Origin of the sequence: Micromonospora rosaria (assembly GCF_001567585.1) — a bacterium.
Taxonomy (GTDB): domain Bacteria; phylum Actinomycetota; class Actinomycetes; order Mycobacteriales; family Micromonosporaceae; genus Micromonospora; species Micromonospora rosaria.
On the sequence record NZ_LRQV01000046.1, the window covers coordinates 1 to 47,457 of the forward strand.

General features: G+C 72.8%; 38 protein-coding genes and 2 pseudogenes. 14 read left to right on the plus strand and 26 right to left on the minus strand.

Going from position 1 to position 47,457, the window contains the following annotated elements:
• From AWW66_RS34400 to AWW66_RS14635, 8 genes and pseudogenes are all read left to right on the plus strand, one after another.
• Nucleotides 1–529 (plus strand): annotated as a pseudogene (locus AWW66_RS34400) (serine/threonine protein kinase); the annotation flags it as partial.
• A 98-nt stretch (nucleotides 530–627) separates the two neighbouring features.
• The gene (locus AWW66_RS14605; protein ID WP_067365712.1) at nucleotides 628–1,437 is read left to right on the plus strand and encodes a metal-dependent hydrolase; all 810 of its coding nucleotides are present in this window, start codon (nucleotides 628–630) and stop codon (nucleotides 1,435–1,437) included.
• A 224-nt stretch (nucleotides 1,438–1,661) separates the two neighbouring features.
• Entirely contained in the window at nucleotides 1,662–2,714 is a 1,053-nt protein-coding gene (locus AWW66_RS14610) for a LacI family DNA-binding transcriptional regulator (protein ID WP_083978493.1), read from the plus strand.
• Between the two features lie 76 nt (nucleotides 2,715–2,790).
• A complete protein-coding gene (locus AWW66_RS14615; protein ID WP_067365718.1) occupies nucleotides 2,791–4,089 on the plus strand; it encodes an ABC transporter substrate-binding protein in 1,299 nt (432 codons plus the stop codon).
• Nucleotides 4,090–4,143: 54 nt separating this feature from the next.
• Nucleotides 4,144–5,106 carry a carbohydrate ABC transporter permease gene (locus tag AWW66_RS14620; RefSeq protein ID WP_067365721.1) on the plus strand — a complete coding sequence of 321 codons (963 nt, stop codon included), beginning with the start codon at nucleotides 4,144–4,146 and terminating at the stop codon, nucleotides 5,104–5,106.
• Nucleotides 5,106–6,008 (plus strand): carbohydrate ABC transporter permease, encoded by a 903-nt coding sequence (locus tag AWW66_RS14625; RefSeq protein ID WP_067365724.1) that lies wholly within the window; start codon nucleotides 5,106–5,108, stop codon nucleotides 6,006–6,008. Before AWW66_RS14620 ends, AWW66_RS14625 begins: the two co-directional genes overlap by 1 nt.
• Complete coding sequence (gene yicI, locus AWW66_RS14630; protein WP_067365727.1) at nucleotides 6,005–8,242, plus strand: alpha-xylosidase; 2,238 nt, start codon at nucleotides 6,005–6,007, stop codon at nucleotides 8,240–8,242. The genes AWW66_RS14625 and yicI overlap by 4 nt, the downstream gene beginning before the upstream one ends.
• Nucleotides 8,243–9,646 (plus strand): GH1 family beta-glucosidase, encoded by a 1,404-nt coding sequence (locus AWW66_RS14635; RefSeq protein WP_067365730.1) that lies wholly within the window; start codon nucleotides 8,243–8,245, stop codon nucleotides 9,644–9,646.
• Between the two features lie 136 nt (nucleotides 9,647–9,782).
• On the opposite strand, the gene AWW66_RS14640 is transcribed toward AWW66_RS14635, so the two are convergent.
• The 6 genes from AWW66_RS14640 to AWW66_RS14665 all read right to left on the minus strand — a co-directional run bounded on the left by AWW66_RS14640 (nucleotide 9,783) and on the right by AWW66_RS14665 (nucleotide 16,732).
• Complete coding sequence (locus AWW66_RS14640) at nucleotides 9,783–10,376, minus strand: nucleotidyltransferase family protein (RefSeq protein ID WP_067365733.1); 594 nt, start codon at nucleotides 10,374–10,376, stop codon at nucleotides 9,783–9,785.
• 121 nt (nucleotides 10,377–10,497) lie between these two features.
• The gene (locus AWW66_RS14645; RefSeq protein WP_067365736.1) at nucleotides 10,498–12,207 is read right to left on the minus strand and encodes a bifunctional 3'-5' exonuclease/DNA polymerase; all 1,710 of its coding nucleotides are present in this window, start codon (nucleotides 12,205–12,207) and stop codon (nucleotides 10,498–10,500) included.
• 130 nt (nucleotides 12,208–12,337) lie between these two features.
• Nucleotides 12,338–13,285 (minus strand): carbohydrate ABC transporter permease, encoded by a 948-nt coding sequence (locus tag AWW66_RS14650; protein WP_083978494.1) that lies wholly within the window; start codon nucleotides 13,283–13,285, stop codon nucleotides 12,338–12,340.
• A gap of 14 nt (nucleotides 13,286–13,299) precedes the next feature.
• Entirely contained in the window at nucleotides 13,300–14,241 is a 942-nt protein-coding gene (locus AWW66_RS14655; RefSeq protein WP_067365739.1) for a carbohydrate ABC transporter permease, read from the minus strand.
• A 38-nt stretch (nucleotides 14,242–14,279) separates the two neighbouring features.
• Entirely contained in the window at nucleotides 14,280–15,692 is a 1,413-nt protein-coding gene (gene ngcE / locus AWW66_RS14660) for an N-acetylglucosamine/diacetylchitobiose ABC transporter substrate-binding protein (RefSeq protein ID WP_067365742.1), read from the minus strand.
• A gap of 77 nt (nucleotides 15,693–15,769) precedes the next feature.
• Nucleotides 15,770–16,732: a MurR/RpiR family transcriptional regulator gene (locus tag AWW66_RS14665; RefSeq protein WP_067365744.1), complete on the minus strand. Its 963-nt coding sequence runs from the start codon at nucleotides 16,730–16,732 to the stop codon at nucleotides 15,770–15,772.
• A gap of 190 nt (nucleotides 16,733–16,922) precedes the next feature.
• On the opposite strand from AWW66_RS14665, the gene AWW66_RS14670 reads away from it, so the two are divergent.
• The 3 genes from AWW66_RS14670 (at nucleotide 16,923) to AWW66_RS14680 (ending at nucleotide 21,353) form a co-directional block, all read left to right on the plus strand.
• Nucleotides 16,923–17,942, plus strand: a complete 1,020-nt coding sequence (locus tag AWW66_RS14670; protein ID WP_067365747.1) for an N-acetylglucosamine kinase — start codon at nucleotides 16,923–16,925, stop codon at nucleotides 17,940–17,942.
• Between the two features lie 926 nt (nucleotides 17,943–18,868).
• Nucleotides 18,869–20,254 (plus strand): acyltransferase family protein, encoded by a 1,386-nt coding sequence (locus tag AWW66_RS14675; RefSeq protein WP_067365751.1) that lies wholly within the window; start codon nucleotides 18,869–18,871, stop codon nucleotides 20,252–20,254.
• Nucleotides 20,255–20,291: 37 nt separating this feature from the next.
• Nucleotides 20,292–21,353, plus strand: coding sequence for a hypothetical protein (locus AWW66_RS14680; RefSeq protein WP_245648305.1), 1,062 nt, complete (start codon nucleotides 20,292–20,294; stop codon nucleotides 21,351–21,353).
• 7 nt (nucleotides 21,354–21,360) lie between these two features.
• Here AWW66_RS14680 and murD read toward each other — a convergent pair whose 3' ends face one another.
• On the minus strand, nucleotides 21,361–22,710 hold the full coding sequence (gene murD, locus AWW66_RS14685; protein ID WP_067365761.1) for a UDP-N-acetylmuramoyl-L-alanine--D-glutamate ligase: 1,350 nt from the start codon (nucleotides 22,708–22,710) through the stop codon (nucleotides 21,361–21,363).
• A 122-nt stretch (nucleotides 22,711–22,832) separates the two neighbouring features.
• On the opposite strand from murD, the gene AWW66_RS14690 reads away from it, so the two are divergent.
• On the plus strand, nucleotides 22,833–24,185 hold the full coding sequence (locus AWW66_RS14690; protein ID WP_067365764.1) for a MurL-like N-terminal domain-containing: 1,353 nt from the start codon (nucleotides 22,833–22,835) through the stop codon (nucleotides 24,183–24,185).
• A 13-nt stretch (nucleotides 24,186–24,198) separates the two neighbouring features.
• Here AWW66_RS14690 and AWW66_RS14695 read toward each other — a convergent pair whose 3' ends face one another.
• From AWW66_RS14695 to AWW66_RS14775, 18 genes are all read right to left on the minus strand, one after another.
• Nucleotides 24,199–24,927: a GntR family transcriptional regulator gene (locus tag AWW66_RS14695; RefSeq protein ID WP_067365770.1), complete on the minus strand. Its 729-nt coding sequence runs from the start codon at nucleotides 24,925–24,927 to the stop codon at nucleotides 24,199–24,201.
• A gap of 86 nt (nucleotides 24,928–25,013) precedes the next feature.
• Nucleotides 25,014–26,216: a dipeptidase gene (locus AWW66_RS14700; RefSeq protein ID WP_211271948.1), complete on the minus strand. Its 1,203-nt coding sequence runs from the start codon at nucleotides 26,214–26,216 to the stop codon at nucleotides 25,014–25,016.
• A gap of 32 nt (nucleotides 26,217–26,248) precedes the next feature.
• Nucleotides 26,249–27,238: an ABC transporter ATP-binding protein gene (locus AWW66_RS14705; protein ID WP_067365772.1), complete on the minus strand. Its 990-nt coding sequence runs from the start codon at nucleotides 27,236–27,238 to the stop codon at nucleotides 26,249–26,251.
• On the minus strand, nucleotides 27,222–28,208 hold the full coding sequence (locus AWW66_RS14710) for an ABC transporter ATP-binding protein (RefSeq protein WP_067365774.1): 987 nt from the start codon (nucleotides 28,206–28,208) through the stop codon (nucleotides 27,222–27,224). Before AWW66_RS14710 ends, AWW66_RS14705 begins: the two co-directional genes overlap by 17 nt.
• Nucleotides 28,208–29,041, minus strand: coding sequence for an alpha/beta fold hydrolase (locus tag AWW66_RS14715; RefSeq protein ID WP_067365777.1), 834 nt, complete (start codon nucleotides 29,039–29,041; stop codon nucleotides 28,208–28,210). Before AWW66_RS14715 ends, AWW66_RS14710 begins: the two co-directional genes overlap by 1 nt.
• The gene (locus AWW66_RS14720) at nucleotides 29,038–30,213 is read right to left on the minus strand and encodes a M24 family metallopeptidase (protein ID WP_067365779.1); all 1,176 of its coding nucleotides are present in this window, start codon (nucleotides 30,211–30,213) and stop codon (nucleotides 29,038–29,040) included. Before AWW66_RS14720 ends, AWW66_RS14715 begins: the two co-directional genes overlap by 4 nt.
• 3 nt (nucleotides 30,214–30,216) lie before the next feature.
• Nucleotides 30,217–31,104 (minus strand): ABC transporter permease, encoded by an 888-nt coding sequence (locus AWW66_RS14725; RefSeq protein ID WP_245648307.1) that lies wholly within the window; start codon nucleotides 31,102–31,104, stop codon nucleotides 30,217–30,219.
• 121 nt (nucleotides 31,105–31,225) lie between these two features.
• Nucleotides 31,226–32,179, minus strand: a complete 954-nt coding sequence (locus AWW66_RS14730) for an ABC transporter permease (protein ID WP_067365782.1) — start codon at nucleotides 32,177–32,179, stop codon at nucleotides 31,226–31,228.
• 37 nt (nucleotides 32,180–32,216) lie between these two features.
• On the minus strand, nucleotides 32,217–33,857 hold the full coding sequence (locus AWW66_RS14735; protein ID WP_169807111.1) for an ABC transporter substrate-binding protein: 1,641 nt from the start codon (nucleotides 33,855–33,857) through the stop codon (nucleotides 32,217–32,219).
• Nucleotides 33,854–35,056 carry a dipeptidase gene (locus AWW66_RS14740; protein WP_067365826.1) on the minus strand — a complete coding sequence of 401 codons (1,203 nt, stop codon included), beginning with the start codon at nucleotides 35,054–35,056 and terminating at the stop codon, nucleotides 33,854–33,856. The genes AWW66_RS14735 and AWW66_RS14740 overlap by 4 nt, the downstream gene beginning before the upstream one ends.
• Nucleotides 35,057–35,311: 255 nt before the next feature.
• Nucleotides 35,312–37,225, minus strand: coding sequence for a PucR family transcriptional regulator (locus AWW66_RS14745; RefSeq protein WP_067365828.1), 1,914 nt, complete (start codon nucleotides 37,223–37,225; stop codon nucleotides 35,312–35,314).
• Between the two features lie 208 nt (nucleotides 37,226–37,433).
• Nucleotides 37,434–37,946 (minus strand): hypothetical protein, encoded by a 513-nt coding sequence (locus AWW66_RS32720; protein WP_083978496.1) that lies wholly within the window; start codon nucleotides 37,944–37,946, stop codon nucleotides 37,434–37,436.
• Nucleotides 37,947–38,139: 193 nt separating this feature from the next.
• Complete coding sequence (locus AWW66_RS14750; RefSeq protein ID WP_083978497.1) at nucleotides 38,140–39,030, minus strand: TrmH family RNA methyltransferase; 891 nt, start codon at nucleotides 39,028–39,030, stop codon at nucleotides 38,140–38,142.
• Between the two features lie 177 nt (nucleotides 39,031–39,207).
• The gene (locus AWW66_RS14755) at nucleotides 39,208–41,403 is read right to left on the minus strand and encodes a transglycosylase domain-containing protein (RefSeq protein WP_067365830.1); all 2,196 of its coding nucleotides are present in this window, start codon (nucleotides 41,401–41,403) and stop codon (nucleotides 39,208–39,210) included.
• Nucleotides 41,404–41,482: 79 nt separating this feature from the next.
• Nucleotides 41,483–42,256, minus strand: a complete 774-nt coding sequence (locus tag AWW66_RS14760; protein ID WP_067365788.1) for a hypothetical protein — start codon at nucleotides 42,254–42,256, stop codon at nucleotides 41,483–41,485.
• Nucleotides 42,257–42,460: 204 nt separating this feature from the next.
• Nucleotides 42,461–43,570 carry an SPFH domain-containing protein gene (locus tag AWW66_RS14765; protein WP_067365791.1) on the minus strand — a complete coding sequence of 370 codons (1,110 nt, stop codon included), beginning with the start codon at nucleotides 43,568–43,570 and terminating at the stop codon, nucleotides 42,461–42,463.
• 26 nt (nucleotides 43,571–43,596) lie between these two features.
• Complete coding sequence (locus AWW66_RS14770; RefSeq protein ID WP_067365794.1) at nucleotides 43,597–44,169, minus strand: SPFH domain-containing protein; 573 nt, start codon at nucleotides 44,167–44,169, stop codon at nucleotides 43,597–43,599.
• 4 nt (nucleotides 44,170–44,173) lie between these two features.
• On the minus strand, nucleotides 44,174–44,647 hold the full coding sequence (locus AWW66_RS14775; protein WP_067365796.1) for an NfeD family protein: 474 nt from the start codon (nucleotides 44,645–44,647) through the stop codon (nucleotides 44,174–44,176).
• A gap of 88 nt (nucleotides 44,648–44,735) precedes the next feature.
• Here AWW66_RS14775 and AWW66_RS14780 point away from each other — a divergent pair, with 88 nt between their 5' ends.
• Nucleotides 44,736–46,049 carry a serine hydrolase domain-containing protein gene (locus tag AWW66_RS14780; RefSeq protein WP_067365798.1) on the plus strand — a complete coding sequence of 438 codons (1,314 nt, stop codon included), beginning with the start codon at nucleotides 44,736–44,738 and terminating at the stop codon, nucleotides 46,047–46,049.
• A gap of 30 nt (nucleotides 46,050–46,079) precedes the next feature.
• Here AWW66_RS14780 and AWW66_RS14785 read toward each other — a convergent pair whose 3' ends face one another.
• Complete coding sequence (locus AWW66_RS14785; protein WP_067365801.1) at nucleotides 46,080–46,904, minus strand: DUF3097 domain-containing protein; 825 nt, start codon at nucleotides 46,902–46,904, stop codon at nucleotides 46,080–46,082.
• A gap of 188 nt (nucleotides 46,905–47,092) precedes the next feature.
• Here AWW66_RS14785 and AWW66_RS14790 point away from each other — a divergent pair.
• Nucleotides 47,093–47,457: pseudogene (locus AWW66_RS14790) on the plus strand (hypothetical protein); the annotation flags it as partial.

Below are 47,457 nucleotides of genomic sequence, written 5' to 3' on the forward strand. Positions count from 1 at the left end.
CCGGGCGGCGGCGTTCCCCTGCGGCGGCCCGGCCCCGGGTGGCGCGGTCCCGGTCCGCTCGGCCGCCCCGCCCGACGGGGAGTTCGCCCTGGTGCCCGGCTGGACCTGGTACCGCGACCCGGGCGGGTTCCGGATCGCGGCGCCGGTGGGCTGGCTACGGTGGACCGACGCGGGGACCACCTGCTTCCGGGAGCCCCGGGGCGCCCGGCTGCTCAGCGTCGGTGAGGTCGCGGTGCCGGCCGACCCGGTCGGGTACTGGCGGGCGCAGGAGCGCCGGCTCACCGCCGCCGGCGCGCTCGCCGACTACCAGCGGGTGGAGATCTCCGGGTTGGACCTGTTCCGCACGGCGGCGTTGTGGGAGTGCCGGTGGCGGGACGCGGCCGGCGACCCGCTGCACAGCGCCCGCCTGCTGGTCGTCACCGCGCCGGGCCGGGCGTACACGGTGGCCTGGCGGACCGGCGAGTTCGACTGGCAGGTCAACGCGACCTACTTCCTGATGATCCGGCAGAGTTTCCGCCCCGCCGCCTGAATCCGTCCATCCTGGACGGCCGACATGATCCCCCTCGACAGCGTCCCGGCCCGGTGGCGTAGGTTGTCGATCACGATTCCCGGGGAGGGTGACGCGAGATGATGGGACCGTCCCACGCGCTGTCCGGCGCGGCGGTGTGGCTGACCGGTTCGTGGGCGCTGCACCAGTTCGCCGACTACGAGCAGTCGCCTCTCGCCCTGGCCGTCGGGACGGCGGTCTGCGCCGGCGGCGCGCTCTTTCCCGACCTGGACCTCTCCGGCAAGGTGACCCGCAACCGGGGCGGGGCGACGGTCGCCCGTACCTTCGGCGTGGTGAGCCTCTTCGCCGCCGAGGTGATCGAGAAGCTCTCCCTCGGCGTCTACTACGCCACCAAGCTCAGCAAGGACCCCCGGCGCAACAACGGGCACCGCACGTTGACCCACACCATCCCGTTCACCGTCCTGGTCGGCTGGGGCACCACCTGGCTCTGCGCCACGTACGGCAAGTGGGCCGTGATCGGCATCCTGTTCTTCATGATCGGTCTGGCCCTGCGGGGCCTGTTCGACAAGTGGGCGGAGCGGGCCGGCTGGGTGGTCGTGACCCTGGTGTCGGCCGGCGCGGCCTGGTTCACCTACGCCAACCTCCCCGGCGGCCGGGGCTACCCGCTGATCGGGCTCGCGGTCGGGGTGGGCTGTTTCGTGCACATCCTCGGCGACCTGATCACCCGGGCCGGGGTGCCGATCCTGTGGCCGATCCCGATCAAGCGTCGGATGTGGATGCCGGTGCGGCTGCCGAGCAAGATGGCGCTGCGCACCGGCAGCAAGACGGAGACGGTCGTGCTGCGCGGCGTGATGACGGCGGTCGCGGTGCTCGCCGCGATCGGGCTGGTCGCCCCCTCGCTGCTGGAGCGCTTCACCACCGACGGCTGACCCGCCGCGCCCACCCGCCCGTCCGGCGGTCACAAATCCGGCAAACGGTCGCGAAACAGCCCGCGACCACGTCGGCTGGTGACCGGCTGGACGGGCGTGCCCGTTTTTGTCATCGGCTATTGACGGCCTCGTAACACGTGTCCTACGGTCTGTCGAAGCGCTTCGTCGAAGCGTTTCGACAGACGGCCCGACAGGCCCCGGCCAGCCGGTGCGGGAGGTGCGCCATGGCCACCATGCAGGACGTCGCCCGACTCGCCCGGGTCTCGGTCAGCACCGTGTCGTACGCGCTCACCGGCGCCCGCCCGATCTCCCAGGCCACCCGGGAGAAGGTCCTGGCGGCCATGGCCGAACTGGACTACCAACCCAACGCGCTGGCCCGCGGCCTGGCCAGCCGGCGCAGCCGCATCCTCGGCCTGCTCCTGCCGCTGGACGAACGCGGCCTCGGCGCCACCGAGTCCGCCTTCGTCACCGGCGCCGCGGCCACCGCCAGCGCGGCCGGCTACCACCTGGTGCTCTCCCCCGTCGACGCCGGCGACCTCGACGGCCTGCGCCGACTGGCCAGCCAGCGCATGCTCGACGGCGTCGTGCTGATGGAGGTGCAGGTCGACGACCCCCGCGTCGGCGTACTGCGGGAGGCCCGCGTCCCGGTGGTGCTCATCGGCCGCACCGGGGACACCGCCGACCTGTCCTACGTCGACATCGACTTCGACCGGACCGTCCGCGACGCCGTCGCGCACCTCGTCGACCTCGGCCACCGCCGCATCGTCCACGTCAACCACTCCGCCGCCGCCCTCGCCGGCGGGTACGGCCCGGCGCTGCGCTCGCGCGACGCCTTCGCCGCCGCGATGACCGGGTACGGGGTGACGCCGGTGATGATCCCCGCCGAGGAGAGCGCGGCCGGCGGCCGACACGCCCTCACCACGGCCTTCGGCCGGGCCCCCGACCTCACCGCCGTGCTCGCCATGAACGAGAGCGCCGTCTTCGGCATCCTCGGCGAGCTCACCGCCCACGGCCGCACCGTGCCCGACGACGTGTCGGTCGTCTCGATGGTCACCTCGCCGCAGGTGGCCGAGCTGGCCACCCCCGCCCTGACCACGATGACCTCCCCCGGCACGGCCGTCGGGCGGATCGCCATCGAGGCGCTGCTGCGCCACGTGCGCGACGACGGCACGGCGCTGCACCAGGAGTTGCTGCCCTGCACGTTGGAGGTCCGGGGATCCAGCGGGCCGGTACGACGACAGGCCGTCGGCGCGCCCCGCACGGAACACCCCTCATGACACCGGCCCGCCGCCGCGCTGCCACGCGACGACGGGCCACCCGAGTACCGGCTCGATACTCCCGAGGAGAATGCCAATGCACCGATTTCGTACGGTCGCCGCGGCGGTGACGCTGGCCGCCGTCGCGGCGACCACCCTGACGGCCTGCGGTGACGACGACAGCGGCAGCGACGCCAGCGTGCTCAAACTCTGGCACTACGAGAGCGCCAACAGCGCGATGGGCATCGCCTGGGACCGCGCGATCGAGATCTTCAAGGACGAGCACCCCGGCGTCGAGGTGCGCTTCGAGCGCAAGGCGTTCGAGCAGATCCAGCAGAACGCCGGCATGATCATCAACTCGGACGAGGGTCCGGACGTGATGGAGTACAACAAGGGCAACGCCACCGCCGGGCTGCTGTCCAAGCAGGGCCTGCTCACCGACCTCACCGCCGAGGCGACCGCACGCGGCTGGGACAAGGCGCTCAGCCCCAGCCTCCAGACCACCGCCCGCTACGACGACAAGGGCGTGATGGGCTCCGGCAACTGGTACGGCGTGCCGAACTACGGCGAGTACGTGATGGTCTACTACAACAAGGACCTCTTCGCCGAGCACGGCGTGCAGGTGCCCACCACCCTCGCCGAGCTGACCACGGTGATGGACACCTTCGTGGCCAAGGGGATCACCCCGCTGGGCACCGCCGGCGCCGAGTACCCGGCCGGCCAGCTCTTCTACCAGCTCGCCCTCGCCAAGGCCGACCGCTCCTTCGTCGACAACTACCAGCTCTACAAGAACCCGGTCGACTTCACCGCCGACCCGCTGCGCTACGGCGCGCAGACCTTCGCCGAGTGGGTCCGCAAGGGCTACGTCGCCAAGGACGCCGCCAGCGCCAAGGCCGAGGACATGGGCACCGCGTTCATCGCCGGCAAGACCCCCATGATCGTCTCCGGGAGCTGGTGGTTCGGCCGGTTCAAGACCGAGATCAAGGCCGACTGGGACAGCTTCCTCTTCCCCGGCAACACCCTCAACGCCGGCTCCTCCGGCAACCTCTGGGTGGTCCCGACCACCAGCAAGGCCAAGGACCTGGCGTACGACTTCATCGACATCACGATGCGGCCGGAGATCCAGGCGCTGATCGGCAACAACGGCGGTGTCCCGGTCGCGGGCGACCCGGCGGCGATCACCGACCCGAAGGACCGCAAGCTGATCGAGAACTTCAACGCGATCAGCGCCGCCGACGGCCTCGCCTTCTACCCGGACTGGCCGGTGCCCGGCTACTACGACGTGCTGGTCTCCGGCTTCCAGAGCCTGATCAACCAGTCCAAGTCCCCCGACGAGGTGCTCACCTCGATCGCGAAACCGTACGCCGAGGGGGTCACGGAGATCCAGCGCGGCTGACGAGGAGGCGGGTGGGCGGGGCGACCCGCCCACCCGGCACCGGAGGGAAACCCCATGGCTGCATCCGACACCCTGGCCGCCGCGGACCGCGCGGCCCCGGACCACGGCACCCGCCGCCGACGCCGCGGCGGCGACGCGACGTACTGGCTCTACCTCGTCCCCGGCACGGTGCTGTTCGTCCTGGTCATCGGCGGCCCGCTGCTGTTCACCGGCTATTTGTCGCTGACCCGCTGGTCCGGCGTCGGCGACCCGACCTTCGTCGGCCTGGAGAACTACCAGCGGCTCTGGACCGACGAGGTGTTCTGGACCTCGTTCCGCAACACCCTCGCCATGATCGTGGCGATGGTGGTGGCGCCCACCGTCGTCGGGCTGGTCCTCGCCGCGCTGCTCTTCGACACCATCGGGCGGCGGTTCCGACCCCGCACCGCCGCCGCCCTGCGCGCCGCCTTCTACCTCCCGCAGGTGCTGCCGGTGGTGGTCGCCGGCATCGTCTGGGGCTGGATCCTGCGCCCCGACGGCGCCCTCAACGGGGCGCTCGACGCGATCGGGCTCGGCGCGCTGCGCCACGACTGGCTCGGCGACCCCGACACCGCCCTGCCCGCCGTGATGGGCGTGATGATCTGGGTGCAGATCGGCTACCCGGTAGTCGTCTTCATGGCCGCGCTGCAGCGGGTCGACCCGGAGCTGTACGAGGCGGCGGAGCTCGACGGCGCCGGCTGGTGGCACCGGTTCCGGGCGATCACCCTGCCGCAGATCCGCCCGGAGACCTTCGTGGTGGCCCTGACCTGCACCATCGCCGCCATGAAGGTGTTCGGGCCGATCTACGCGCTGACCCGGGGCGGCCCGGAGAACGCCACCAACGTCCCCTCCTACTTCGCGTACTTCACCTTCTTCAAGAAACTCCAGGTCGGGTACGGCTCGGCGATCTCCACCGTGCTCACCCTGATCATCGTGGTGGTGGCGCTGCTGTTCATCCGGGCGCAGAGCCGGGCCGAGCGCCGGGACGGGGGCCTCTGATGTCGGTCACCGCCACCCCCACCGGTACCCCGGTCACCGCGCCGCCGCCCGGCCGCCCCGCCCGCGCCCGGGACCGGCACCACCGGGGCGCGGGCCGGTGGATCGTGCTCGCCGTGGTCACCGTCGGCGCCCTGCTGATGCTGGTGCCGTTCGCGTTCATGCTGCTCAACGCGTTCAAGCCGCCGGGGCAGTACTCCACCGAGGGGCCGCTGAGCTGGCCGTCGGAGTTCTACACCGAGGGCCTGCGCGCGTACTGGACGCAGGTCGACTTCCCGCTGAAACTGTGGAACTCCACCCTCATCGCCGGCTCCGTCGCGGTCCTCGCGGTCGTGGTCTCCCTGCTCAACGCGTACGCGCTGGGCATCGGCCGGGTCCGGGGCCGGCTCTGGATCGTGGGCCTGTTCCTGCTGGCGAACATGCTCCCGCAGGAGTCACTGGTCTACCCGCTCTACTACTTCGCCAAGGAGGTCGGCCTCTACAACACCCGACTCGTCGTGATCATCATCTTCACCGTCATCCAGAGCGCCTTCGGCACCTACCTGCTCGCCTCGGTGCTCGGCACCTTCCCCAGGGGCCTGCTGGAGGCCGCGGCGCTCGACGGGGCCGGCACGTGGACCGTGCTGTGGCGGGTGGTGCTGCCCAACGTGCGCCCGACCCTCGCGGTCCTGCTGGTCTTCTTCTTCATCTGGACCTGGAACGAGTTCCTGATCCCGCTGGTGATGCTCATCGACAACCAGACCCAGACGATCCCGGTGGCCCTCGCGTCGTTGCAGGGTGACCGGCTGATGGACGCCCCGACGACGAACGCCGGGGCCCTGATCAGCCTCGTCCCGGCCATCGTCTTCTTCCTCATCTTCCAACGCACGCTGAGCCGTGGCATCACCGTAGGAGCCGAGAAGTGAAGTTCACCGACGGGTACTGGCTATTGCGCCCCGGGGTCAGCGTGCTGCGCCCCCGGGTCGTCGAATCGGTCGAGGTGGAGAAACGCGGCTTCACCGTGTTCGCGCCCACCGGCCCGATCAACGGGCGCGGGGACACCCTCAACCGGCCGGTCGTCACGGTCAAGTTCTTCTCCCCCGCCCCCGGCGTCGTCGGGGTGACCATCGGCCACCACGTCGGCGGCCTCGCCCGCGAGCCCCGCTTCGCGCTGAACACCGGCACCGACCACCCGGTCGCCGTCGACGTCACCGGGCTGACCGCGTCGCTGACCACCGGCGACCTGACCGTCCGGGTCCGCCTGGTCGACGCCTGGCAGGTGGACTTCCTGCGCGACGGCGCGGTGGTCACCTCCTCCACCGAGCGCAGCGTCGGCGTGGTCACCGACGGCGAGGGCCGCAAGTACGTCCACGATCGGCTGGCCCTCGGCGTCGGCGAGACGATCTACGGCCTGGGCGAACGGTTCGGGGCGTACGTCAAGAACGGCCAGGCCGTCGACATCTGGAACGCCGACGGCGGCACCGCCAGCGAGCAGGCGTACAAGAACGTGCCGTTCTACCTCAGCAGCGCCGGGTACGGCGTCTTCGTCGACCACCCCGAGCACGTCTCCTTCGAGGTCGGCTCGGAGGTGGTGTCGCAGACCCAGTTCAGCGTCGAGGGGCAGTCGCTCACCTACTACCTGATCGACGGCCCCACCCCCAAGGACGTGCTGCGCCGGTACACCGCGCTGACCGGCCGCCCGGCCCGGGTGCCGGCCTGGTCGTACGGGCTGTGGCTGTCCACCTCCTTCACCACCTCGTACGACGAGAAGACGGTCACCGAGTTCATCGACGGGATGGCCGAACGGAACCTGCCACTGTCGGTGTTCCACTTCGACTGCTTCTGGATGCGGCAGTTCCACTGGGTCGACTTCGTCTGGGACCCGGCGACCTTCCCCGACCCCGAGGGCATGCTGCGCCGGCTGCACGAACGGGGCCTGAAGGTCTGCGTCTGGATCAACCCGTACATCGCCCAGCGGTCCTACCTGTTCGAGGAGGGCCGGCAGGCCGGGTACCTGGTCCGCAACCCGGACGGCTCGGTCTGGCAGTGGGACAAGTGGCAGGCCGGCATGGCGCTCGTCGACTTCACCAACCCCGACGCGGTCGCCTGGTACGCCGGCAAGCTCAAGGTGCTGCTCGACATGGGGGTGGACTGCTTCAAGACCGACTTCGGCGAGCGCATCCCCACCGACGTCCTCTGGCACGACGGGTCGGACCCGCAGCGGATGCACAACTACTACTCGTACCTCTACAACAAGGTGGTCTTCGAGCTGCTGGAGGCCGAGCGGGGCCGGGGCGAGGCGGTGCTGTTCGCCCGCTCCGCCACCGCCGGCGGGCAGCAGTTCCCGGTGCACTGGGGCGGCGACTGCGAGTCCACCTTCGTGGCGATGGCCGAGTCGCTGCGCGGCGGGCTGTCGCTGGCCGCCTCCGGCTTCGGGTACTGGAGCCACGACATCGGCGGCTTCGAGGGCACCCCGGACCCGGCGGTGTTCAAGCGCTGGATCGCCTTCGGGCTGCTCTCCTCGCACTCCCGGCTGCACGGCTCCGGCTCGTACCGGGTGCCGTGGGCCTACGACGAGGAGGCCGTCGACGTGCTGCGCCACTTCACCCGGCTCAAGCTCGGCCTGATGCCCTACCTGGCCGCAGCGGCCGACGAGGCGCACCGCGAGGGGCTGCCGATGATGCGCCCGATGGTCCTGGAGTTCCCCGACGACCCGACCGCCGCGTACCTGGACCGGCAGTACATGCTCGGCCCGGACGTGCTGGTCGCGCCGGTGATGAGCGCCGACGGCGTGGTGACCTACTACGTGCCGGCCGGCACCTGGACGCACCTGGTCAGCGGGGCGCGGGTGCACGGGCCGGGCTGGTTCACCGAGAAGCACGCCTTCGACAGCCTGCCGGTGCTCGCCCGCCCCGGCGCGGTGATCCCGTTCGGCGCGGTGCAGGACCGCCCGGACTACGAGTGGGCCGACGGGGTCCGGCTGCGCTGGTACGCCCCGGTGGAGGGGCAACAGGCCCGGGTCCGGGTCCCGTCCCCCGGCGACGGGCCGGGCACGGAGTTCGAGGTGTCGTACGTCGGCGGGGTGGCCGGCGTCTCGTTGATCTCCGGCGACTCGTCGGGGTACACCTGTGAGGTCGTGAACGCGGAGGTGGCAGGGTAGATGACGGCACGGAGTTTTCCCGAGGGCTTTGTGTGGGGTTCGGCCACGGCGGCGTACCAGATCGAGGGCGCGGCCACCGAGGACGGGCGCGGCCCGTCCATCTGGGACACCTACAGCCACACCCCGGGACGCACGCTCAACGGCGACACCGGTGACGTGGCCGCCGACCACTACCACCGGTGGGCCGAGGACCTGGGCCACATCAAGGAGCTGGGGCTCGACGCGTACCGGTTCTCCATCGCCTGGCCCCGGGTGCAGCCCGGCGGCTCGGGGGCCTTCAACCAGGCCGGGATCGACTTCTACTCCCGGCTGGTGGACCGGCTGCTGGAGCTGGGCGTCCGACCGGTGGCCACGATGTACCACTGGGACCTGCCGCAGGAGCTGGAGGACGCCGGCGGCTGGCCGGCCCGGGACACCGCGCTGCGCTTCCAGGAGTACGCCGCCGGAATCGTCGGCGCGCTCGGCGACCGGGTCCACACCTGGACCACCTTCAACGAGCCGTGGTGCTCGGCGTACCTCGGGTACGGCTCCGGGGTGCACGCGCCGGGGCGCACCGAGCCGGCCGGGGCGCTGGCCGCCGTCCACCATCTCAACCTGGCGCACGGCCTGGCCGGCCGGGTGGTCCGGGAGCTGGCCCCGGCGGCGGAGCTGTCGGTGACGCTGAACCTGCACGTGATCCGGCCGGCGTCGGACTCGGCGGCGGACGCCGACGCGGTCCGGCGCATCGACGCCCTGGCCAACCGGGCGTTCCTCGGGCCGCTGCTGTCCGGGGCGTACCCGGCGGACCTGCTCGCCGACACCGCGCCGGTCACCGACTGGTCGTTCGTGCGCGACGGCGACGAGAAGACCATCGCGGTGCCGCTGGACGTGCTCGGGGTGAACTACTACTCCACCACCCTGGTCCGGGCCTGGGACGGCACCTCGGCCCGCTCGGACAACGACGGTCACGGCAGCTCGGCGCACACCCCGTGGATCGCCGCCGACGACGTCGACTTCCTGCCCCAGCCGGGCCCGTACACGGCGATGGGCTGGAACATCGACCCGAGCGGGATGACCGAGCTGCTGCTGCGGCTGAGCCGGGAGTACCCGAACCAGCCCTTGATGATCACCGAGAACGGGGCGGCCTTCCCCGACGAGGTCTCCCCCGACGGGCGGATCCACGACGACCGCCGGGTCGACTACCTGTACCGCCACATCGACGCGGTCGGCGCCGCCATCGACGGCGGCGCGGACGTGCGCGGCTACTTCGTCTGGTCCCTGCTGGACAACTTCGAGTGGGGCTACGGCTACGACCGCCGGTTCGGCATCATCCGCGTCGACTACGACACCCAGCTCCGCACCTGGAAGGACAGCGCTTACTGGTACCAGACCCTCACCCGCACCAACACCCTCCCCACCCCCTAACCCCCGCTCCCACTCCCACTCCCCTCCCCGGGGGTGGCGTTGATCATGGAGTTAGCGGCACGTACGGCCCGGACCGGGGCGGCCAACTCCATGATCGGCCCACGCCCGGGGAGGGGGCGGGAGGCGGGGCAGGGGGTTAGGCGGGGATGCGTTGGGGTGGGACGGTGAGGCCGTAGAGGGCCATCAGTTCGGGGGTGTCGACGCGGCTGCCGTCGGCGACGGTGTCGCAGGCGATGTCGACGATCTGGTCCTTGTGCGCCAGCAGGTACGGCCGGGCACCGACGTCGGCGCTGGCCAGCGTGGCGATGCCCGGCCAGTGCCGACGCCCGAACAACATCGGGTACCCGCGCAGCCCGCCGTAGGTGGCGCAGACCAGCACGTCCGGGTACGGCAACGCGGCGCCCCGCCGGATCGCGGCGACGGTGAGCCCCGGCATGTCCACCGGTACCACCACGACCGCCTCGATCCCGTCGTCGGCCAGCGCCCCCAGCCCGGCCCGGATGGAGGAGCCGACCCCGGTCCCCCAGGCCCGATTGACCACCACCGTGGCTCCACTCAGGTCCGCGGTCTCACGGACCTGGTCGGCCGCCGCCCCCAGCACCACCACGACCGGCGCGCACTCCGCCTCCGTCACGGTGTCGATCGACCGGCGCACCAGGGGCTGCTCGCCCTGGTGCAGCAGGGCCTCGGGCCCACCGATCCGGCGCCCGCCACCGGCGGCGATGATCATTCCTGCGATCTGCACACCGGGTGCAACGAGCACCTCCCGAATGAGTGTCGGGGCGAAACGGATATTCCGTACATTGAACGCAGATGACCGCGACCGGTCGGAGCGCCCGCCACGGGGATCGTCAGGCGGCGTCGGCGTAGCAGCCGACGACGGAGAGGTCCAACGGGAACCGGACCGGGGTGGCGCCGAACAGCAACGCCGTGGCCCGGTCGCCGCTGCGGGCCACCGCCTCGGCCACCGTGTCGGCCTGCTCGGCCGGGCAGTGCACCAGCACCTCGTCGTGCTGGAAGAAGACCAGCTCCGCGTCGGTGCCGGCCAGGGCGCTGCGCAGGGTCGCCAGCAGCGTGGACGCCCACTCGGCGGCGGTGGCCTGGATGACGAAGTTGCGGGTGAACCGGCCCCGGGAGCGGGCCGCGCGGGCCCGGTTCGACTGCGGGTCGACCGGCTCCGGATCGGACTCCCCCACCCCGGTCAGCCCGGCGAACCCGGCCGACCCGGGTGGGCAGGTCCGGCCCAGCCAGGAGCGGACCAGTCCACCCGCCTCACCGGTGCGGGCCGCCGCCTCCACGTACCCGAACGCGGTCGGGTAGTTGCGCCGCAGCACCGCCAGGGCCGGCACCGCCTCCCCGCCGGTCTGGCCGTACATCGCGCCGAGCAGGGCCACCTTGGCCCGGGGCCGGTCACCGCCGAAGGAGTCCCGGGCCAGGGCGGCGTACAGGTCACCGGCGCCACCGGCGGCGGCCAGCCGGGCGTCACCGGAGACCGCGGCGAGGACCCTCGGCTCCAGTTGACCGGCGTCGGCGACCACGAACCGCCAGCCCGGGTCGGCCACCACCGCCCGCCGGATCACCTTCGGGATCTGGAGCGCACCCCCGCCCCGGCTGGCCCAGCGGCCGGAGACCACCCCGGCCGGGACGTACTCGGGGCGGAACCGGCCACCGGAGACCCAGGCGTCCCGCCAGGCCCAGCCGTGCGCCGTCCAGATCCGGTACAGCTCCTTGTATTCCAGGACCAGGGGCACCGCCGGATGGTCCACCCCGCGCAGCACCCAGGCCCGGGTGTTGGGCAGCTCGACCCCGGCCCGGGCGAAGGCCCGCAGCAGCTCGGCCGGGGACTCGGCGTGCACCTGCCGCAGCCCGAAGGCGGCGGCGATCCGACCGGCCAACTCGGCCAGCCGCCGGGGTGGCCCGCCGACCGGGGACGGCTCGCCGAGCAGGTCCGCCAGGATCTCGTCGTGCACCTCGACCCGCCAGGGCAGCCCGGTCGCCCCCATCTCCACCGCGACCAGCGCGCCGGCCGACTCGGCGGCCACCAGCAGCCGGAACCGGCCGGGATGCGCCGTCGCGGCGATCCGGGCCACCTGGTCGGCGTACACCCGGATCAGGTCGGTGAGGTCGGGCGGCGGCGGGCCGGGCCGGGCGTCGAAGAGCGCGCCCTGGGCGTGGCCGGGCGGGTCGGCCGGACGCGGCGGCGGGTCGGGCGGGACCGGCCCCCCACCGTGGCGGGCCAGGGCCGCCGCCACCGACCGGGGCTCGCCCCAGCGGCCGTCGTGGCCGAGCAGCAGCGCCTCGGTCAGCTCCAGGTCGTGGCACCGGTCCACGCGGACCCCGGCCCGCAGCAACGCCGGGTACGTCGTCGCGGTCGACGCCCACAGCCACCGGGGCCGGTCGGCGGCCTCCCGGGCGGCCACCGCGGCGGCCAGGTCGGTGACCGGCTCGGCCGCCCCGGTGGGGTGACCGGCCGGATCGAGCGGTTGCAGCGCGCCGCCGCCCCGCTCGTCCGCCACCACCGCCACCAGCACGAACACGATTCTGCCCGGCCCGTACGACACTTCCGTACCCGCGTCGGGCCCGCCCTGCCCGCCCGCCCTCCCCGGCGGGCGACCGTGCCGGCAGGGCGGGCCCGGCAGGCGGTGAGAAGGGAACCCTTCTCGACCGTATGGGTTAAGAGGGGGCCCTTCCTTACTTGCCGACGCCGGCGGTCAGGCCGGACTGCACCTGTCGCTGGAACGCGATGTAGACCACCAGCACCGGCAGCATCGCCATGGTCACCCCGGCGAAGAGCCCGCTCCAGTCGGACCTGTACCCCTGGTTGACCGACAACTCGATCAGGCCCTGGGCGATCACCTGGTTCTTCGGCTCGCCGGAGACCGACTGCATCAGCAACGTCGGCAGGTACCACTGGTTCCACTGGCCGAGCACGTTGAAGATGCCGATGCTGATCAGGCCCGGCCGGGCCATCGGCAGCATGACGCTGAAGAAGAGCCGGCTGTGCGAGGCCCCGTCCACCAGCGCCGCCTCGGCGACCGCGTTCGGCAGCGTCCGGAAGAACGAGTGCATGAAGAAGACGGTGAACGACAGCGACCAGGCGACGTACACCAGGATCAGCATCAGGTGGCTGTTCGGGCCGAGCAGCGGGAAGACGACGCCCATGTTGTAGACGCCCTTGAACAGCGGCACCGCGGCGAGGTAGATCGGCAGCGTCAGCCCGGACAGGAACAGGTAGTAGATCGCCCGGTTGCCGGGGAACTCGTACCGGGCCAGCACGTACGCGGCCATCGAGCCGAGCAGCATGGTCAGCCCGACGCTGCCGACCAGGACCAGCAGGGTGTTCCCGAAGAACGACCCGAGGTGCCCGTCGACCCAGGCGCGGGAGAAGTTGTCCCAGTTCAGCTTCTCCGGAATCAGCGACAGGGGCTGGCGGATGACCTCCGCGTCGCTCTTGAACGCCGACATCACCACCCACAGCAGCGGGTAGATCACCATGACGGCCCAGACCACCAGGAACAGGTGGGAGAAGCCGTTGAAGATTCGCCCGCCGAGTCCACCGCCACCCCCGCCACGGGGGGTGGCCGGGCCGGGTGCGGCCGCCCGGCTCCGCTCGCCGGGAGGACGGGTCACCGTGCTCATTCCTCGCGCCTCCATCAGTACTCGATCCGCTCGCGGCGGGTGATCCGGAGCTGGAGCGCGGCCAGCAGGATCGTGAAGATCGCCAGCGCCACACCCATCGCGCAGGCGTAGCCGAACTGGCCCTTCTGGAACGCGGTGAAGTTCAGCACCGACGCGAAGATCTCGCTGGCGTGGTCCGGCCCGCCCTGGCTGGGCGTCATCACGAAGACCAGGGCGTACATGTCCAGCGCGATGAAGCCCAGGTACACCCAGGCCACCGAGACGGTGTCCCGCAGCAGGGGCAGGGTGATCTTGAAGAAGGTGTGCACCCGGCCCGCGCCGTCGAGGAGCGCCGCCTCGTAGATGTCCTTCGGGATCGACTGCATCGCCGCCGAGAAGAGCACCATGTAGAAGCCGGCCCCGCTCCACACCGCGATGAACAGCAGCCACCACAGCACCGCCGGGACACCGAGGAACGGCTCCGGATCGGCGGTGAACGCCACCGGATTCTCCTCGTCGACCAGCCCGATCCGCATCAGCAGGCCGTTGATCAGACCCTGGCCGTCACCCCGGTAGATCTGCTGCCACATCACCGCGATCACCACGAGCGACAGCACCTGCGGGAAGAAGAACACCACCCGGTAGAAGCCGGAGCCAAACACTCCCCGTACGCCGGCCCTGTCCTCGCGCCCGCCCACGTTGAGCAGGAAGGCGAGGAACAGGGCCAGCGCGATCGTGAACAACGGCACGGTGACCAGGAAGAAGACGTTGTGCCAGAACGCCTTACGGATCAGCTCGTCGGAGAACAGCCGGACGTAGTTGTCCAGCCCGACGAACTCCTGCCGGTCGGAGTAGCCGCCCCAGTTGGTCAGCGAGTAGCCGGCCGCCTGGGCGAAGGGCCACACCACGTACAGGAGGTAGAGCGCGACGGGCAGGAAGAGGAACCCTGACACGAAGCGCGCGACACCGTGCCGCATCGGACCTACTCTCTCGAACGGATCGCCCCGGTACGCCGTCAGGCGCGGGTCTGCTTGGTGATCGACGAGTCCTTGGCGACCTTGTCGGCCGCCTTCTGCATCCGGTCCACGAACTGGGCGGCGGTGAGGCGACCGGCCATCAGCTCGGCGGAGGCGTTCTGGCTCTCCTTGTCCAGGTCGGCGTAGAAGTCCCAGAACTTGGTCTTGATCAGGTCCGCCGGGGCGTTCCTCATCAGCTCGTTGGCGCTGGCCAGCGCGGTGTCCTGGACCGCGTCGCCGGAGCCCTTGGTGGAGGCCAGCGACTTCGTCAGCTCGGCGAACTTCGCCGAGCCGGCCTTGGAGAGCACGGCCCGCAGGAACTCCTTGGCCGCCGCCTTGTTCGGGGCCTTGCTCGGCACCACCAGGCCCTCACCGGCACCGGCGAAGACGTCCTTCGGGGCCTTGTCGGTGGCGCCCAGGCCCCAGTAGTCCGACAGCTTCATCTCGAAGCCCGGCGGGATGGTCGCGGCCATCTCGTTCTTCAGCCAGGTGCCGACCTGGATGAACGCCGCCTTGCCGTCCAGCCACGCCTGCTGGGACTGGGTGTGGTTGAGGTTGCCCGGCAGCAGCAGCTTGTCCTTGACCAGCTTCTCCCAGACCTCCAGCGCCGGCAGGATGCCCTCGGCCCGCCAGGCGTTCTCCTTGAGGTTGTCGATGTCGATCACAGCCTGCTTGCCGGCGGACTTCCAGATGGTGGCCATCAGCGCCCAGCGCGGGTAGTACCCGTGTACCGCGTCGTGCACGTACGGGGCGATGCCCTTGGCCTTGATCTTCGGGGCGAGGGCGAAGAACTCGTCGAACGTGGTCGGCGGGGTCCACCCCTCCCGGCTGAACAGGGCGGCGTTGTACCAGTTGCCCCACACGGTGTACGCGACGTTGACCACGTAGAACTTGCCCTGGAAGGTGCCGTCGACGACGGTGCCCGGCAGCAGCGTGTCGGCCACCGTGCCCTCGCTGTCCCAGGCGGGGGCGGTGAGCAGGTCGTCCAGCGGCTCGATGGCGCCCTCGTTGACCAGGGTGGAGACGTCCATCATGTCGGCGCCCGAGTTCATCACCAGGTCGCTCGGCTGGGTGGCCATCTTCGGCTGCTCTTCGGTCTTGACCTTCTGGGTGGAGCTCATGTTGACCGTCACGCCGGCGTGCTTGGCGGCGAAGATCGCCTGGTCCTCCTTGGCCCACTGGTCACCCAGGCCGCCGTTGAAGATGACCACCTTGACGGCGCTGCCGTCCTGGACACCGAACGGGTTGTCCTTGCTCTTCGCCGCGCCGGAGTCGTCGGGGCGGCTCGGCTCGCTGCCGGCGCAGGCGCTGAGCAGGCCGGCGGCCGGGGTGACCAGCAGGCCCACGGCGGCGGCGCGGCGCAGCAACGTACGGCGGCTCAGGTCGGCCGGGTGGTTCGGGGTAACCGACATCGTCGTCTCTCCTCGGGTTGTCGAATTCGCCGTACGGTGGCGCAGTTGGTCGACGGCGGCCTGTGTTCGGTTGCGGGTCATGTGCTGGCCCCGGTGGAGGCCTTGTGCCCGCCGACCGCCTGGGCGGTCCGGCGGAAGGCCGCGTGGGCCCGGTCGTGGGTGCGCTGCGCGACGGCGATGTAGAGCAGGTCGAGCACGACCAACTGCGGGTGCCGGGCGGAGAGCGCGTCGGGACGGAAGGTGGTGGGTTGGCTGGCGGTGAGGAGCACCACGTCGGCCAGCTCCGCCAGGGGTGAGCGGGGGAACCCGGTCAGCGCCACGGTGGTGGCGCCCCGGCTGCCGGCCTCGGCGAGCATCTCGACGGTCTCCCGGGTCTGCCCGGTGTGCGAGATGCCGAGGGCGGCGTCCCCCTCACCGAGCAGGGCGGCACTGGCCAGACCGTCGTGCACGTCGTTCCACGCCCAGGCGGCCACGCCGATGCGGTGCAGGCTGAGCTGCATCTCCTGGCCGACCAGGGCACTACCGCCGGCACCGACGATGGTGACCCGGCCGGCACCGGCGATCGCCACCGCCGCCCGTTCCACCTCGGCCAGGTCGAGCAGGGCGGCGGTGTCGTGCATGGCCTGCGTGTCGGCGGCCATCAACTGCTCCAGCACCCGGTCGAGCGGGTCGCCCGGCTGGATCTCTCGTCCGATGTCGACGGTCCAGCCGGCCGAGCGGGCCCGGCCGGTCTCGGCGGCGATGCCCAGCCGCAGGTCGGCGTACCCGTCGAAGCCCATCGCCCGGCAGAACCGGGTGATGGTGGCCGGCGAGGTGCCGCTGCGTTCGGCCAGCTCGACGATGGTCGACCGGGCCGCCGTCTCGGGGTCGCTGAGCACGTGGTCGGCGACCCGCCGCAGGGCGCCGGTCAGGTCGTCCACCCCGGACCTGACCCTGGCCAGCACGCTGTCGGCGCCGATCCCTCGGGTGCTCCGCCGGTCGGCCGGCCCGGCGTCGACCAACGCGGTCACCGCCGCGCTGTCGACTTCGTGTTCGGCCATGGAACACCTTTCGGGAAAGAGTGTTAACTGTTAGTGGTAAAAGTTCTTACTGAAGCCCCCTTCCTGTCAAGACCATGGATGAAGTTTTCAAACTGTTACCCGGCGCACCCACCGGACCTTGCCCCCGCGCACCCCGACCGACCAGCATGAATGCACCCTCTCCACGCCGCCGACCGGAGGTCCGTCGTAGATGTCCGACACCGTCCTGGTTGGTCTCGATGTTGGGGGTACGTCCACCCGGGCGCTCGCCGTCACCCTCACCGGGGATCGGCTGGGCACCGGCCGGGGCGGAGGCGGAAATCCCACCAGCCACGGCGCCGAACGCGCCGCCGACGAGATCCTGGCCGCCCTGCGCGGCGCACTGGCCACCGTGGAGCCGACCCGGGTCCGGGCCGGCACCATCGGGCTGGCCGGCGCCGGACGACTGCTCGCCGACCCGGACGGCCGGGCCGCCTTCGACCGGGCCTGGCACGCCGCCGGCCTCCGCTGCCCGTACACCGTCCACGGCGACGCCCTGGTCGCCTACGCCTCGGGCACCGCCCGGCCGGACGGCACCGTGCTGATCGCCGGCACCGGGGCGATCGCCGCCGAGGTACGCCACATGCGGCTGGACCGGACCGCCGACGGGCACGGCTGGCTGCTCGGCGACGCCGGATCCGGCTTCTGGCTCGGCCGGGAGGCGGTCCGCCGGCTCCTGGCCGACCTGGACCGGGCACACGCCCCGGGTGACCTCGCCGCCCAGGTGCTCACCGCGCTGACCGGCTCACCCGAGGTGGCTTCCCGCCCCCGCCGTACCGTCGACGCGGTGGTCCAGGCCGTGACCCGACGCCCCCCGGTCGAGTTGGCCCGCCTCGCCCCGCTGGTCGCCGCCGCCGCCCACCGGGGCGACCCGGTGGCCGGCACTCTGATCGCCGAGGCCGCCGAGCACCTGGCCGCGACCGTCGCCCGGATCCGCCCACCCGACGCCGCCGACCCGGTCGTCCTGGCCGGCGGCCTGCTCACCGGCGGCACGCCGCTCGCCGCCGCTGTCCGGGCCGAGCTGACCCGCCGGTGGCCCCGCACCCCGCTGCTCACCGCCGGGGACGGCGCCGCCGCCGCGGCCTGGCTCGCCGCCCGCGAACTGCCCGACGTCACCGATCCGGACGCCCTGCACCGCCGGCTGCTCCCCCGACCACCGACCGCACCGGCCCGGACCCCGCCGGCCCGCTAGGTACACCTCGACATCCCCGGCCGGTCCCTCGCCCACCGACCCCCTGGCCGACCTCATGGCCGCCTCCGGCCAACTTCCCGCCGGGCCAACTTCCCGCCGGGCCGACCTCCCGCCGGCCGACACGCTGCCACCAGCGGCTCGGCTCGACCTGGCCCACGGCGGCGTCGACACCCTCGACGGTGTCGGCGCGACGTCGACATCCCGGAGACGCCGGCGCAGCGTCCACGCCCGCCATCGCAGCCGGTTCGCCGGACGGGGCTCGTGAGGGGGCAGGGCTCGTGACGGGACGAGGCTCGTGACGGGACGAGGCTCGCGGCGGGACAGGGCTCGCGGCGGGACGACGACTCACGCACCCTTTGGAGCTGCCCTCACGAACGGGGCACGCCTGCCTCCCGAGTCCGCGAGACAGGACACGGGTGACCGACGGCCGGACCGCGACACCGGGATCCAGGACGACAAGACCCGGGGACAGCGGGGCAGGGTGGGACAGGGGTATGGCGGGAGAGGGGGGTAGGGCGGGTACCCGAGGCCGTTTCGGCGGGTTCGGCCGGATCGGCCAGGGCCGCCGGACCGGCCTGGAGGGGCCGCCGGGACAGCCCGGAGGGGTCGCCGGATCGGCCTGGAGGGGTCTCGCCGGACCGGCCAGGGCCGCCGGGACGGCCCGTAGGGACGCCGGACCGGTCAGGGCCGGGGACAGCATGGACTGCCGGTGCGCACAAAGACGGTCTCACATCCGGGGCAGCCCGACAGTGTCGACAAGCGCATCACCGGTCCGGGCCGACCACCAGGCCAGCAGGCAACCACGACCCCGCCAGCCACGACCGAGCCAGCCACGACCGAGCCAGCCAGACCCAACCTGAGGCGAGCGGCGTGGCCGGAGGGGCTCACGGCCCCCGCACGTCCACGGACTCTTCTAGCCTGGGGGGATGGGTCGCCTGCGGCAGCTCGCCGAGCGCACGCCGCCGGAGCGCGAGCGCTACCTGGACCTGCTCCGCGCATTGGCGATCATCATCGTGGTCCTCGGCCACTGGACGGTCACCGTCATCGGGTACGACCCGGCCGGCCGGCCCGACGGGCACTCCGCGCTGCCGGCGCTGCCGTGGGCGTACCCGGTGACCTGGCTGGCCCAGGTGATGCCGGTCTTCTTCCTGGTCGGCGGCTACGCCAACGCCGCCTCGCTGCACTCGTTCCGGGCCCGGGGCGGGGACGGCGCCGGGTGGTTGCTCGACCGCAGCGCCCGGCTGGTCCGCCCGACCAGCGCCCTGCTGCTGGTCCTCACGGCCGGTGCCCTGGCCGCGTCGCTGGCCGGCACGACACCGACCGAGGTACGCACGGTGGTCTGGTTCGCCACCATCCCCCTCTGGTTCCTCGCCGCCTACCTGGTCGTCGTCCCGCTCACCCCGCCGATGTACGCGCTGCACCGGCGCCTCGGGCTCGCCGTACCCCTGGGGTTGGTGGTCCTGGTCGCCGCCGGTGACCTCGCCCGGCTCGCCGGGGTCGAGGCCCTGGGGCTCGGCAACTACCTGTTCGGCTGGTTGGCCGTGCACCAGCTCGGGTTCGCCTGGTACGACGCCCGCACCGGGCAGCGGCCACGCCGCCGCCGGTTGCCCACCGGCCGGCCGGCGGCGCTGGCCCTGCTCACCGTCGGACTCGCCGGGACCGTGCTGCTCACCGGGCCCGGCCCGTACCCGGTGACCATGCTCAACGTCCCCGGGGCGCGGCTGGACAACGCGGGCCCGCCCAGCCTGGCCCTGCTCACCCTGACCACCGCGCAGCTCGGGTTGATTCTGCTGCTGCGCGAGCCGGCCGAGCGGTGGCTGCACCGTCGCCGCCCCTGGCAGGCGGTCATCGCCGTCAACGCGGTGGTCCTGACCATGTTCCTGTGGCACCTGACCGCGGCGATCCTGCTGGTCGGCGCGCTGGACGCGGTGCACCTGCTACCCACCCCACCGGCGGGTTCGGCGGCCTGGCTGGCCTGGCGGCTGCCGTGGGCGCTGCTGCTCGCCACGGTACTCACCGGACTGGTCGCGGTCTTCGGTCCGATCGAGGCGCGGGCCGTGCGCCGGCACCGGCCCGCCCCCGGCCGGACCCCCGTCGTCTCGGGCGCGCTCGTCGCCGCCGGGTACGCCGCCCTGGTCGCCGCCCTGGTCCTGAACAGCCGGACGCCGAAGGCCGCGCCCGAGGCGCTGGGGATGCCCGTCGCCGCCCTGCTGGCGTACCTGGCCGGCGCGGGCGTGCTGCGGCTGCTCCGCGCCCGCCACGGCGAGCGGGCGGTGGGTCAGCACGACGCCGCCGGCGACCGGGCCCGGTGACCCGACGGCCGGGCCGGAGCGCCGGTAGGATCCGGCGGTGCCCGACGTCCACGTGCCGCCGCCAGACGAGCAGGCCGGCCAGGCGCCGCCGCCAGCCGGACCGGCCGGCCAGGTGCCGTCGGCGACCGATCGGCACAACGAGGTGCCGCTGCCGAACGGGCCGGCCGGCGCGACCGGGGACGCCCTGCGGGCCGGTGTCGCCGACTGGGTCACCTCCGCCCCGCTGCGGGCCCTGGTCACCGCGTTCGGCGGGGACTGGCCGGCCGGGCCGCTCACCGACGTGCTCGCCGCCCTGGACGGCTTCTCCGCCCGGCACTGGGACTTCCGGGGCGGGCGGGAACGGCCGGAGGCCCGGGAGCCGGTCCTCGACCCGGCGACCGCCGCGCAGGTCCTGGCCGCCGCCACCGCTCTCGGGCTGGTCCGCCCCGCCGCGCCACGTCTGCCCGGGTACGCCCACCTGCTGGTCCTCGGCGGGCTGGCGCACGCCTGCCTGCGCCGGGTGGCGTACGCGGCGCGGCTGCTGCGCGCCGGGCCGACCGTCGGCGGCGAGGTGGCGGTGCTGGGCAGCTTCCGACCGCTCGCCCCGGCCGAGGTACGGGCCCTCACCGGCGTCGGCATCCACGGCTGCGCGACGGAGGTGGACGCGCTCGACGCCGGGGTACGGCGCAGCTTCGGGGTGACCCGGCCGGTCCGCGCCGAGGGCCACGACGCCGACCACCCGCACCGCGCCTGGTCGGCCCGGACGTACCAGCCGGTCGACGGGCCACCGGTCCGGGTGCTCGCCGCGCCGTCCAGCGAGCCGGACCGGCGGCGGGCGCACACCGCCGACACCCAACGGTTCTGGGCCGAGCACGTCCGGCTCACCACGGGCGACCCGGTGCTGCTGGTCACCGCGCCGATCTACGTCCCGTTCCAGCACTGCGACGCGCTGCGCACCCTCGCCGTGCCGTACGGCTGCGGCATCGACACGGTCGGCGTGGACCCGGCCGCCGCCGAGGTCGCCGGCCTGCCGGAGCCGACCCTGACCCCCGGCCGCTACCTCCAGGAGATCCGTTCGGCGATCCGCGCGATGCGCGCCCTGCACACCACGCTGGGCTGACCCGTCCCTACGCCTCCCGGGTGTCGGCGACGGCCTGGGCGAAGACCTCGGAGCGGTGCTCGAAGTTGCGGAACCGGCCGTAGCTCGGGGCGGCCGGCGACAACAGCACCACCCCGTCGGCCGGGGTCACCCGCCGGGCCAGCCGGACCGCGTCCACCAGGTCGTCGACCACCTCGGTCCGCACCGTCGGCAGCCCGGCGAGCGCCTCGACGATCCGCCGGCCGCTGTCCGGCACCCCGATCACGGTGAGCTCCCGCTCGGCCAGGTGCTCGCGCAGCGGGGTGTAGTCCAACCCCCGGTCGGTCCCCCCGACGATCACCGTCAACGGCCGTCCCTCGTACGCGTCGATCGCGTGCATGGCCGCGTAGGGGCTGGTGGCGAGGGTGTCGTCGACGAAGGTGAGGCCGGCCGGGTCGACGATCTCGGTGAGCCGGTGGGCCAGCCCCTGGAACCCGGCGACCGCCACGGCCAGGGTGTCCCGCTCGGCGACCACGTCGACGCCGAGCGCGTCGAGCACCGCCAGGGCGACGCAGAGGTTGCCCTCGTTGTGCCGGCCGACCAGCGGCAGCACCGCCCGGGGGAAGAGCGGCCGGTCGCCGAGGTGGAACCAGGGCGTACCGTCGGCACCGGTCGCCACGGTGGCCGAGCCGGGCAGGCCGGCCCGGATCGCGGCCCGGTCGCCCAGTTCGACGGCGAGGCGCGGGTCGGTCCCGTTGACCACGACCGTCCGGGGGCCGTGCGCGATCAGGTTCAGCTTGTCGCGGTAGTACTCCCGCTCCCCACCGTGCGCGTCGAGGTGCTCGGGGAAGAGCGAGGTGACCACCGCGACCCGGGGCGAGTCGGTCAGGTCGCTGCACTGGTAGCTGGACAGCTCCAGCACGTACCGGTCGGCCTCGGGCAGGTCGAGCAGGGGCACCCCGATGTTGCCGCCGAAGACGTTCGGCCGGCCGGCGGCGGTGAGCAGGTGGCTGATCAGGCTGGCCGTGGTGCTCTTGCCCTTGCTGCCGGTCACCCCGATGGTCCGGTCGGCGTGGTCGGCCATCCAGAGCGCGGTGCCCTGGGTGACGGTGGCCCCCCGGGCGCGCAGCTCGACCAGCCACGGGTGGGTCTGCGGCACCCCCGGCGAGCGGACCACCACGTCGGCGGCGGCCAGCCGCTCGAAGCCCTCGGCCCCGGCGACCAGCGGCGCGGCGGCGGCCAGCGGACCCTCCCAGGGCAGGGAGAGGAAGTTGGCGCTGTCGTCGACGGCGACCAGGTCGGCCGGGGCGTGCGCGGCGATCGCGGTCACCGCCGCCCGGCCCTCCCGGCCGGCACCCCAGACGGCGACGGTACGTCCGCGCAGGTCAGACAGGCGCACAGGTAATCTCCTCCTCCGTGACGGGCGGTCCGGGCGTCGGGCGGGCGCACCGGGAGCGCCGGCCCGCGGGCCGGGTCCGGCGCACCGGGCACGGCCGGACGAACCAGGGCCTAGTATGGCGTGTGCCCAACGAGCAGCTCCGGCGGATGGACGCCTTCACCTTCCCGTCCTACTCGATCGATCTCGCCACCGGCGAGGCGTTGTTCGACTACGCGCTGACCGGCCCGGACGGGGAGCAGCGGTTCACCGAGGTGATCACGTTCCCGCTGCCGGACGCCCTGCCGTCGGACGCCACGGTGGCCACCCTCGACCGGGTCCTCGCCCTGCTGCACCTGGTGGCCGGGGTGAGCTACTACAAGACCGCCGCCCCGCCCCGGCTGGTGCTGCCGGCGCCGCTGGGCGCCGACGCCGTCGCGCTGGTCACCGCCGTCTACACCAAGGGCCTCGCCGAGTACGCCTACCGCAACCGGCTGCCGCACGTGCTGAAGCTGACCCCCGAGGTGCCCGCCGGTGACGTCCCGCCCGCCCGGGGGTACGACACCTCGGAGCTGCGCCCGCTCTCGGCGGTCGGCGGCGGGAAGGACTCGATCGTCAGCCTGGAGGCGCTGCGTCGGGCCGGGTTCGACCCGGTGCCCTTCTCGGTCAACCCGAACCACGTGATCGTCGCGGTGAACGAGGCGTCCGGGCTCACCCCGCTGGCCGCCCGGCGGCGGATCGACCCGGTGCTGTTCGACCTGAACGCGGCCGGCGCGCGCAACGGCCACATCCCGGTCACCGCGATCAACTCGCTGATCGCGGTCGCCACCGCCGTGCTGCACGGGCTCGGCCCGGTGGTGATGTCCAACGAGCGGTCCGCCTCGGACCCGAACCTGGTCTGGGACGGCCACGAGATCAACCACCAGTGGTCCAAGGGGGTCGAGGCGGAGGGGCTGCTGCGGGCGGCGCTGGCCGAACACGCCGGGCTGACCGAGCCGTACTTCTCGCTGCTGCGGTCGCTGTCGGAGCTGCACATCGCCCGGCTCTTCGCCGCCATCGACCGGTACGACGCGGTGGTGACCAGTTGCAACGCCGCGTTCAAGCTGCGCGACGCGAGCGAGCGGTGGTGCCGGGACTGCCCGAAGTGCCGGTTCGTCTTCCTCGCCATGGCGCCGTTCATGCCCCGCGAGCGGGTGGTCGGCATCTTCGGCGGGGACCTGCTGGCCGACGAGCGCCAGCTCCCCGGGTACCGGGAACTGCTCGGGGTGGACGGCCACAAGCCGTTCGAGTGCGTCGGCGAGGTGGAGGAGTCGGTGGTCGCCCTCGGCCTCCTCGCCGAGCAGGACCAGTGGCGCGACGCGCCGGTGGTCCGCGCCCTGGTCGACGCGGTCCCGGAGCCGGCCTGGGCGACGGCGGCCCGCTCCGACGTGTTCACCCCCGGTGGCCCGACCTTCGTCCCGGCCGCCTACGCGAAGGCCCTCGACGACCTGGCCCCCTGAGCGCCCGCCCCGGTCAGCCGACCCGGCTGATCTTCAGGGTGAGGATGTCGGTGCGGACGGTGAGGTGACCGTGGAAGAGGGCCACGTCACCGCTGCCGTACCCGATCTGGGTGCCGTTGACCAGGGGGTGCCCGGCGGGGACCTCCAGGCGGGCGGTCAGCTCCTCGTCGGCGAGGACGGCGGCGAACTCGATCTCGGCCCGCCGGACCGGCATCCCGGTCGCACCGGCCAGGAACTCGAACATGTCCAGGTCGATGCTGAGCAGGCCGGACGGGTCGAGGTCCCGGTCGGCCACCCGCAACGGCAGGTGGTCGCGGATGAACACGGCCGGGACCTCGTCGACGGCGAAGAGGCGGTCCACCCGCCAGCACGGGGCGCCGGGGGCCAGCCCGAGGACGTCGGCGCAGTCCCCGGGGCAGGCCACCCGGCTCACCGTGGCGTCGCGCAGGGCGGGGCGGTGCCCGGAGGCGGTGATCCGGTCGCGCAGCGCGGTGACGTCCCCGATCGCCACCGGCACCCGGCCGGCCGGCTCGTGCACGAAGGTGCCGATCCCCCAGGTGCGGCGGACCACGCCCTCGGCGGCGAGCTGGCCGAGGACCTCGCGGACGGTGGCCCGGCTGACCTCCAGCAGGTCGGCCAGCTCACGCTCGTTGGGCAGCTTGTCCCCGGGGTGGAACTCGCTGCCGATCAGATCCAACAGCCGTCCCTGTGCCGCCTGGAGCGCGGTCTCGCGCCGAGCCATCCACCCTCACCTCTCGCTCACCGCCGCCCACCGGCAGACGGAGTGTAGTAGTTAGCGGTGTACGCCCGGCACGGTCGTTCGGGTGGTCACCACACCTGCTCCAGGACCCGCAGGGTGTTGCCGCCGATGGCCTTGGCGATCTCGTCGTCGGAGTAGTCGTGCTTGACCAGCCAGCCGACGATGCTGGTGAACGCCTCGGCCGGGTTCTCCACGCCGGACACGTACTCCACCCGGGGGTGCTCCGGCCGGTTGCCGGCGTCGTGGCCGTAGTTGGCGGCGTAGGTGTTGTGCACCCCCACGTGGTCGCCGAACATGGTGTCCGGGCCGAACGTCACGTGGTCGATGCCGACCAGGTCGACGCAGTAGGTGAAGTGGTCCATCACCGACTCGATCGAGTGGTGCGGGTGCTTCTCGGACAGGGTGGTGTGCGGGGCCGCCTCGATGCCGATCACGCCGCCGCGCTCGGCGCAGGCCCGGATCACCTCGTCCGGCTTCATCCGGGAGGTGTCCCACACCGACCGGGCGCCGGCATGGGTGATGAACACCGGCACCCGGGACGCCTCGATGACGTCCAGCGAGGTCTGGTCCCCGGAGTGCGACACGTCGATGGCGATGCCCAGCTTGTTCATCCGGTCCACGGCCCGCCGCCCGAAGTGGGTCAGCCCCCCGTCGGACTTCTCGGACAGCCCGCCGCCGAGCATGTTCGCCTGGCTGTACGCGATGCCGAGCTGCCGGATGCCGAAGCCGTACAGGATGTCGATGCGGTCCAGCTCGTTCTCGATCGGGCTGCTGCACTCCAGGCCGGCGACCAGGGCGAGCCGGCCGTCCCGCTTGGCGGCGTGGATGTCGGCCACCGAGGTCGCCAGGGTGACGTAGTCCTGCTTGTACACGTCGGACAGCCGCATCCCGACCGCGTAGACCAGGTCGTTCCACTTCCAGCCGTTCTCGCTGGTGACGCAGGACGCCCCGGCCATGAAGTTGTCGAACACGGCGGTCAGCCCGGAGCGGGACAGCCCCTCGTACCCGGTGCGCTGCCGGGCGGTCCGGTTGTACGCGCGCAGCTCCCGCACGTCCTCGGGGAGGATCACCGGGTGTTCGTGCAGCGAGATCGCGATGTGCTCGGTCAGCAGCCGGGTGACCCGCTGCTGTTGCGCGTCGGTCAGGCCGAGGTCGTGTCCGGGCACCCGACCGAGCTCCGGCGCCAGCGCGAACACCCGGTAGTCCGAGTGCGGCTCCAGGTACTCGTAGGACTTGTGGCCCTGGTACCGCGGCGCGGGTTCTTGCAGCACAGTATCTCTCCTTCGTGGACGAAGCCGGCGCGTCAGGCGGCCAGCGGGTAGTGGCAGGCGACCGGGTGCTCCGGGCCGGCCAGCGGTGGCTCCTGGGTGGCGCAGGTGTCGGTGGCCTGCCAGCAGCGGGTCCGGAACCGGCAACCCGACGGCGGGTCGACCGGGCTGGGCGGGTCGCCGGCCAGCAGGATCCGCTGCCGGTTGGTCCGGCTGGCCGGCTCCGGCACCGGCACCGCCGACAGCAGCGCCTTCGTGTACGGGTGCCGGGGCGCGTCGTACAGCGGGGCCCCCGGGCCGCTCTCGACCAGCTTGCCGAGGTACATCACGGCGACCCGGTCGGAGATGTGCCGGACCACCGACAGGTCGTGGGCGATGAAGACGTACGCCACGCCCAGTTCCTTCTGCAACCGCTCCAGCAGGTTGACCACCTGGGCCTGGACGGAGACGTCCAGCGCGGAGACCGGCTCGTCGCAGACCACCACGTCGGGTTGCAGGGCCAGCGCGCGGGCGATGCCGATGCGCTGCCGCTGCCCGCCGGAGAACTGGTGCGGGTACCGGTCCAGGTGCAGGCTCGGGTCGAGGCCGACCAGGTCGAGCAGCTCGGAGATCCGCGCGGTCCGCCGGGCCTTCGGCAGCACGTCGGGGTGGATCTCGAACGGCTGGGTGAGGATCTCGCGGATGGTCCGGCGCGGGTTCAGCGAGGTGTACGGGTCCTGGAGCACGATCTGGATCCGCCGGCGCAGCGCCCGCAGTTCCCGGCCCCGGGCGGTGTGCACCACCGCGTCACCGAACCGGACGCTGCCCCCGGTCGGCTTCTCCAGCCCGACCAGGGTCCGGGCCAGGGTGCTCTTGCCGCAGCCGGACTCCCCGACCACGCCGAGGGTCTCCCCCCGGCGCAGCTCGAAGCTGACCCCGTCGACGGCCTTGACCACCCCGCCCGCGCGCAGCGACCCGCTGCGCTTGAGGGGGAAGTGCTTGACCAGGTTCTCGACCCGGAGCACGACGTCATCGCTGGGTGGCATGCAGCACCTCCGTGCGGTGGTGACAGGCGCTGGCCCGGTGGGCCGGCAGCGGCTCCAGGGCGGGCAGGTCGCTGCGGCACTCCGGGGTGACCCGGTGGCAGCGCAGGTGGAACGGGCAGCCGGTGGGCAGCCGGGCCGGGTTGGGCGGGGCGCCCGGGATGGCGTACAGCTCCTCGTCGGTGCGGTCCACCCGGGGCATCGAGGCGAGTAGCCCCTCGGTGTACGGGTGGGCCGGGCCGTCGAAGATCTGCTCGACGGTGCCCCGTTCGACGATCCGGCCGGCGTACATGACCGCGACGTCGTCGGCGACCTCGGCGACCACCCCCAGGTCGTGGGTGATCAGCAGCAGCCCCATGCCGCTGTCCCGCTGGATCTCCGCGATCAGCTCCATCACCTGCGCCTGCACCGTGACGTCCAGGGCGGTGGTGGGCTCGTCGGCGATCAGCACCGCCGGTTCCAGGGCGATGGCCAGGGCGATCATCACCCGCTGCCGCATGCCCCCGGAGAACTGGTGCGGGTAGTCCTTCACCCGGTTGGCGGGGGCCGGGATGCGGACCCGGTCGAGCAGTTCCACCGCGCGGCGGCGGGCGTCGGCGCGGGACATGCCCCGGCGCACCCGCAGCAGCTCGGTGATCTGGTCCCCGACGGAGAAGACCGGGTTCAGGGCGGCCATCGCGTCCTGGAAGACCATCCCGATCTCCTCGCCGCTGACCCGGTCCCGGTCCCGCGGGGACAGGGTCAGCAGCTCCCGCCCGCGCAGGGTGACCGAGCCGGCGACCCGGGCCGGCGGGACGTCGAGGATGCCCATCACCGCCTGGGCGGTGACGCTCTTGCCGGAGCCGGACTCCCCCAGCAGGGCGAGGGTCCGGCCGGCGGCCAGCTCCAGGCCGACCCCGTTGACGGCGTGCACCGGCCCGCTCGGCCCGGGAAAGGACACCCGCAGGTCGGTGACCTTCAGCAGGGGTTCCATCAGAGGATCCCGGCTTCGGCGAGGAACTCCCGGACCACCCGCTGGAACTTTTCCGGCTCCTCCAGCTGCGGGGAGTGCCCGGCGTGCTCGAAGACCACCAGCCGGGCGTCCGGGACCAGGTCGGCGATGACCTGGCTGGCCTCCACCGGGGTACGCCAGTCGTGCCGGCCGACGGTGACCAGGGTCGGGCAGGTGATCCCGGGCAGCTTCGGCTTCAGGTCGTAGGCCGGCATGTTCTGCCCGAAGGCCGCGTTGTGGGTGCGGTAGTGGAACCGGGTGGCGGCCAGCCGGGCGGCGTCCTTGGCCGGGTCGTGCTGGTGGTCGTAGAGGGGCAGGATCGCCCGCCAGTAGTCGCGCAGCTCGTCGTTGCTGGCGAACCGGCCGGTGCCGATCCGGTCGATGGCCCACTGCGGGATCACCGTCCGGTCGGTGCTGCGGGCCCGCTCCACGGCCAGGTGGTCGTGCGCGGTGTCGGCGGCGGTGTCCCGCAGGATCAGCGCGGAGACCCGGTCCGGGTGGGCGACGGCGTACTCCATGGCGATGAACCCGCCGTACGAGCCGCCGGCCATGACGATCTTCTCGTACCCGAAGTGCTCCCGGATCGCGTCGACGTCGGCGACCCACTGCTCGTGGGTGAACGGCTCGTCGTCGCTGGACTCCCCGGAACCCCGGGCGTCGAAGACGATGACCCGCATCCGGTCGGCGAACGGCCCGAAGGAGCGGGTGGGCTCGGAGCGGGACCCGAGGCCGGGGGCCCCGTGGTGGACGATCATGGCCGGAGCGTCCTCGGGGCCGAACGCCTCGACCACCAGCTCGGCACCGTTGATCTTCATCGGACTCCCTCGATGATGTTGGCTTCCAGGTCGCGGGGGTAGCTGGTCAGCCGGCGCGGGCCGGCGTCGGTGACCAGGACGGTGTCGGAGATCCGGTAGCCGGCGTGCCCCGGCACGTAGACGCCGGGCTCGCTGGAGAGCAGCATCCCGTCGGCCAGCACGGTGTCGTCACCGTCCTCGACCCAGGGCGGCTCGTGGTTCTGCAACCCGATGCCGTGGCCCTGCCGGTGCCGGATGTAGTCGCCCAGCCCGTGCCCACGCAGCACGTCCAGGCAGGTGCGGTTCACCTCGGCGCAGGTCCGCCCGACCCGCATCGCCTCGGTGCCGACCTGCTGTGCCTCCCGGTCGGCCTCGTAGTAGCGGCGCTGCTCGGCGGTGGGCTCACCGACCACGAAGGTCCGCTCGCTCTCCACGAACCGGCTGGCCACCGCCGCGCCGAGGGAGAGGATCAGGGTGTCCCCGGGCTGGATCCGGCGCCGGGTCGGCAGGCCGTGCGGCAGCGCCGAGTTGGGACCGGCGTAGACCAGTCCCCCGGCCAGCTTGGTGGTGTAGACCACCATGTCGTACTCGGCGTACATCCGGTCGGTGCCGTACCCGATGACGTGCCGGGCGATCTCGTCCTCGCGGGGCAGCTCCCGGCCGGCGCGCAGCGCCTCGGTGATCAGCTCCCGACCGGCGGCGAGCATGTCGTCGCAGATCCGGGCCGCCGCCTCGTGCAGCGGGATCTCCTCGGGGAACTTGCGCAGCCGCAGCCGCGCCACCGCGTCGGTGACCACCAGCTCGGCGGCGGGCAGGGCGGCGGTGAGCTTGCCCAGCGCCCCGACGGTGAGCCCGCCGCCGTACCCGATCCGCCGGCTGCGCCGGCCGCCCAGCGCGGCGGCGAGGGTCTGCTCGGGGGTGACCACCCCGGGGAACTCGGCGTAGCTGACCGTCTCCAGGGTGACCCCCTGCTGGGCCGCGTACTCCTCGTCGAGGCGCGGGATGACCAGCAGCGGGTCCCCCTCCCGGGGCATCCACAGGTAGACCGGCCGCTCGGTGGCGATGTAGAAGAACCCGCTGAGGAAGGCGACGTCCGCCGGGGAGCTGGCCAGGAAGCCGTCCAGGTCGCGCTCGTGCAGCGCCTCGGTCAGCCGGGCACGGACGGTCGAGTAGAAACTGTCGGGCAGCCGCACGGGTCAGCCTCCGTTGCGTCGGGGGTCACGGGAGTCGTTGAAGCGCATCCCGGCGACGGTCGCGGACAGCACCAGGAAGAGGATCGCCAGGGACGGGAAGAGCGTCTGCCACCAGGCGATCGCGACCACGCCGCTGCGCTGGGCGTTGAGCAGGATCCGTCCCCACGACCAGGAGTCGGGGTCGCCGAGGCCGAGGAAGCTCAGGCCGGCCTCGGAGATGACCGCCCGGGACGCGGTCAGCAGCACGCTCACCACCATCAGCGGGACCACCGCCGGCAGGATCTCCCGGCTGACGATCCGCCAGCCGCTGGCCCCGAGCACCCTCGCCCCGTCGATGTACGGCATGGCGGTCACCACCAGGCCCTGGGAGCGGATCAGCCGGGCCACCTCGGGCCAGGCGAAGACGCCGATGATCACGGTGAGGGTCACCACGCTGGGGCTCACCACCGCCGCCAGCATGATCATCAGGGGCAGGGTGGGCAGCGCCAGCATCACGTCGGTGATCACCGTGCCGACCGCGTCCACCCCGCGCACGTACGCCGAGACCAGCCCGATCGCGGTGCCGAGGACCAGGGCGATCAGCGAGGCGGCCACCCCGATCACCAGGCTGGTCCGGGTCCCCCAGACCACCTGGGCGAAGATGTCCTGCCCCAGGTCGTCGGTGCCGAACCAGTGCGCCCCGGACGGGGGTTGCAGCACGTCGGCGCTGGTACCGCCGGGCTCGTCGGCGATCAGCGGCGCGAAGAGCGCCAGCAGCACCATCACCGCCAGGACCGCCACCGACAACAGCGCCGACGGCTGGCGCAGCCAGTCCCGCCAGGCCGCCCGGGTGGCCCCCACCTGGGGCTCGGTGGGCGGCACCGTCTGCTCGGTCAGCACCGGAGCGCTCACCGGACTCTCCTCTCGTCGATGACGGCCGCCCCCGTCGGGGCCGGACGGCCGGGGCCCGGTGTGCCGCCCGGCCGGTGCCGGGCCGGGATCGGCCGGCGGGCCCCGGCCGGGTATCGGGGGATCACAGTCGGATCCGTGGGTTGAGGACGGCGTAGAGCAGGTCCGTCAGCGTGTTGGCGACCACCACCGTGACGGCGAGCATGATGAAGGCGCCCTGGAGCACCGGGTAGTCCCGCTGCCCGACCGCCTCGAAGATCAACCGGCCGACGCCGGGGTAGGCGAAGACGGTCTCGGTGAGCACCGCCCCGCCGACCAGGGTGCCCAGTTGCAGACCCATCAGGGTCAGCGCCGGCAGGATCGCGTTGCGCAGGCCGTGCTTCCAGACCCGCCGCCGGGTGGACAGGCCCCGGGCCCGCGCGGCCCGGATGTAGTCCTCGCCGAGCACCTCGATCATGTTGGTGCGCAGGGTCAGCGCGTACGGGCCGAGCTGCACCAGCACCAGGGACGCCACCGGCAGCACCAGGTGGTGGGCCAGGCTCGCGTACGCGGCCAGCCCCCGGGTGTCCGGGTCGATCGCCCCGCCGATGGGGAACCAGCCCAGCCGGGCCCCCAGGTACACCAGCAGCAGCATCGCCACGCTCGGCACGAACAGGGCGTGCCCGCCGATGCCGGCGGCCTGGAGGATCTTGTCCGGCCAGCGGCCCCGGTGCACCGCCGCGTACACCCCGATCGGGATGCCGATGGCGATGGTCACCAGGAACGCCGTACCGGCCAGCAGCAGCGTCCACGGCAACCGGTCGACCAGGATGTCGGTGACCGGCTGGATCTGCCGGAACGAGATGCCGAAGTTGCCCTGGGTCAGCTCCCGCAGGTACGACACGTACTGCTCCCAGAGCGGCCGGTCCAGGCCGTACGTCTTGAGCAGTGCCGCCTGCATCTCCGGGGTCATGTCCCCCTCGACCATCAGGGTCGTGGGGTCCCCGGGCAGCAGCCGGAGCAGGAAGAACGTCGCGGTGATCGCGATCCACACGGTCAGGACGGCCTTGACCGCCCGGCTGAGCACGAACCGTGCCACGGGGACCCCCTTTCCCTTCTCGGGTGTGCGTGCCGGCTCAGCCGACCGGCTTGACCTGGGCCAGCGAGTACGCGGTGACCATGCCGAGCAGGTCCGACGGCGACGCGACGAAGCCGGTGAACTTGCTGGCGTTGTGGGCGAACTGGAAGTTCTCCACGTACAGCGGGGTCAGGTACGCCTGCTCGTGCACGACCTTGTCGATGTTCTTGATCTTCTCGACGAAGGCGGCCTGGTCGGTGGTACCGGCGGCGTCGTTGATCAGCCGGTCCATCTCGTCGGACTTGAGCAGGTTGTAGTTGATGCCACCCGGGTTGCTCGACAGGTAGGTGCTGCGGAGCTGGTCCATCGGGTTGTCGAAGACACCCCACTGCGAGGCGTCGATGTCGTACTCACCGCTCTTGGTGCGGGCCAGGAAGGTGTTCCGCTCCACGCACTCGTTCTCCAGCTTGATGCCGGCCTTGGCGGCGCTCTCCCGGAACAGCTGCACCACCCGCGTGATGTTGGCGTTGGACTGGTCGCAGGCGACGCCGAAGCTGAGCCCGTCGAAGAACCCGTCGCCGTTGCCGTCGGTGTAGCCGGCCGCGCTCAGCTTGGCCTTCGCACCCTCCGGGTCGAACGGGTACGGCTGGATCTCGGTGTTGTCGTACTCGGAGAAGATCGGCGAGATCGGGCCGGCCATCTGCTGGGCGTCGCCCTGCAGCACGGAGGCGATGATGGCCTTGGTGTCCACGGACATGGACAGCGCCTGCCGGACCTCCTGCTTGGCCAACTCCTTGTTGTTCATGTTGTAGGTCAGGTGGGCGAAGCCCAGCGCCCCGACCTTGGTCATCTCGATCTTGTCGTCGTTGTCGAACGACTTCGCCGCCGACGCCGGCACCGGGTTGCCCATCAGGTCGATGTCACCGTTGCGCAGGGCCAGCATCATCGTGTTGACGTCCGGGTAGACCCGGTACTCGACCTGGGTGAGGGCCGCCTTGCCCTCGGGGGCCAGCGGGTAGTGCTCGTTGCGCTTCATCACGTAGCGCTGGCCCTTGGTGGCGCTGTCCAGGACGAACGGCCCGGCGCCGACCCAGTCCGAGTCGTTGGCGAACTTCGACAGGTCGCCGGCCTTCTCGAAGACGTGCTTCGGGACGATCGACATCCAGAAGCCGACGCCCTCGGCGAACGGCGCGTACGGCTGGGACAGCTTGAACTTGACCGTGGTGGCGTCGGTGGCCTCGATCGACTCGACCCAGGTCAGCTTGGCCGCGACGTTGCCGAGCTTGTACTCCATGATCTTCTCGGCGCTGAACTTGACGTCCTCGGCCGTCACCGGCTGGCCGTCGGTCCACTTGAAGTCGTCGCGCAGGTTGAACACGGCGGTCTTGCCGTCGTCCTCGTACCCGTAGTCCTTGGCCAGCTCCGGGGCCTTCTTCGCGTTCTCGTCGATCCGCAGCAGGTGCGGGTACATCGCGTTGAGGATCCAGGAGTCGGTCTTGGACAGCGACTGCAGCGGGTTGAAGTTGGAGACGTCGGTGGTGGTCCCGATGCGCAGCACGGTGCTGCCGTCACCGGAGGTGCTCTCACCGGAGTCGTTGCCCTCGTTGAGTCCGCAGCCGGACAGGGCCAGCGCGGCGACGGCGCCGACCGCGACGGCGACCCGCCACCGGCCGAGCCGGCGGATGTTGGACGTGCTCACCAGACCTCCCGAAGAACGCGAATGATGTTGCCCCCGATGACCTTGGCGATCTCGTCATCGGAGTAGTCGTGCTTGACCAGCCAGCCGACGATGTTGCTGAAGCACTCGGCCGGGTTCTCCATGCCGGAGACGTACGGCACCCGGGGGTGCTCCACCGCGCCGTGCGCGTTGCTGATCGCCAGGTGCTGGGTGAAGCTGTCGTGCAGGCCGACGTGGTCACCGAAGTTGGTGTCCGGGCCGAACGCCACGTGGTCGATGCCGACCAGGTCGACGCAGTAGGTGAAGTGGTCCATCACCGACTCGATGGAGTGGTGGGGGTGCTCGGCGGAGAGGGTGGTGTGCGGGGCGGCCTCGATGCCGATCACCCCGCCCCGCTCGGCGCAGGCCCGGATCGTCTCGTCGGACTTCATCCGGGGGGTGTTCCAGACGCTGCGGGCCCCGGCGTGGGTGATGAAGACCGGCACCCGGCTCGCCTCGATGACCTCCAGCGAGGTCCGGTCGCCGGAGTGCGACACGTCGATGGCGATGCCGAGCTTGTTCATCCGGGTCACGGCCCGCCGCCCGAAGTGGGTCAGCCCGCCGTCGGTGACCTCGGACAGGCCGGAGCCGAGCATGTTGGCCTGGCTGTAGGCAATGCCCATCTGCCGGACCCCGAAGCCGTACAGGATGTCGATCCGGTCCAGCTCGTTCTCGATCATCGTGGCCGCCTCCAGCCCCGCCACCAGGGCGAGCTGGCCGTTGCGCTTGGCCGCGAAGATCTCCTCCAGGGTGGTGGCCACCACCACGTAGTCCTGCTTGGCCACGTCGGCGAAGCGCAGGCCGATGTCGTAGATGACGTCGTCCCACTTCCAGGCGTGCTCGCTGGTGACGCAGCCGGTGCCGTTCATGAAGTTGTCGAAGACGGCGGTCATGCCGGAGCGGGCCAGGCCCTCGAAGCCGAACGAGTTGCGCCCGGTGCGGTTGTAGTCCCGCAGCTGGCTGACGTCGGCCGGCAGGATCTTCGGGTGCTCGTGCAGGGAGATCGCCATCTGCTCGGTCAGCAGCCGGCTCACCCGCTGCCGCTGCGTGTCGCTGAGGCCGAGGTCGTGCTCGGGCACCCGGCCGAGCTGCGGAGCGAGCTCGAAGACCTTGTAGTCGACCCGGGGCTCCAGGTAGTCGAACGACCGGTATCCGTCGTATCGGGGGGCTACGTCCTGCACCAACCAGCTCACCTCGGTCCACTCGGGCCCCGCCGTGACACACCGACGAGGCATGAGGATGGAGGTCTGACCTCCTGCCTTCGAGCACGCTATGTGACGAGTAAACGGGTTGGGAAGATTCCGTGACCTGACCGTTATCCAGCCGGGCGAAATTAACCCGCCAGCAACAAACACCCTGCTCAGGAGGCTGATCACCGGATCAGCGGAACGGTCAGCCCACCCCGTGCGTCCGGCCGGGCCGCGCCCTCGAAGGAATCAGGGGTGACGCACCGCGTCGAGCGCGAGCAGGGCCACGTGCAGGGACAGGCACGCCTCGACCGAGTCGAGGTCGACGTCGAGGATCCGCCCGATCCGGGCCAGCCGCTCGTAGAAGGCCGGCCGGGACAGGTGCGCCACGGCCGCCGCCGCCGACTTGTTCCGCCCCTGGTCGAGGTACGCCCGCAGAGTGCCGACCAACTGCTCGCGCGGATGCCGGGCGTCGTGGGCCAGCAGCGCCCCGAGCTCCCGCTCCACGAACGTCTGCACCCGGGGCTCGTCGCGCAGCAGGTGCAGCAGCCCGGCGAGCCCGATGTGCGGCAACCGGAAGACCGGCAGGTCCCGCCGGTCCCGCCGGGCCGCGTCGGCGATCTGCCGGGCCTCCAGCAACGACCGCCGGGCCTCCCGCAGGCTCCCCACCCCGGACCCGGCGGCCACGATCAGGCCCGCCGCCCCCTCGACCGGCCCGGCGTCCGGCACACCCACCCCGCCCGCCGACCCGGCCTGCTCCGCGCCGGGCGCACCCGCCGCCCCGTCGGCCTCGCCGCCGGCCGGACCGGCCGACCGGAGGTGGTCACGGCCTACCGGAGCCGCCACCCGCGGCGGGTCCGGGTCGCCGACCGGGGTACGCGGCACCGCCGCGCCGACGGCGGCCACCGGGCGGGCGCCGGGGTTCGCCCGGAGCCGGCGCAACGCGGCGGCGAACGCGGTGAGCGACCGCCCCTCGGCCGCCGGATCCGGCAGCGCGAGCAACGCCCCCACGGCGGTGTCGTCGATCGCGCTAAACAGCCCGGTCAACCGGGCCTCCCGCAGCGCCTGCCCCACCGCCTCGGCGAGGTCCCGCAGCCGGGCCGGCGCCGCGTCCGGGCCGGCGTCGGGCGGCCCGTGCTCCCCCACCGGGTCGTCACCGCGCTGCCGGACCACCACCCCCACCAGGTGCCGCCGCTCCAGCACCACGCCGAGCGCCCGCGCCCGCAGCGCCACCTCGTCCACCGGCCGGGAGTGGTCCAGCAGCGCGGTGAGCAGGGTGCGGTGGATCTGCCGCTCCAGACCCTCGGCGTCGCGCTGGATCAGCCGGCCCAGCGCCAGCGTCGAGGCGGCCCGCTCGACCAGGATCGTCAACCGGGTCGGCGGCCCCCCGGGCACCGAACGACCCGCCGGACCGGCGACCACCGGCAGGTCGGCGCCACCCCCACCGGGCCAGCGCAGCAGCAGCCGCCCCCAGTCCTGCCCCCGCGCGCCCACCGTGGTCACCAGCCACCCGCTGTCCGGGTCGTACGCGGTCCGCCCGACCGGCCGGATCCGGCGGGAATGCCGTTCCCAGCCGTCGAGCAGCAGTTGCGCGTCCTCCCCCGCCGCGTCGTAGCCGAGCACCTGCCGGGACAGGTTCTCCAGCACCACCGGGCAGCCGGACAACTCGGCCGCCTGCCGCAGCACCTCCCCCGGCCCGGCCCCCTCGACGGAGAGGTCGGTGAACCGCTGGTGGATCTCCTCGGTGGACCGCAACTCGGTGAGCTGCGCGTTCACGATCAGCGCGTGCACCGCCTCGGTGATCCGCACGAACGGGGTGGGCCGTCGCAGCTCGACCAAAGGCAGTCCACGCCGTTCGGCCGCCGCCACCATCGCGCGCGGCACCCCACCGACGTACCGCCGGCCCAACTCGACCACCAGCCCGGAGACCCCCACCTCGGCCAGCGCGGCGACGAACGCGCGCAGCCCCGCGTCGTCGGCGGGCAGCCCGATGCCGGTGGTCAACACCAGCTCACCGCCGCCCAGCTCCGGGGCGATGTCGGGCACCTCGGTCACGTGCACCCACCGGACCGGCCGGTCCAGGCCGGCCTCACCGGCCACCAGCCGGGGTGCGCCGTGCCGGACCGGGTCGAGGACCAGCACCTCGTACACGGTAGGGAACACGGCCGCCACGCTACCGGCCGTGACCTGCGCCGGACAGCCGGCCGGGCGTACGGTCCGGCGACGACCTCCACCATGCCGACCCGGCCGCTGCGGCGGCACCGCGGGTCGGCACCGGAGGATGCTAGGACGTGGGTCGCCCGGATCCGGGGCACGTGCCCCGGCTACCCATGGCCTGGTGCGACGGGCAGGGGCGACCCGGGGAGACGCCCTACCCGGGCACCGCAGACGGCGCAGGAACTCTGGGGGGCCATTCACGGGCTCCTTCGGGGATCCGATAATCACGGTGGGAGTCTTTGTCCGGTTCTCGGCTGGGGCCCGACGCGACGGTGACCCGCAGGTACGTCGTGGCGCCGTCGGCAGCGACGATCCGCAGGGCACACGGCGATAGATGGACACCGGGATAGCCGCACGCCTCCCAGCTTCGCAGGGACGGCGGACGCGCGGTGTCGAGCAGCTCGCTGGTGAACATGAGCATCCGCGTCGCCCGCTCGATGGGCGGTGGCATCTCGGCCGGCAGCGGCACTGCCGCTGGTGCGGACTTGGGCGCTTCAGCCGCCCAGAGCAACGCCGACGAGCCGGACCGGTAGGTCACCTTCACGCCACACGGGGACTGTCCGCCGGGACGGGTGTCCGTCCCGTAGCGCGTGATGGCCGTGACGTCGGGGTGCTCGGCCGCGACGTGTAGTGCGGTCACGACATCGAGGACTTCGGTCACCTGCATCAGGCTCTCCGCTCTCGGGTACGCAGCTCATGGGCGGGCCCAGTCTAGGGGCGGTACCGGGAAACCCCGTGCACGACCGGGCCGCTTGTCCGCCACCCGGCGCAGGTCGGCGGCTTGTCTCATCCACTGGACCGGCCGACCCAGCGCCAGCATCGGAGCGGCCCGCGCGAAGCCGGGCAACCGGCCGGGGTCGCTACAGTGGGTCGTCGCGGCCCAGCTCCCAACAGGCCACGGCGGTCGCGGCGGCCACGTTGAGCGAGTCGACCCCCCGCCGCATCGGGATCACCACCCGCACGTCACTGGCCGTCATCGCCGCCCGGCTCAACCCGGGCCCCTCCGCCCCGAGCAGCAACGCCGACCGGGCCCGCTGCCCGGCGGTCAGCCGCTGGACGGGTACCGCGTCCGGCGCGGGGGTCATCGCCAGCACCGTGAAGCCCGCCGCGCGGACCTCGGCCAGCGCGTCCGGCCAGGGCGTCAACCGGGCGTACGGCACGGCGAAGACCTCCCCCATGCTGACCCGGACACTGCGCCGGTACAGCGGGTCGGCGCAGGACGGGGAGAGCAGCACCGCGTCCACCCCGAGCGCCGCCACCGCCCGGAAGATGGCGCCCAGGTTGGTGTGGTTGTTCACGTCCTCGAGGATCACCACCCGGCGGGCGTCGGCGAGCACCCGCGCCACCTCGGGCAGCGGCCGGCGGTGGAACGAGGCCAGCACCCCCCGGTGCACGTGGAAGCCGGTCGCCTTCTCCAGCACGTCCGGGGTGGCCGCGTACACCGGCGCGTCACCGGTGTCGAGGTCGGCGAGCTGGTCCACCCGCTTGGCGTCGACCAGGAACGACCGGGGCGGGTAACCGGCGCGCAGCGCCCGCCGCAGCACCAGCTCCCCCTCGGCGATGAACAGCCCGTGCGGCGGCTCCCACCGGGTCCGCAGCTCGACGTCGGTCAGGGCGCGGTAGTCGGCGATCCGGTCGTCGTCCGGGTCGGTGATCTCGTGGACGGGCACCCGCCGATTCTGCCCGACCCGGACCGTGCCCCTGCCACGTGGCGGGTACCACGGGTTCGGCCCCTTTCGAGCTGCCCACACAGACGGGGCAGGTCCGCCGCACCACTGTCGCTGTCCGGCCGCCTCCCGGCCCGAAAGGCGGCCCGGCAGCGGCCCGCACGGTGGTCCCATGAACGGGGCAGCTCGAAAGCCTCTCGTACCCCACCTCAGTCCCAGACCCGCCCGGCACCCGACGTGCCCGGCGGCTGAGCTCCCGCGTCACCCGCGGCGGCCCTGGAGCCAGCGCATGACGTCGTTGGGGAGGGAGTTCTGCCGGTCCTCGGTCGTCGGGGTGGGGCGGGGGGTCGGGCGGCGGGGTTCGCCGGCCAGCTCCCGGCTGGGCGGGGTGAACCGGCGGACCTCCTGGCCCTCGACGGCGGTCGAGATGACCTCGGCGACCCCGGTGATCACCCGGGCCTGCACGGCGGCGCCGACGGAGTCGCTCGGGTCGTCCGGGTTGGCGGCGATACCGGCCACCGCGACCTGCGGGGTGAAGCCGACGAAGCTCTCCGTGGCGGCCCGCTCCGAGCTGCCGGTCTTGCCGGCGACCGGCCGGCCGTCGAGGATCCGGTTCACGGCGGTGGCCGTACCGCCGTTGCACTGCCCGTACGAGGACTGCTGGCCGACCGGGCAGCGGGCCGCGTCGGTGGCGGCGCGGGCCACGTCGGCGTCGAGCACCCGCCGGCAGGACGGGTCGCCGACCGGCACCCGGTCACCGTTCGGGGCGGTCACCGACAGCACCGGGGTCGGGGCGCAGTACAGGCCCTCGGCGGCCACGGTGGCGTACGCGTTGGCCAGGTCCAACGGGGTGGTGGCGGCCACGCCGAGGGTGAACGAGCCCCAGTCCGCGGCGTTGTTCTCGGCGAAGGTGGCGTCGGCCTCGGCGCGGAAGGTGATGCCGAGACGCTGGGCCATCTCCACCACCTTGTCCTGGCCGACCTGTTCGGCGAGCCAGACGAAGTACGTGTTCACCGACCGGCCGAAGCCGTCCCACATCATCCGGTACCCGTCCATCCACGCCGGGTTGGCGTTGGCCGGGCACCAGCGGCCGTCGCAGGTCGCGTCGCCGGGGTCGGCCGGGTAGCGGGTGGGCAGCCGGCTGGGCGCGTCGAAGCCGGTGGCGAGGGTACGCCCGTTCTCCAGCGCGGCAAGCATGGTGAACAGCTTGAAGGTCGACCCGGCCTGGTACCCCTCGACGCTGCCGCCACCGGCGACCAACTGGTTGACCGTGTGGGGGTGGTTGTCCTGCCCGTCCGGGTTGGCCGCCAGGCTGTAGTGCCGGTTCACGGCCAGGGCGAGGACCTTCCCGGTGCCCGGCTCGACCGCCGCGATCGGCAGCGCCCGCTTGTTGTCGTAGTCGTAGACGGCGGTGGCCTGGCGCTGGGCGGTGGCCTGCACGTCCGGGTCGAGGGTGGTGACGACGGTGTACCCGCCCCGGCGCAGCGCCTGCTCGCGCTCCTCGGCGGTGGCGCCGAAGGCCGGCTGCTCCAGCCACCAGCGGCGCAGGTAGTCGCAGAAGAAGCCCCAGCCGGTGTCGTCGCCGTTCGGGGCGGCGGTGCAGCCGTTGGGCTGCCCGGTCGGGTTCAGAATCAGCTCCTCGGCCTTGGCCCGGTCGGCCTGCTCGACGGTGATCGCCCCGGTGGTGACCATCGAGTCGAGCACGTACGACCGCCGGTTCAGGGCCGCGTCGGCGTCACCGTCGATCGGGCTGTACTGGTCCGGCGACTGCACCAGCCCGGCCAGCAGGGCCGCCTCGGCCAGGGTCAGCTCCGCCGGGGGCTTGGCGAAGTAGCGCTGGCTGGCGGCGGCGACCCCGTACGCGCCGGAGCCGAAGTAGGCGATGTTGAGGTACCCGTTGAGGATCTCGTCCTTGCTGAGCCGGTCCTCCAGCGCGGCGGCGTACCGGATCTCCTGGAGCTTGCGCCCGACGGTCTGCTCGGTGGCCGCGGCCCGCTCCTCGGCGCTCAGGCTCGGGTCGTTCTTGAGCACGTTGCGGACGTACTGCATGGTCAGCGTGGAGCCGCCCTGGGTGCTGCCGTCGGCGGTGGCGACCAGGGCCCGGAGCATGCCGCGCAGGTCCACGCCGCCGTGCTCGTAGAAGCGGCGGTCCTCGGCGGCCACGATCGCCTGCCGCATCACCGGCGCGATCTCCGTCAGCGGCACGTCGGTACGGTTGACGTCGTAGAACGTGGTGATCAGCGTGGTGCCGTCGTTGGCGTAGAGGTAGGACCGCTGCGGGGTGGCCGGGGTGCGCAGCGCCGCCGGCAGGTCCGCGTACGCCTCGAGCGCCGAACGCGCGGTGAGACCGAGCAGGAGGTTGCCCGGCAGCGCGGCGACCGCGACGGCCAGACCGACGAGCACGCCGGCGAGCAGCACGGTGAACAGCCTCGACAGCGGGGTCCGGGATGACGGCATGGTTCCCAGCATTGCCACGTTCCTCCGTGTCCGACCACCGTCGGCCGCTCCGTGTCGTCCATCTCACCTGCGAAAACGGTCACGGTGCGGGTGGTGTGGTGGAGAGGCTGGCGCTGGCGGCGTCGCGGGCGATGGCGGCCGGGACGAGCCGGCCGGAGCGGTAGCCGATGCCGATTCCGGCGATCAGCACGGCGATCGCCCCGAAGGTCTGCAACGAGCCGATCAGGGCCCCGCCGAGACCGAGCAGCGGGGCGGCGACCATCAGCAGGGTGCCGTCGCCGATGCTGAACATCCCCGAGCGGGCCACCGCCCAGCCGGTCAGGAACCAGCCCACGCTGTAGCAGCAGGCGCCGACCAGGACCAGGGAGCGGGCCGTGGTGCCGAAGACCGGGGTCTGCTCGGCGAAGCCGGCGAACGGGAGCATCAGCACCGTGCCGGCGATGCTGACCAGCAGCCCGGCGGTGGCCGTCCGGCGGCTGCGGGTGGCCGCCAGCAGTCCGGTCAGCGCCAGCAGGGCGAGCAGGCCGAGCCAGACCGCGGCGACCCAGCCGATCAGGTACACCGGGCGGCCGTCGGCGGGGTACGGGTCGTTGCCCACCCCGCCGTCGCTGGCCATGGCGACGACGCCGTAGAGGATCGCGTACGCCGGCAGCAGCCAGACCGCCGCGCGGGCCAGCCGGCGCACCGACCAGGCCCAGGTGGCGTTGGTCGCCGGGCCGGCCGGGGTCGGGTCGACGACGAACGGCAGCACCCCGAACCCGCCCCCGGTACGCCGGGTGCCCAGCGGACCGGCGGGGTCGTGCGCGCCGGGTACCGGGGCCGAGGACCACACCCTGTTCACCGGATCCTTCATGCGTCACCTCGCTTCCTGCGGGGCGGTACGCCGACGCACCGGCGCCCCGGCGCCCGCTCACCAACCCGTCCTGGGACCGATCGTGGCAGGCGCCGGGGCGCCGCATGAGGATTATTCACATGTGTCGACCGGGCCGGCGGCGACCCGCCGGGCGACCCGGTCAGCCGCGCCGGGGGACGGTCCGCAGCCCGTCCCCCGGCCCGGTCAGCCGCGTTCCCGCTGCTCGGCGGGGTCGGCCACCAGGCTGGCCGGCGAGACCGGCTCCGGTGCTGGCAGCCCCGGCGCCGGCTTGCTCCCGGCCGCCTGCGCCTCGGCGACCCGTACCTCGTCGTGGATCTCCTGGGCCGCCGCGGCGGCGGCCTGGGCGGCCTCGGCGGCCTCCCGCTCCACCTCGCTGGCCCCGTCGGAGGCCTCCTTCGAGGGCACGTCGCCGACCATCTGGCTCAACCCGCCGAGCGCGCCACCCATGCCCTCCAGGGCCCGGGTCAGCTCGGTCGGCACGATCCAGACCTTGTTGGCGGTGCCGTTGGCGATCTGCGGGAGCGCCTGGAGGTACTGGTAGGCCAGCACCTTTTGGCTCGGGTTGGCCTGGTGGATGGCGTCGAAGACGGTCCGGATCGCCTTGGCCTGACCCTCGGCCTGCAGGATCCGGGCCTGCCGGTCACCGTCGGCGCGCAGCACCGCGGCCTGCTTCTCACCCTCGGCGGAGAGGATCTGCGACTGCTTGTGTCCCTCGGCGTTGAGGATCGCCGCCCGGCGGTCCCGCTCGGCGCGCATCTGCTTCTCCATCGAGTCACGGATGCTCGGCGGCGGCTCGATCGCCTTGATCTCGACCCGGGTCACCTTGATGCCCCAGCGTCCGGTGGTCTCGTCGAGCACGCCGGACAGGTGCCGGTTGATCTCCTCCCGGCTGGTCAGCGCCCGCTCCAGGTCCAGCGAGCCGATCACGTTCCGCAGCGTGGTCACGGTCAACTGCTCGATCGCCTGGAGGAAGTTCGAGATCTCGTAGGTGGCCCGGACCGAGTCGACGACCTTGAAGTAGAGCACCGTGTCGATCGACACGACCAGGTTGTCGGAGGTGATCACCGGCTGCGGCGGGAAGCTGACCACCTGCTCGCGCATGTCGACCTTGGTCCGGACCGCGTCGATGAACGGGACCAGCACGTTGAGCCCCGGGTTCAGGGTGCGCTTGTACCGCCCCAGCCGCTCCACCACGTCCTGCCGCTGCTGCGGCACGATCCGGATGGACTTGGCCAGCGTGATCACGCCGATCAGCGCGACGGCGATCAGCATGACCGGGATTATGAACTCCATTCACTCACCTTTCCGCTCGGGGCGGCTCATGACAGCGGGGACCTCGTCCCCGCCGGACCGGGCGGCGTGCCCTGGTCCATCACATTCGGGGGCGGCTCGATGCTGCGAACCTCGACGCGGGTCACCGTGATGCCCCACCGTCCGGTGGTCTCGGCGAGCGCGCCGGACAACTGCCGGGCGATCTCCTCCCGGCCGGTCACCGTCCGCTCCAGGTCGAGCGCGCCGACCACGGTGCGCAGCGTGGTCACCGCGAGCAGGTCGAGGGCCCGGCCGACGTCCGCGACCTCGTACGTGGCGCGGACCGGGTCGGCCACCGTGTACCGCAGGCCGACGCCGACCGACACCACCACGTCGTCCGCGGTGACCACCGGCTGCGGCGGCAGGTCACGCACCTGCTCGCCCAGGTCGACCTCGGCTCGGACGGCGTCCACGAACGGCACCAGCACGGCCCGTCCCGGCGCCAGGGTTCGATGGTACTTCCCCAGCCGCTCCACCAGGTCCCGGCGGTGCGCCGGCACGGTCCGCACCGACCTGGTCAGGACGGCGGCCACCCCGACCACCACTCCGGCGGTCAGCAGCCCCGCGGCGACGGGCTCCATCGGCTCACCTCTCCACCCCGGGCAGCTCACCGCTGGGCGTGATCTCGTCCCGCCAGACCAGGGCGGTGGCGCCCTGGACCTTGATCACCTGCACCCGTTCGCCGGGCGCGAAGACCTGGGTGGCGTCGTACGACCGGGCGCTCCACAACTCGCCGTCGATCTTGATCATGCCATGGTCGACGTCGACCTGCTCCAGGACCAGCGCGGTCGAGCCCTCGATCGCCTCGACGCCGAAGGGCTGCTCGCCGCTCTCCAGAGCGGTCCGCCGGTGCCGGCGGATGGTCGGCCGGGCCGCGAGGGTGGTCAGCGCGGAGACCACCGCGAAGACGACCGCCTGCACCGCCACCGGCGCACCCAGCGCCGCCGCGCCCGCCGCCGCGAACGCGCCGACCGCGAACATGATCAGAAACAGCGTCGCCGTGAAGATCTCGGCGACCGCCAGCACCACTCCCAGCACGATCCACAGCACGGCGTCCACCCTTCGATCGTGACACGTCCACGCACGTCCCGCCGAATGCCATGATCAGTAGGCTCAATCTCCGAACCGCGAGTCGAGGAGGACCGCCGTGTCGCTGGCGCCCGACACCGCCCGCCGGGTGGACGCGCTCGTCACCGGGGCCCAGGCCAGCGGCCGGGCCCCCTCGCTGCTGGTCGGCGTCGTCCGGGACGGCGCCCTCACCCACCTCGCGGGCGCCGGCGAGCACCCCCGACCGGACGCCGACCGGCAGTACCGGCTCGGCTCGATCACCAAGACCATGACCGCCGTCCTGGTGCTGGCCCACCGCGACGCCGGCCGGCTGGCCCTCGACGACCCGCTGGACCGGTACCTGCCGGGCACCCCGCTCGCCCCGCGCACCCTGCGCCAACTCCTCGGCCACGCCAGCGGCCTGCAACGGGAGCCCGACGGCCCCTGGTGGGAACGCTCCGCCGGTGGCGACCTGGCCAGCCTGCTCGCCGGGCTCACCCCGGGCAAGGTCGCCCTGGCCCCGCACGCCGCCTACCACTACTCGAACCTGGCGTACGGGCTGCTCGGCGGGGTGCTCGAACGGGTCACCGGCACGCCCTGGTGGACGCTGCTGACCCGGCACGTCCTCGACCCGCTCGGCCTGACCCGCACCACGTACCAGGCCAGCGAGCCGTACGCCCGGGGGTACGTGGTGCACCCCTGGCACGACACGCTGCGCGAGGAGCCGCGTACCGACACCGGGGCGATGGCCCCCGCCGGGCAGCTCTGGTCCACCGCCACCGACCTGGCCCGCTGGGCGGCCTTCCTGGCCGACCCCGATCCGGGGGTGCTCGCGCCGGAGACGCTCACCGAGATGTGCACCCCGGTGGCGATCAACGACCTCGACTCGTGGACCGGCGGCCACGGGCTCGGCCTGGAGCTGTACCGCGACGGCGACCGGGTGTACGTCGGGCACGGCGGGTCGATGCCCGGGTACGTGGCCGCCCTGGCGGTGCACCGGCCCACCCGTACCGGCGTGATCGGTTTCGCCAACTCGTACGGCCTGCGCGGCGGGCACATCGGCGCGCTCGCCCGGCAGGTGCTGACCCTGGTGCTGGACGCCGAACCGACGCCGGTGGCCCCGTGGCGCCCGGCCACCGCCCCACCCCCGGCCGCCCTGGCCGACCTCACCGGCCGCTGGTGGTGGATGGGGTACGAGTACGAACTGCGCGCCGAGGCCGACGGCACCCTGCTCGCCGGCCCGGTGGGCAGCCCCACCCTGCGGTTCACCCCGGAGGGGCCGGACCGGTGGCGGGGCCGCTCCGGCGCGCAGCACGGGGAGATCCTGTCGGTGCTGCGCGACGAGGCCGGCCACCCGGTGGCCCTGGACATCGCCACCTTCGTCTTCACCCGCTCCCCCGACCAGGAACCCTGACCCACCCGGCCCGGCCGCCCCCGCCCCGCGTCAGGCCAGGGCGTCGGGCGGCTCGGTGACGAAGTCGATCAGACGCTCCATCGCGGTGATCAGCGGAGTCTCCACGTCGGCGAAACTGTCCACCCGGGACAGGACGTGCCGCCACATGTCGGCGGGGTCGGCGACGCCCAGCGCCGCGCAGACCCCCTCCTTCCACGGCCGCCCCGGCGGCACCACCGGCCACGCCGCGATGCCCAGCGCCGCCGGCTTCACCGCCTGCCACACGTCGACGTACGGATGCCCGGTCACCAGCACGTACGGGGAGTCGACCCGGGCCACCAGCCGGCTCTCCTTGCTGCCCGGCACCAGGTGGTCGACGAGCACACCGAGACGCCGGGTCGGGCCCGGGGCGAAGTCACGCACCTGCGCGTCGAGCGCGTCGATGCCGTCCAGCGGCTCCACCACGACCCCCTCGATCCGCAGGTCGTCGCCCCAGATCCGCTCCACCAGCGCGGCGTCGTGGACACCCTCCACCCAGATCCGGCTGGCCCGCGCCACCCGCGCCCGTACCCCGTCGACCGCGACCGACCCGGAGGCGGTCCGGCGGCGGGCGGCGGGCACCGGCGTGCGGGCCGGCCGGCGCAGGGTCACCGGCGCCCCGTCGAGCAGGAACGCCGCCGGCAGCAGCGGGAAGTTGCGCCGCCGGCCGTGCCGGTCCTCCAGCACCACCGCGCCGGAGTCGAACCCGACCACCGCGCCGCAGAACCCGGAGTCGGCGTCCTCGACCACGAGGTCGACCTCGGCGTCCACCTCGGGAATCGTCCGGCGCCGCCGCCAGTTTCCGGCCAGTACGTCCTCGCCGTATCGCCCTGCCATGCCGAGCACGGTAACCCGCGAGCGGCCCCGGCCCACCCCCGGCGCGCCGCCCGGCCAGGCCTGCGAACAGGGCGAAAACGGTGCGGCACAGGGCATTCCACGCATGGTCGGCGAGGCGGGCCGGGGCCGCCGGACGGGTGCCCCGGCAGTCGAGACAGAGGCGCCGCTCACCACGTACTCTTCTCTGCATGTCCTCCCCAGCAACGGGCGCAGACACCCTTGCTCCGCGCCGGTCCAGCCGGTTCGTGGCCTGGGTCCGCGCGTGGCGGGCCGGTCTGGTGCCCTTCGACGACGTCGCCGAGGAGATCGCCGGTGACGAGGAGCACCTGGTCGCGGACGCCCCCGGCACGTGGACCGACGTCCCGCTCTCCACCGCGCTGCCCACCCTGGCGAAGCTCTCCCCGGACGAGATCCGGCTGGTGCTGCCGGCCCCCGGCGACCCGCGCGGGCTGCCCGGGCCGGGCGACTTCACCGGCGCCGCGCTGCTCGCCGGCGAGGCCGTCGTCGCCGGGAGCCTGGGGCTGATCCCGCAGGTACGCACGCACACCTCCGG

Bases quoted from the DNA above. Each gene is read 5' to 3' on its own strand.
- AWW66_RS14605 (WP_067365712.1), top strand. From the start codon at position 628: ATGATGGGACCGTCCCACGCGCTGTCCGGCGCGGCGGTGTGGCTGACC.
- AWW66_RS14610 (WP_083978493.1), top strand. From the start codon at position 1,662: ATGGCCACCATGCAGGACGTCGCCCGACTCGCCCGGGTCTCGGTCAGC.
- AWW66_RS14615 (WP_067365718.1), top strand. From the start codon at position 2,791: ATGCACCGATTTCGTACGGTCGCCGCGGCGGTGACGCTGGCCGCCGTC.
- AWW66_RS14620 (WP_067365721.1), top strand. From the start codon at position 4,144: ATGGCTGCATCCGACACCCTGGCCGCCGCGGACCGCGCGGCCCCGGAC.
- AWW66_RS14625 (WP_067365724.1), top strand. From the start codon at position 5,106: ATGTCGGTCACCGCCACCCCCACCGGTACCCCGGTCACCGCGCCGCCG.
- AWW66_RS14635 (WP_067365730.1), top strand. From the start codon at position 8,243: ATGACGGCACGGAGTTTTCCCGAGGGCTTTGTGTGGGGTTCGGCCACG.
- AWW66_RS14640 (WP_067365733.1), bottom strand. From the start codon at position 10,376: ATGATCATCGCCGCCGGTGGCGGGCGCCGGATCGGTGGGCCCGAGGCC.
- AWW66_RS14650 (WP_083978494.1), bottom strand. From the start codon at position 13,285: ATGAGCACGGTGACCCGTCCTCCCGGCGAGCGGAGCCGGGCGGCCGCA.
- AWW66_RS14655 (WP_067365739.1), bottom strand. From the start codon at position 14,241: ATGCGGCACGGTGTCGCGCGCTTCGTGTCAGGGTTCCTCTTCCTGCCC.
- ngcE (WP_067365742.1), bottom strand. From the start codon at position 15,692: ATGTCGGTTACCCCGAACCACCCGGCCGACCTGAGCCGCCGTACGTTG.
- AWW66_RS14665 (WP_067365744.1), bottom strand. From the start codon at position 16,732: ATGGCCGAACACGAAGTCGACAGCGCGGCGGTGACCGCGTTGGTCGAC.
- AWW66_RS14670 (WP_067365747.1), top strand. From the start codon at position 16,923: ATGTCCGACACCGTCCTGGTTGGTCTCGATGTTGGGGGTACGTCCACC.
- AWW66_RS14675 (WP_067365751.1), top strand. From the start codon at position 18,869: ATGGGTCGCCTGCGGCAGCTCGCCGAGCGCACGCCGCCGGAGCGCGAG.
- AWW66_RS14695 (WP_067365770.1), bottom strand. From the start codon at position 24,927: ATGGCTCGGCGCGAGACCGCGCTCCAGGCGGCACAGGGACGGCTGTTG.
- AWW66_RS14705 (WP_067365772.1), bottom strand. From the start codon at position 27,238: ATGCCACCCAGCGATGACGTCGTGCTCCGGGTCGAGAACCTGGTCAAG.
- AWW66_RS14710 (WP_067365774.1), bottom strand. From the start codon at position 28,208: ATGGAACCCCTGCTGAAGGTCACCGACCTGCGGGTGTCCTTTCCCGGG.
- AWW66_RS14715 (WP_067365777.1), bottom strand. From the start codon at position 29,041: ATGAAGATCAACGGTGCCGAGCTGGTGGTCGAGGCGTTCGGCCCCGAG.
- AWW66_RS32720 (WP_083978496.1), bottom strand. From the start codon at position 37,946: ATGCAGGTGACCGAAGTCCTCGATGTCGTGACCGCACTACACGTCGCG.
- AWW66_RS14755 (WP_067365830.1), bottom strand. From the start codon at position 41,403: ATGCCGTCATCCCGGACCCCGCTGTCGAGGCTGTTCACCGTGCTGCTC.
- AWW66_RS14760 (WP_067365788.1), bottom strand. From the start codon at position 42,256: ATGAAGGATCCGGTGAACAGGGTGTGGTCCTCGGCCCCGGTACCCGGC.
- AWW66_RS14765 (WP_067365791.1), bottom strand. From the start codon at position 43,570: ATGGAGTTCATAATCCCGGTCATGCTGATCGCCGTCGCGCTGATCGGC.
- AWW66_RS14770 (WP_067365794.1), bottom strand. From the start codon at position 44,169: ATGGAGCCCGTCGCCGCGGGGCTGCTGACCGCCGGAGTGGTGGTCGGG.
- AWW66_RS14785 (WP_067365801.1), bottom strand. From the start codon at position 46,904: ATGGCAGGGCGATACGGCGAGGACGTACTGGCCGGAAACTGGCGGCGG.